The following is a 57,475-nucleotide window of genomic DNA, read 5'->3' on the forward strand; positions in this document are numbered from 1 at the left end:
TCCCGTCCGGGAACGCCGCCACCTCGATGCAGTTTCCGTTGCCGGGCCCGCCGCCGCCGGAGAAACTGCTCTTGCGCCAGTGAGCGCCCTCGATGTCCATGTCGACCTCATTCGTCTCGCTCGACGTTCGTCGCAACTGTGTTGATCAATGATACTGATTCGCTCTGCGTCAAAGCCTGCTCGGAGAGAGCACCGAAGCGCAAGGTGTACGTTCGCACATGGTCGCGATCTTCGAAGTACACGGCGCGTCCAGGCGCGTCGGCGTAGCCGACGTCGGGGATCGGGTCCGGGAGCGTGAGGATGGAGAACGGGCCTTCCAATGCAGGGCTTGCACCCACGGACTTCGGGAGTACCTGAATGGTGATATTGGGTGCCTCGCAGGCCTCGGCGATCTGTCGCAGTTGACGTTGCATTACCCGACGGCCACCGACCGGACGTTCTAGAAGTCCTGCATCGAGGATCGCGTGCAGACGGGGTGGCTTGGTGCGGCTCAGGATCTGTTGGCGCGTGATACGGGCGACCACCCGACGCTCTACCTCGTCTTCGCTCAATCCCGGGTCGATGCCGCTGATCAGTGCACGAGCGTAGTCGGCGGTTTGAAGGAGGCCTGGAACCAACAGCGTCTCAAACTGTCGGTGTTCCAGCAGAGCGGTTTCGAGCATCAGGAAGCGATGGAAGTCCTCGGGCAGGTTCCTCTGGATGTCCACTGTCCAGCCGTGGCGCTTCGGGGTTCCTGCGAGTTCGAGCAGGGACTCACGAAGTTCCCGGTCTCGCACCTGATACACATCGAGAAGCTGGTCGACCTCGCGAACTCGAACGCCTTGCTCGCGGTTCTCGATTCGCGACAGCTTCGGGCGAGACCACTTTCCTTCGCCCTTGCGTAGCTCGGCTACGACCTGATCGTGGGTAAGTCCCGCCTGTTCCCGCAGTTGACGCAAGGCCTCGGTGAGCTGCCATCGTCGAACAGTGGTGTTGCCAGCCAGGTGGCCGTCGAACATGTCGATCTCCTCGGCGTGACGTCGTCATGTCTGAGCGATCCGTCTTTGGGGTGAAAAAGTGGACGTTCACTTTTTAATCGGGCGGACCAGGTTCACCATTGACTGCGAAGGGTATCAGATCGAACGCGAGGAGTGATGAATTTCGGCGAAGGATGTTAGTGATCTTCATGATGGTGTCGAGCCGGAGGTCGGCTCGACGTCTTCTCTTCCCGCCCCGCCGCCCCGTGCCTTCGAGGAGCGGGTCCAAGCACTCGTCGATGAGGAGGCGCCTCGGGTATTCGCGCTGGTACGGGAGTACGACGAGCGTCCCGGTGCCCATGTTCATGCCTGGGGCATGGCCTTTCCCGACCATGTCGAGATCGTCTCCACCGGCGGTGGCGTCCGGATGAGCATGGGAACGCTCGATCGCGCGTTGGCGGGTCTCCGTGTGCCGGGAGCGATCAACCACGTCTTCTGGGCGGCCTCCGTCGCGCCGCTCTAGTTCCTGACCGCCGGGAATCCCGGCCGATTCTCGGCTCGACCGGATGGCAGCGCAGGGCGGAGCGGCGGGCCCGCCGGTCACCCGGTGACGGCGGCCTGTCGGGGGCCGCTCCCCGCCCCAATCGGCGCACGTCCCGCCCGCCGATCCGGAGTTCACTCGATGGGATCTTGTTCCGTGCGGGGCGCAGGCCACCCTCCATAGCCTGTGCATAGGCAGGAGCGAAGGGCCGGGCTCAATTGTTTCGAGGGGGCGCGTCACCGTGGCCAAGCATGAGAACAAGTCGCAGGATGACGGGCAGGGCACCTACGACCCGACCGCCACGAAGTCGGCCGAGGAGTCCGGCGGCGGGAAGCACGATCGGGACGACAAGGGCCATGAAGGCTAAGGGCCGTGAAGACCAGGGACTAGAAGTAGATGACGGCTGATCCCTCGGCGCCCGCGTGGCGGGCGTTGTTCGAGGAGGTGAGGAGGGCGGTGTTCATCCCGGACACCATCTGGGTCGATGTCTCGAACGAGCCGGGTTACCGCGCGGTGTCGCGCCACCGCGACCGCACGGCGTGGGAGACGGCGGTCGCCGCGAATCGGCCGGTGGTCACCCAGATCAACCTCGGCGAGCCACACCGTGCGGGCGGGGAGAACTTCCCGACGTCCTCGTCGAGCCAGCCGAGCATCGTGGCGGACATGCTCGCGGCGCTCGATCCGCAGCCTGGTGACTCGGTGTTGGAGATCGGCACCGGCACCGGTTGGAACGCGGCCCTGCTGAAGCACCGGGTCGGCCCGGCCGGACACGTCACCACGATCGAAGTCGATCCGGGACTCGCCGAGGCCGCTCGCGCGGCGCTCGACGCCTCGGGATTCACCGCCCGCGTGGTCACTGGAGACGGTGAGGCAGGCTGTCCGGTGGCGGCTCCGTTCGATCGGGTGATCTCCACCGCCTCGGTGCGGGAGGTCGTCCCGAGGGCCTGGCTCGAGCAGTTGCGTCCCGGCGGTCGGCTGGTCACCCCGTGGAGCACCGACTACGCCACGGGCGCCCTGCTCGCCATCGACCTCGGGGCGAACGGCGTCGCGGGCGGCCGGTTCGCTACCCGGCTGTCCTTCATGCGGCTGCGGGCGCATCGGCGCGGGCTGTTCGGGTGGGAGCCGGACGAGGCCACGATCGCCCGCGCGGCGGTCCGAATCACCGAATGCCGCAACATCGACCTGGACCGGATGCTCGACCCCGCGCGAGGCAACCTGGCCATCGGCGTCCGGCTGCACGACGTGTCCCTGGCACTCGGCCGTGACCGGCACGGCCCCGGCCACCACGTTGTCGAGCTGGACGATGCGACGACGCGCTCCTTCGCCCGCCTCGACTGGCCGACGGCTGCCGCCGAGCCGTTCACCGTCGGCCAGTTCGGCCCACGTCGCCTCTGGGACGAGGCCGAAGACGCCTATGACTGGTGGTATGAACGCGGTCAGCCCGGCCCGGAACGGCTCGGCCTCACCATCGACCTCGCCTCCGGTCGCCAGATCGCATGGCTGGACGATCCCGACACCATCGTCCGTACCTGGTGGCTACCGAGAAGCTGACCCGATCCCGAAGGGCCGTTGACCTACTTCGGCCCGGGAACGCGGTGTCAGGCCACGCCCTTCTTGATGAGGCTGCCATTGACCGCAGGTCCGGCGGTGCGTGCGTCGGCGGGCGCGTTCGTGCCATGACGATGTCGACACCGGAGCGCTCCCCTGATAGGCGGAGCGATCCGGTGCGGTTCACTTCATGCGGTGGTTCATTCCGGGGTGCGATGCACCTGGAAGGCGGCGAAGCTCGGTGCCGGGCGCCAAGGGCGGATCGCTTCCGGTGTGTTCTCTCGTCGTCGGACGGTGATCCGCCTGTCGCTCGGCAGGCCTGCTGAGCGACGACCGGCAGCAGGCGGCGTGCCCGGCGGTGATCCGGACGAGTCATCAGATCTCAGCGGGGGCGGCGTTCTCGGGATACCGGATCGAACCTGAGCTACGTCGACGCCGACCGGTATGCCTGGACGGAGATCTGGACGAAGGAGCGGATCAACGGGCTCTCCCGCGCGGTCGACCAGGCGACGACGAGCGGGCTCGGAGGCATGTCGACGATCGGAGCCAGGATCAGCCCGTCGGGCAGCGCGTGCGTGATCGGCGCGATGCCGACCGCGCCGTTCCACAGTACGGCCTGTATGCACTCGGTAACGGTGCGCACCACCGGACCTGCGGGTCGTTCGCCGACCGGCGTCGCGCCGTTCCAGTACTCGGACCAGATCGGATCCGTGCCCTCGGGCAGTTGGAACCAGCGGCGGCCTGCGAGGTCGGCCAGGCGGAGGGAGTCGCGGCCTGCGAGGGGGTCGTCCGTGCGCAGCACGGCGCCCACCTGGTCGGAGCGCAGCACACGCCTGCTGATGCCGGTGTCGTCGAAGGGCGATCGGGTGAGTGCCACGTCGACCAGCCCGTTACGCAGTCCGGTGGTGGGGTCGGTGAAGTCCGCTTCCCGGAATCGGATCGACACCTCGGGATGGCGCAGGCGGAACGTCGCGGCCAGCCGGGGCCCGGCCTCCCCTGCGCCGTCGGAGAGCGTGCCGACGGTGAGTGTCGTGGTCTCCGCGGCGGCCGTCGCGCGGGCGCGGGCCTGCTCGACCCGTTCCAGCAGGGCAGCGGCGTCCGAGTACAGGGAGGCTCCGGCGGCGGTGAGCTCGATGCCGGTGGCCGATCGGTGCAGGAGCACCACCCCTAGATCGGCCTCCAGCTGCCTGATGGCCCGGCTCAGGGGCGGCTGCGTCATGTGCAGCCGGACTGCCGCTCGCCCGAAGTGTCGCTCCTCGGCGACGGTGACGAAGTAGCGCAGCAGCCGGAACTCCATGACCAGCGATGATACCGATCCAGTATCGGGAGTGCGGAGACGGTGTTGGACGCGGGCCGCGCGCAGACCGGACAGTGTGAGCATGCCTTCCGAACCTCTCACCCACGACCCGGTCGTCGAGATCAGCCAGGTCGAGGAACTCGCCGACGACCTGGTGGTACTCCCGAACCGAGGGGTCGAACTCGTGCCCAACATCGGTGTCATCGGCGGCGACCACTCCGTGTTGGTCGTCGAGACCGGTCTGGGGCCGCGCAACGCCGAGAAGGTCCTCGCCTTCGCCTCGGAGTACGCCAAGGGCCGCAGGCTGTACCTGACCACGACGCATTTCCACCCCGAGCACGCTTTCGGTGCGCAGGCCTTCGCAGGTGAGGCGACCTACCTCGTCAACGGCGCGCAGGCGGCGGACCTCGCCGACAAGGGGCCGGGTTATCTGGAGATGTTTCGCGGCCTCGGCGCCCAGGTGGCGCGGCAGTTGAACGGCGTCGAGCCCGCCACGCCGGACCTGGTCTACGACGACACCTATCACCTCGACCTCGGCGGCCGGGTCGTCCAGCTGCGTGCCACCGGGCGCGCCCACAGCAAGGGCGACCAGGTGGTGAGCGTCCCCGACGCTGACGTCCTGTTCACCGGCGATCTGGTCGAGACCGGCCGGTTCTCGATCTTCCCCTGGTTTCCGCCGTATGACGTCGACGTCTCGGGGCTGCGGTGGATCGAGGTGCTGCGAAGACTGATCGACACCGGCCCGCGGGTGGTGGTGCCCGGCCACGGCGATGTCTCCGGACCTCGGTTGCTGGCCGATGTCCGGGACTATCTTGAGCTGTTGCGCGATGAGACCTGGGTACGGCGGGACTCGGCGATGTCCGAGGAGACGATCATCGCCGAAGTCGAGGCGCTGATGACCGAACGGCATCCGGAATGGGCCGGGCAGGAATGGATCGGGAAGGGCATCGGCTGCTTCTGCACGGAGCACGCCTGACCCGCCGGGAACGCGGCGTCGCCGCCTGCCGCCCGTCGATCCGTGGCGATCTCGTCCGTCGAGCGGCAGTCCCGTGTGATGATCACCCGCGATGACCACTGACCCTCGATCCCGAGCATTGGCCTCGCTGCGCGGTCTGGCGCTCGGCGACGCTCTCGGCTCCCAGTTCTTCGTCCCCGACAATCGCACCCGACTCGACGAACGCCGCCTGCCGCCCGCGCCGTGGCAGTGGACCGACGACACCGAGATGGCCTGCTCGGTCGTCGCCGTCCTCGCCGAACACGGCCGGATCGATCAGGACGCCCTGGCGGCGAGCTTCGCCATGCACCATGACTTCGATCGCGGCTACGGGCCGTCGACCAATCGGCTGCTGCGGCTGATCAGGGAAGGCGGCTCGTGGCGCGAGCTGGTGGCCGACACCTTCGACGGCCGGGGTTCGTGGGGCAACGGCGCGGCGATGCGGATCGCGCCGTTGGGCGCCTGGTTCGCCGGTGATCCGGTGCGTGCCGCGCGGGAGGCGACACTCTCCGCCGAGGCCACCCACGCTCACCCCGAGGGGATCGCGGGCGCGGTGGCGGTGGCCGTCGCGGCGTCCCTGCTGGCAGGCGCCGATCGGTCCGAGCCTGCGGACCTGCTTGACGCCGTGCTCGCGCTGACCCCGGCGGGCCGGGTCCACGACGGCATCGCCACGGCGCGCGAGCTGCTGCCCGTCGCCTCGGCCTCCCTCGTTGCCCGGCAGCTGGGCAACGGCTCCCGGACCAGCGCGCAGGACACCGTTCCCTTCGCACTGTGGGCGGCCCTCACCAGGCTCGACGACTTCCGCGAGGCGTTCTGGACCACCGCGAGTGTGGGCGGCGACGTCGACACGACCTGTGCGATCGTCGGCGGCATCGTCGCGGCGGGCGGGGTCGAGCCGCCGTTCGAGTGGGGCGCGCTCTGCGAGGCGCTGCCCGAGTGGAGCCTCACGCCGGGCGCGGGCTGAGTCGTCGTCGGGCGGGGCGCGGCGCCGGATCTCGCCGTTTCGCTGCCCGCGCCGGTGACCAGGACGGTGGGTGCCGAATCACTTATGCCGTCGCCTCCCTCGTGGTGTCGGATGCCGTCAGCAGGCAGGCGAGTGCCTCGTGGAACTCCGCCGTCCGCTCCAGGTTCGGCAGGTGGCCCGCGCCCTCGATGACGGCGAGCGTCGAGCCGGTGATCCGCTCGTGCATCAGCTCCGCCTCGGCGACCGGGGTGAAGTCGTCCTCGGTTCCCACGACGATCAGCGTCGGCACCGAGACGCCTGCCAGCGATGCGACGTAGTCCTGTCGCCGGGCGCGGCCGCGCAGCGCGGCGGCGGCCCCCGTGGCGGGGGCGCCGCGCATCATCCGCCGGACGTGCGCGACGACCTGCGGGTCGGTGGCGACGGTGGTGGGCGCGATCATCCGGGGGAGCAGCTCGTCGGAGTAGCCGGCCATGCCCTCCCACTCGATCCGCTCGGCGGTGTCGACGCGGGACTGTCTGCCCTCGGTGTCGTCGGCCCTGGCCGAGGCGGCCGCCAGCAGCAGTCCGCTGATCCGCTCGGGGAACAGCCGGTGGAACTCCATGACGATCTGGCCGCCCATCGACAGCCCGCCCAGCACCACCCGCTCGACGTCGAGGTGGTCCAGTAGAGCAGCGAGGTCACGGGCGAAGACGTCCAGGGTCACCTCGCCTGCGGTGACGGCGCTCCGTCCGTAACCGCGCAGGTCGGGGACGATCACTCGGCGCCCGGCGGCGGCGAGGTGCTCGACCTGCGGGTCCCACATCGAGCCGTCGAAGGGGTGGCCGTGGACGAGCAGGACCGGCGGCCCCTCGCCGACGTCGCGGTAGGCGGTGGTGCCGTCCTCGTGCGACAGGGTGCGCATCGTGCCTCCTTCGGCGAGCGTCCGTCGGACCTCGCCGTGTCGGGTGATCGTTGTGCTTCGTGCTTCCGGGTCTGCTTGCGCCGCCGACCAGCTGGTCTGCCTACGGCGGTCCGTCGATGCGGTCTGCCGGCGCCTCGTCGACCCGATCGGACCTGACCGACCAGAGTCGGACGCCGGACCTGCCGCCGGACCTCGCGCCGCGCGGTCGGCGACGAGGGCGTCGGTCCGGTCTCCCCGCGACCGGCCTGGCGGTGGCGGCCTCGCAGGGTTCGTGCGGTGACCGGATCGGCTTCGCCGCCCCGGTCGCTTCGGGCCTGCGGGTCCGGGAGGCGTGTTCGGATGCCGTGGTCCGCAGGGCAGGCGTCGGGGAACCACCCCGAACCCGCCTGCCAGGGGCAGCACTCCGAATCAGCGGGGTTCGAATGCAGGTGAACCAGCCGGGCCTGCCTGCTGCCGCGACCCGTCGGGCTGGAGTCCCCCGACCCCGTCGGATCAGCGCACCGCCTGCCGTGGTGCGGAGCCCGTTGTCATCCGAACATCCGCTCCGTCGTCTCGGGTTCGTCCTCGGCCGTCGAACCACCCGTGACCACGCTTTCGGCAGTCGGCCCTGCCCAGCCCTGTCAGCGAAGGCCGCCGTGCGCTCTTGACGATCCGACCTTAACGAGGGCACGATCTCAGTGCAATGAAAACAATGCACTCGGTGCAATGTAGGGGGCTTTCGCGTCGTGGACGACTATCGCGCCATCGCCGACCAGCTGGCCGCCGACATCGCCTCGGGCAGGCTCCGGCCCGGTGACCGGCTGCCCGCGCAGCGCCGGTTCGCCCGCACCCACCGCGTGGCCGCCTCGACCGCCTCCCGCGTCTACGGCGAGCTGATCCGGCGGGGGCTCGCGGTGGGCGAGGTCGGCCGAGGCACCTTCGTCCGGGCAGGCCGGGGGCGCCCGCACTCGGCGCTCACCGAGCCCGCCGCGCAACGAGTCGACCTGGAGCTGAACTTCCCGATGCTGCCGGAACAGTCAGGCCTGCTCGCCGAGAGCCTCGGACCGCTGTTGCGGCCGGACGTGCTCGGCGAGGCGCTGCGGCCTGCCGTGGCCGCCGGAACCCCGGAGAGCCGGGATGCCGCCGCCACGCTGCTGTCCCGCGCGGACTGGCGTCCCGAGCCGGAGTCGATCACCTTCACCGGCGGCGGACGTCAGGCGTTGACCGCCGTCACCGCCGCCCTGGTCGGAGTCGGGGAGCGGCTGGGCGTGGAGGAGTTCACCTACCCGGTGATGAAGGCCGTGGCCGCCCGACTCGGCGTCACGCTTGTGCCGATCCCGATGGACGAGCACGGCCTGAGTCCCGCCGCCCTCGCCGAGGCCCACCGGGCGACGCCGCTAAGGGCGGTCTATCTCCAACCGACGCTGCACAACCCGCTGGGCGTCACGATGCCGGAGCGACGCCGTGCGGAGCTGATCGAGACGACCGGGCGGCTGGGCCTGCCGGTCGTGGAGGACGTGGTCAACGGGTTCCTCCGGGAGGACCCGCTGCCGCTGGCCGCGATCGACGCGGAGCACGTCGTGCTGGTGGACAGCATGTCCAAGCGGGTGGCACCCGGCCTGACCCTGGGCTTCGTCGCGGCCCCGCCCGGGCTCGTGCCCCGAATCGCCTCGGCCGTCCGATCCGGCGGCTGGGCGGCGGCCGGATTCGCGCTGGCCTCGGCCACCAGGGTGATCACCGACGGGACGGCCGACGCCCTGGCGCGGGCCAAGCGCCACGACGCCGCCGCTCGACAGGCGATCGTGGCCGAGCGGCTCGTGGGCTTCGACGTGGCCGCCGATCCCGCCGCCTACCACTGCTGGTGGCGGCTGCCGGAGCACTGGCGGGCCGAGACCTTCGTGGCCGCCGCCGCGCGACGCGGGATCGCCGTCACCCCCGCCGCCGCCTTCGTCGTCGGGACGGCCAGGGCACCGGGCGCCGTCCGGCTAGCGCTGGGCTCTCCGCCGCCGGAGACGCTGGCCAGGGCGCTGGACGTCCTGGCGGGACTGGCGCGCGGGACCACCGAGGACGTCGGCGTGGAGTGACGCGATGAACCGCAGGCGGCGACGGGCGAACCGGCACGCCTCGGTGCGGCCGAAGATCGGGCTCGCCGATTCCGCTCCGGCCAGGGCGGCCGTCGCACCAGTCTGTGGGTGAACCCCGCCACTCACAGAGGACCTGGACAGCCATGCGACGGTTCGGCACCTGGCTCCGGCAGAACGCCGACGGCTTCCTTGCCCTGGTCATCGCCGGGACGATCGGCCTGCTCGGCCTGCTGGAGGTCTTCGGCCCCGATCTGCTGGGCACGGGGGAGGAGGGCGGCGAGGCCGTCGACGCGGCGATCCTGCTCGTGCTGGCGTTGCTGGCCGCGACGCTGCTGCGAGATCGCAGGCACCAGGCCAGAGCCGTGGCCGACGCGAACGCCGTCCGGCTGGTGCACGGCTCCGACATCGCCCGATTACACGCCGACGCGCACCACGGCACAGACTTGTGGATGTTCAAGGGCGGCACCGGCTCCTACCTGCGCGCCGTGACGATCAAGGAGTGCGTGGCCAACGCCCGCCGCGCCAAGCGTCCGATGCGGATGCAGATCGAGATCATCGATCCCACCGACGACGCGCTGTGCACCGAGTACGCGAAGTACCGATCCTCGCTCTCGCCGGGGCCCGACGGCACCGGCGAGACCTGGACGGCCGAACGGGCCCGCCGAGAGGCCTTCGCGACGGTCCTGGCGGCGTGCTGGTACCGCGAGCGCTTCACCTTCCTGCGCGTCGACCTCGCCCTGTCCGCGGTGATGACCACGTTCCGCTGGGACCTCTCCTCCCGATGGGTGATCATGACCCAGGAGGACCCGAGCGCGTTCGCCGTCCAGTTCCAGCGGGACACGCCGCACTACCGGTCCTATGACCGGGAACTCGTCGCCAGCTTCGACCAGGCGCGGCGGGTCGACGTGGCCCTGGTGCGAGATCTGCGGCTGTCGGAGGAGCCCTCGGTCGACGAGGCGCGCACGCTGTTCACCACGTTGCAGCTCCCGCTGCCGGAGTCCTTCACCGACGACGACGTGAGCGACACCCTCAGCAGGGCACTCCAGCCCAAGAATCCCTACGGCTGACGCGGGAAGGCCGGTGTCGCGGCGAGGGCAGCGTCCCGCACGGACTAGCCGGTGATCAGGAGCGCGGCGACGCTCGCCGCCAGCGCGAGGACGGCGAGGACGAGGCCCGTGCGCACGAATCGGCGCAGCGGCACCACGAGCCCGTTCGCGCGGCAGGACTCCAGACACAGCAGCGTCGCCAGTGACGCCCACGGGGTGACGACGGCGCCGACGTTCGTCCCGATCAGCAGGGCCAGCAGCTGATCCCCGTTCGCAGGCGGCACGACGGCCTCTCCTGCGGCGTAGGCGGGCAGGTTGTTGATCACATTCGACAGACCGGCGCCCGTCAGCGCCGCCCGGACGGCGCCGCCGACGTCGTCGGAGGTGCCGATCAACGCCGTCATCACCTCCGCGAGGCCGTGTCGGCTCAGGGTGGGGATCACCAGGAACAGCCCGGCGACCAGGATGAGCAGCCGCCAGGGGATCAGGCTCAGCCGCAACGCCTGCCGGTCCAGCACGGCGAAGGCCGCCACCACGATCAGCGCGGCCCCGGCGGCGGCGAGGCTGATCCCCTCGTGCAGGAAGATCACGGCGCCGACGAACAGGACGCAGGCCCCCGCCGCGACCGCGCACAGACCGCGCTCCCTCGGCTGCTCCAGCCGGACCGGCGACGGCGGCAGATAGCGATCGGCGCCTCGGGCGCCCCGGCGCCAGTAGAACGCCCACAGCGCCGCCGTCGTCGTCACCAGGATCGCCGCCAGCTGCGGCGCCCACATCCGGGCCGCGAAGTCCTCGGCGTCCAGCGCGACGCGATCGGCCGCCAACAGGTTGGTCAGGTTGGACACCGGCAGCAGCAGGCTGGCGGTGTTCGCGAGCCAGATGGTGGTCATCGCCAGCGGCAGCGCGGCGATCTTCGCCCTGGGGGCCAGTGCGAGGAACACCGGTGTGAGCAGGACGGCGGTCGTGTCGAGATTGAGGAAGACGGTCGTCACCGAGGCGAAGCCGACGCACAGTAGGAACAGTGCCGGGTAGTTCCCGCCGCCGATGATCGCGATCCGGGTGGCGATGACGTCGAAGACCCTGGCGCGCATCGCCAGTTCCGCAAGCACGATCACACTGCCGAGGAACAGCAGCAGCGGAGCGACCCTGGCGATGCTCGCCGCCGCCTCGTCGGCGGGCAACGCTCCGGTGAGCACGAAGATCACGCCGAGGAGGAGCAGACCGATCCTGACCCGGTCGAGCGCGCTCGGCATGCGCGGAATGCGGGACAGCCGCGGGGAGACCACGCGATCATCCTGCCCGACACGGACCGAGGTCCTTCGGCATCGACGGTCGTCGGGCCGGTGACCGGGTCGGAATCGCTCGGCGGCCGCCGAGTACTCCTCGGCGACGATCCGCGGGCCGACGTCCGGCGCGGACCCGGCCGGCCGAAAGCGGCCGGGTCGCCGGTGCTCGGCGGGCCGCCTGCGCCCGGTACCGGCCGGACGACCCGGTCGCCCGGCGCGGCTCCGGTCCGCTGAGACGACCCGTGGGCAGGCCCGGTCTACCAGTGTTCTCCTGCGGCGACGCAGCCGGCAGTGCTCGCGATCACGCGCCGCCCGCGCCGAGGACCGGCACACTCATGGCACGATCGGGGCGGCGACGGGGAGCAGCCGGACGATCCGCATCAGCAGCCCGGCGGTGACGATTCGCTCGGCGGGAGCCGGGCGGCCGCGATTTCGCCCGCCGAGAGGCGGGGGCGGTAATGATTCGCCCGGTCGGAGCCGGGCGGTGACGATTCGCCCGCCGGGAGGCGGGCGGTGATGATTCGCCCGGTCGGAGCCGGGCGGTGACGATTCGCCCGGCCGAGTCGGGGCACCGCCAGGCCGGCCTCGGATCACGGGCAGGCTCGCCGTCGAGAGGCCCACGTGGTCGTCGGTCGACCGCGCGTCACGACGCGGGGGAGCCCACGACCGCCGGGCCGGGACGAGATCGTGGAGCGGACGGCCTGGCGAGGCCGACCGATCCGAGGCCGTCCTGCCGACGTCCGGTGACGGGCGTCTGGGGCACTGACCGCGCCGAGGTCGAGACCGCCGCTCGCGGCGGCCCTCGACCCGGCCGACGCTGATCGGAGCAGCACTGTGACGACTCCCGCACCCACCCTGGACGGCGTCCTCGCCACGGCGGAGGGGGCAGCCAGGACTCTGGCCCTCTCCAGCCCTGTCGAGCGGGCGGACTGGCTGGCGGCCCTCGCCGACGCGCTCGACGCGGCGGGACCCGAGCTGATCGCCACCGCCCAGGCGGAGACCAGCCTGCCCACCGGGCGACTCACCGGTGAGCTGGCGCGCACCACCTTCCAGGCCCGGCTGTTCGCCGAGCGGCTTCGCGACGGCAGCCTGCTGGAGGCGCGGATCGATCACGCCGATCCCGCGTGGCCGATGGGACCGAGGCCCGACATCCGCCGGGCGCTGCGTCCGCTGGGCGTCGTGGTCGTGTTCGCCGCGAGCAACTTCCCCTTCGCGTTCAGCGTCGCGGGCGGCGACACCGTCTCCGCGCTGGCGGCGGGCTGCCCGGTGGTGCTCAAGGCCCACCCCGGCCACCCCCGGCTCTCGCGGGAGACCGCCGCCGTCGTCGTCGCCGCGCTGGAGTCCGCAGGCGCCCCGGCAGGCGTGTTCGCGCTGATCGAGGGCTTCGAGGACGGCATCGCGGCGGTGCGGGACCCTCGGGTGTCCGCCGTCGGGTTCACCGGCTCCGTCTCGGGCGGCCGGGCGCTGTTCGACGTCGCCGTCGGGCGGCCGGTGCCCATCCCCTTCTACGGGGAGCTGGGCAGCACCAATCCGGTCTTCGTGACGCCCCGAGGCTGGCAGGACCGGGGCGCCGAGATCGTCGAGGGCTTCGCGGGCTCGGTCACCCTCGGCTCTGGCCAGTTCTGCACCAAGCCGGGCGTCGTGCTGGTGCCCGATGTGGACGCCTTCGTCGGGCTGCTGCCGGAGCTGACCGTCGGGCCGATGCTCAACGAGCGAATCCAGACCGGCTTCCTCACCGCGACGGGCGGCCTGGCCGACTGCGACGGCGTCGACACGGTTCCGACGGTCGCGGGCGCGGACAGCGCGGTCGCCCCGGTCCTGCTGCGGACGACCGCCGAACGCGTGCTCGCCGACCCCGAACTGCTCGGCATGGAGTGCTTCGGCCCGGCCGCGCTGCTGGTCTCCTACTCCTCCACCGAGGAGCTGCTGGCGGTGGCCCGGCTCGGACACGGCCAGCTCACGGCCACCATCCAGGGCAGCGAGGCGGGCGATGACGTGGCCGCCGAGCTCGTCGAGCCGTTGTCGGACTTCGCGGGCCGCATCATCTGGAACCAGTGGCCGACCGGCGTGACGGTCAGCGACGCCCAGCACCACGGCGGCCCCTACCCGGCGTCGACCGCCCCCACGACCACCTCGGTGGGAACGGCGGCCGTCACCCGGTTCCTCCGGCCGGTCGCCTACCAGAACCTGCCCGCCGCGCTGCTGCCCGCCGCCGTCGGGGACGCGGCGGCCGAGGGCGTGCGGCAGGTGATCGACGGCAGGCAGGCCTGAGCGTCGCCTCAACCTGAGCGTCCGGACGCCGTGGGCGCGGCGCTGATCGAGTGTTCCAGGCGTTCGAGCATGGACAGCAGCTCCGCCCGCTCGGCACTCGACAGCCCGGCGACGGTCTGCTCTTCGAGTTCGGCCCACACCCCGTGCAGGCGGTCGAGGAGTCCGCTGCCCGCCTCGGTCAGTTCGACCAGCATCACGCGGGCGTCCCGGCTGGAACGCGTGCGGCATACGAAGCCCGCGCGTTCCAGCCGCTGCACCGTCTTGGTGACGGTGGACGGGTGGATGCCGAGCCTGCCGACCAGGTCCCGTTGGGAGGTCGAGCCGCTCTCGGCGAGCAGCATGAGCACGATCTCCTGGCCGGGATAGAGGCCCAGCCTGGTCAACAGCGAGCCCGCGAGCAGCTTGTGTGCGCGGGCGACTCGGACGATCGCCGAGCTGACCGGGCCCTGCTCGATGCCGAACAGCGATGCCGTGGCGGCACAGACTTCGTCGGTCTCGTCGTGCAAGACGTTCTCCTCCACCGGATCGCCTGCCGCTTTACTGCGGTGATTAGTTGGTCGACCATGTATTCTCGTCGAAGCCATCGAGGAGGAGAACACATGTCCAGCTTCAACGAGAATGTCATCGCCGAGTTCCGGGCGAACGAAGGCCGGGTCGGCGGACCGTTCGAGGGCGTTCCGCTGCTGTTGTTGACCACCACCGGTCGGCGCAGCGGGAAGCCTCGCACCTTGCCGCTGGGCACCATCACCGACGGTGACTCCTTCGTCATCGCCGCCTCCGACTCGGGCGGGGACAAGCACCCGCTCTGGTTAGCCAACCTGGAGGCAGACCCGCGCGCGACCATCGAGGTGGGCACCCGCACCATCGAGGTCCGCGCGCGAATCGAGGCATCCGGACCGGAGCGCGACCGGCTCTACGCGGCCCTGGTGAAGGAAATGTCCCCCTTCGCGGATTACGAGGCCAAGACCACCCGGCTGATCCCGGTCGTGGTGCTCAAGGAGACGGCCGCTGAGAACGCCTGAGCCGCATGAACCTGTTGGGTTCGCGGCGGGCGGGGTGATCCGCCGATCGGCCGCGCTTGCCGTCTGCGGCCGATGTCTCTGCCACCGCGCACCGGCAGCGGACGTCCCGCACCGGATGATCGGCGACCGCCCTCCCCGGCTGCCAGGTCGCGCTCGGGTCTACGAGGTCGAGAGCGACGGGCTCCCGCAGCGGCGTCGCATCGCCGGTCACCGGTCCGGTGTCGCATGATCCGGCCGACGATCTTCAGGTCGGCGAAGTACCCGTAGGCAGGCGGACACCTCGACGCCCGCACCCCTCGACAGCTGCCCGCACGCCCCGCAGACAGACAGTCGACCCGACGCACCGCAGGCCGACTGGCCCGAGGCTCGCAGAACCGGCGGCCCGCCCGTGATCAGCGGCACAGCGCAGGTCGAGCTGATCCCGACGAATCGGGTTGACGCCGGACGAGGCCCGCCAGAGACTCGCTTCGGGCGACGACGAGTCCCTCGGGCCTCGACCGCCGCCGTTCCCGGTCCGCGCAGGCGGGACCGTGTCGACGATCGGTTCAGCGGACGGGCCCGCTCCGACGTTGTTCGACGAGCGGAGGGCACCTCGACGATGAGTGCGCAGGAGACACCGGGTCCACAGACGCCGGTCACGCTGCGCTCCCTCATCCCCGCCGTCTTCCTGCCCGCTTCGCTGTACGGCGTCGGCCAGGGCGCGGCGGCCCCGCTGATCGCCATCACCGCCAGGGAGCTGGGAGCGTCCTTCTCGATCGCGGGCGTCATCGTGGCCGTGCTCAGCGTGGGCCAGGTCCTCGGCAACCTGCCCGCGGGCAGGCTGGTCGGCCTGATCGGCGAGCGCGGCGCCCTGCTGGTGGCCAGCGGGCTGGCCGTGCTCGCCGCGCTGGGCTGCGTGTTGGCGCCCAACCTGCCGACGCTGGCTGCCTCGGTGCTGGTGGCCGGCCTGGCGAACTCGGTATGGGGCCTGGCCAGACAGACCTATCTCACCGAGGTCGTGCCGCTTCGGCTGCGGGCCAGGGCGATGTCGACCCTGGCCGGTGTGGTGCGCATCGGGGCGTTCGTCGGGCCGCTGGTCGGGGCCGGTGCGCTCGTGCTGCTCGGCCCGCGCGGCGGCTACTGGGTCCAGGTGCTCGCGGTGCTCGTCGCCGGGACGATCGTGCTCGCGCTGCCTGACGTCGCGCGGCGTCGCGCTCCCTCGGAGGTCCGCGCCCCGGTGGGTCCGCTGCGCATGTTCGGCCGGTACCGCAGATTCTTCGCCACTCTCGGGGCCTCGGCCGTCCTGGTGGGGGCGATCCGCGCGTCGCGGCAGGTGGTCGTCCCGCTATGGGGGGACCATCTCGGTCTCGACCCGGCCGTCACGAGCCTGATCTACGGCGTCTCCGGCGCGCTGGACATGCTGCTGTTCTACCCGGCGGGTCGGGTGATGGACCTCCATGGTCGTCGCTTCGTCGCCGTGCCGTCCATGCTGGTCCTCGGCGTGTCGTGCCTGCTCCTGCCGCTGACCGGCGGGCCGGTGACCCTGTTGCTGGTCGCGGCGCTGATGGGCGTCGGCAACGGCATGGGCAGCGGGATCATGATGACGCTGGGCGCCGACATGGCGCCGCCCGCCGAACGACCCGCGTTCCTGGGAGCCTGGCGCCTGTGTGTGGACGCGGGCGGCAGCGGGGGACCGCTGCTGATCGGTACGGGCGCCGCGCTCTCCCTGGGATTCGCGGTGGCCGGGATGGGCGTGGTCGGGCTGCTCGCCGCCGCAGGCCTCGGCCGCTGGATCGTCGAGCCTGATCGAGACGAACCGCAGTCCTCTTCCGACTCCGCCGCGCCGTCCGTAGTCGCGTCCCCGGCGGTGCAGATGCCGCCCGACGTCGGCCGCTCGTGAGGCGGCGGCCCGGGGCGTCTCGCGCGGACGGGCTCGGTGGCCCGGCCCCCGGCTGCCCGCGCGGTGATCGCGCCCTCCCGGACGCCCGGCACCGCCGCGCGGACGGACGGCGTCGGTGAGCGGCGTCGAGTTCGCCATCGCCGGTCTGGCGGTCCTGCTCGGCGCCGCACTGCAGGGCACCATCGGCCTCGGGCTGGGCATGGTGTCGGGGCCGATTCTGGCGCTGCTCGATCCGACGTTGGTGCCCGGCCCGCTGTTGATGCTGGCCACGCTGCTCACGCTCACGGTCGTCCTGCGCGAGCGCGCCGCGCTGGACCTGGCGGGCACTGGCAGGCTGCATCTCCCGCCCCGCTCGAACGCCGACTCCGCGGACGGGCGCCGCCGCCCTCAGCCGCCTGCGGGCAGGATCGTGCGGAGCACGCCGCGCGGCAGGCCTCGGGGACGCCATTCGCGGGGATAGCCGAGCGACACCTCCTCGAAGCGGACTCCGTCCTGGTAGGTCGTGCGGGGGATGTGCAGATGTCCGTAGACCACCGCCGCCGCGTTGAATCGGACGTGCCAGTCGGCGGTGAGCTCGGTGCCGCACCACAGCGCGAACTCGGGATAGCGCAGGATGCGCGTCGGGTGCCGCGTCATGGGCCAGTGATTGATCAGTACGGTCGACGTGCCCTCGGGCAGCGCGGCGAGTCGCCGCTCGCTCTCGGCGACGCGGGCCCGGCCCCAGGCGTCCAGGCTCGGGTACGGGTCGGGGTGCAGCAGGTACTCGTCGGTGCAGACCACACCCGCCTCCATGGCCCGTTCCAGCGCCGCCTCCTTGGTCGTCGTGCCCGCCGGCCGGAACGTGTAGTCGTAGAGCAGGAACAGCGGCGCCACCGTGACCGGTCCGCCCGTGCCCTCCCAGACCGGGAACGGGTCCTCCGGGGTGTGCACGCCGAGGCCTCGACACACCTCCACCAGGTGCCGGTACCGTGCCTCGCCGCGCAGGGTCACCGTGTCGCCGGGCGGCGTCCACAGGTCGTGGTTGCCCGGCGTCCAGATGACCTCGGCGAACCGGTCTCGTAACAGCCGCAGCGTCCACTCGACGTCCGCGACGCTGTCGGCGACGTCGCCCGCCACGATCAGCCAGTCGTCCGGGTGGGTCGGTCGAATCGCCTCGACGATCTCGCGGTTCTCCGCGTGGGTCACGTGCAGATCGCTGGTGGCCAGCAGGCTGCCGCCCGAGGAGACCGTCATCCGGCGACGGGAGCGGTCGGGGTGGACCATGCCCGCCTGGACCGGGCGCATTCGGCGCCCTCGCGTCGGATTCCTCGGATCATCACTGTCCACCTTCCCGGCCTGCCTGCTGGGTCTGCATGGTCGCCGAGCGAGCATGTCACCCCGCCGCGCCGTCAGTCCACTGTGGCGGCCGTGTCGGCGGGAAACGGGGTGCTCGGCGGCCGGTGTTGGCCCGGTGGTCGTCGCGACCGGGCAGCGGGCCGGACGGACGAGACGGCGGCGGTGCGCCCGGCCTGAGCCGTGGCGCACCGAGCTTCCGGGCGGCCGGAGTAGGCGGGCGGTCAGTGTGCGGTGCGGGGAGCCAGTTCGCGGCGGCCCAGCGAGCGGAGATGGACCTCGTCCGGCCCGTCGGCCAGCCGCAGCGACCGGGCGATGGCCCAGAACCGGGCCAGCGGCAGGTCCTGGCTGACTCCGGCCGCGCCGTGCAGCTGCACCGCCTTGTCGAGGATCCACTCGACCGCGCGCGGCACGGCGATCTTGATCGCCTGGATCTCGGTGTGCGCGGCCCGGTTCCCGACGGTGTCCATCAGCCACGCCGCCTTCAACACCAGCAGCCGGGCCTGCTCGATCCGGACTCGCGACTCGGCGGCCCATTCCTGCACGACGCCCTGGTCGGCCAGCGGCCTGCCGAAGGCGGTCCGCGTCACGGCGCGGTCGCGGACGAGTTCCATCGCTCGTTCCGCCATGCCGATCAGCCGCATGCAGTGGTGGATGCGACCGGGACCGAGGCGGGCCTGGGCGATGGCGAAGCCCGAACCCGGCTCGCCGAGCAGGTGGTCGACGGGCACCGCCACATCGGTGAAGGTGATCTCGGCGTGCCCGCCGTGATCGTCATCGGAATAGCCGAACTGGCTCATGCCCCGGTGGATCTCGACGCCGGGGGTGTCGGCGGGCACCAGGATCATGCTCTGGCGGTCACGCACCGGGCCGTCCTCGGCGGTGCGGCCCATCACGATCAGCAGCCTGCACTCCGGGTCCATCGCACCGGAGATGAACCACTTGTGGCCGTTCACGACCCACTGGTCGCCGCGCCGCGTGATGCTGGTGGCGATGTTGGTCGCGTCCGAGGAGGCGACGTCGGGTTCGGTCATCGCGAAGGCCGAGCGGATCTCGCCGGCCAGCAGCGGGGCGAGCCAGCGTCGTCGCTGTTCCTCGTTCCCGGCCACGGCCAGGATCTCCATGTTCCCGGTGTCCGGCGCCGCGCAGTTCAGCGCCTCCGGCGCGAGCCGGGGACTGCGCCCGGTGATCTCTGCGAGCGGCGCGTACTGGAGGTTGGTCAGGCCCGCGCCGTGCTCGCCCGGCAGGAACAGGTTCCACAGGCCTCGCCGCCGCGCCTCGGCCCGCAGCTCCCGCAGCACCGGCGGCCGCGCCCAGATCGGGCCTCTCGCCTCGTCGGCCTGGGCCGTGGCCTGCTCCGCCGGGTAGACGAACTCGTCCATGAACGCGAGCAGCGTCGCCCGCAGCTCTTCGGTGCGATGATCGTGCGCGAAGTCCACGATGTCTCCTGGCCTCTCGTCTCGGCGGCTGATGGATCTGGGCGGGGTTCGGTCGGGTCCGGACCGATGTCGCCCGGCCTGCGCGGATCGCGGCGGTGGCGCGGACGGTCGGGTGCGGCGGATCGGGTCGGGTCAGCGCAGGGTCACGCCGCCGTCGACGACGAGGGTCTGGCCGGTGATCCAGGACGACTCCTCGGCGGCGAGGAAGGCGGCGGCGTCGGCGACGTCGGCGGGCACGCCGAGCCTGCCGAGCGGATAGCCCGCCGCCACCTGCGACTCGCGGCCCTCGTACAGGGCGGCGGCGAACCTGGTCTTGACCACGGCCGGTGCCAGCGCGTTGACCCGGATCTTCGGCGCGAGCTCGACGGCGAGCTGTTCGGTGAGTCGGATCAGCGCGGCCTTGGACGCGCCGTACACGCCGATGCCGGGCGCGGGCCGCAGCCCGGACACCGAGGAGACGCAGACGATGCGCCCGCCGTGCTCGCCCAGCCAGGCGCGGTGGGCCTCCTGGACCCAGCCGAGGACCGCGAAGACGTTGACCTCGAAGGTCTTGCGCACCGCTGCCGGTTCGGCGTCCAGCAGCGGCCCGTGCACCGGATTGGTGCCCGCGTTGTTGACCAGGACGTCCAGCCTGCCGAAGGTCTCGACGGTCGTCGCGACCGCCGCAGTCCGATGCGCCGGGTCGTCGCTGCGTCCCGCCACGCCGATCGCGTGCTCCGGGCCGCCGAGGCCGGTCACCGCCTCGGCGAGCGACTCGGGATCACGACCGGTGAGGCAGACCCGCGCGCCCTCGGCGACGAGCCTGCTCGCGATCGCCCGACCGATGCCCCGGCTCGCGCCGGTGATCAGCGCGACCTGCCCGGCGAACCGCCGCGCCTTGATCGGGGTGCCGTCCATTGTCTTCGGGTCCATTGCCGCTCCTTGACCGTCGGTGCGTTCGCTGCCGTGTCCGTCGACGCTGTCTGGCCGGTCGATGCCGTCGTGGCCACGGCGCTGCCTTCGCTGTCGACCCTGCCGGCTTCTCGACACTCTGGTGCGGTGTCTTGATCTCCCCGTGCTCGCATCGATCGCCTGCGCGGCATCGACGAGGGCCCGCGCCTGCGACTCTCGGCCTCGGCCTCGTCGATCCGCGCGCCGCGCCATACCGCGACCCGCAGGCCGGACTCGCGTCCGATTCGGTGGCGCCTCCCTGACGCGGGCGCAGGCTTGACCACGGGCTCCCGGTCGGCGTCGGCGGATCGGGGTACCCGACCCGCGCGCGTCGTCGCGGGGCGGCCGAGAACGCTGCGGCGGCGGAGCCCTGACACGCCCGCTCAGCCCTCGGCCCGGAGGGCGACCAGCCGTCGGTGGGCGCGGCGCATCGATCCCAGCCACCGTTCTCGGTCGTCGGCTCGACGGCGTTCGTACTCGGCGACCCTCGGGTGCGGCAGGATCTGGAACGCGCCGCTGCGTAGGGCCGTCACCACGTCCTCGGCGACCTGCTCGGCGGTGAGGACCTCCCCGGCGGCGAGCGTGGCGGAGTCCGGACCCGCCTCGTCGAGCATCGGAGTGCGCACGCCCTGCGGCGAGAGGCAGGAGACGGCGACGCCCTCGGCGGGGCAGGTGATCGCCAGCCATTCGGCCAGCGCCACGGTCCCGTGCTTGGTGACGCTGTAGGGCGCCGAGTCGATGTTGGTCAGCAGCCCGGCGGCCGAGGCCGTCAGGACGAGCCGCCCGCGGTCCCTGGCGACCATCCTGGGCAGCACGTGCGTGGCGGCGTGGACGTGCGCCAGCACGTGGACCTCCCACGAGGCGGCCCAGTCGGCGAGATCCCCGAGCCCGCGCCCGCGGGCGATGCCCGCGTTGGAGCACCACACGTCGATCGGGCCGATCTCGGCTTCGAGGCGTTCGACGGCCGTCCCGACCGCGTCCCCGTCGGTGACGTCCAACTCCAGTGCGACCCCGACCCCGTCGGGCAGCGTCGCGGCCACCTCGGCCGCCGAGTCGCCTTCCCGGTCGGCGACCACGACGGCGCGGGCACCCTCGGCGGCCAGCCTGCGGGCCAGGGCGGCTCCGATTCCGGATGCGCCGCCCGTGACGACCGCGATCCGATCGTCGATCGAATAGGGAGTCGACATCGCTGCTTCACCCTCGCCTTCCGTCCCCCGTCTGCGACGCGGGCCGTCGCGTCGCCGTCGTGGGCGACTCGGTCTCGTCTGCGATCTCTCCTCGCGCGGTCACCGGGCTGGTCGGGCCGTCGCGGCCGTGCGCTCGCCGGGACGAGACGGCCTGCCACGACGCAGGCTCTTCGTCGAGACTTCGAGCCGAGCCGAGCCGAGCCGACGTCGCCTGTCGACGGCGCCGAACCACGTTCCCGCTCCGGCAGACCTCCTGCCGAGAGATGATCGTCGGCTCGGATGAAAGCACGCCTCGGCGGCCGCGTCTGCCCTCGACGTGATCGTTCGCCTGCCGCGCCGGACCGTCCCCCCTGACGATGCCGAGCGATGTCGTCGCTGGTCCGCACCGTGGACGATCGACGAGACCGACGCGCTCGGCGCCGATCGCCTCCGGTGCGACCCGGTGCACCCGCCCAGTCGGCTGCGGTCGACGCTGTGCGCCGTCCCTGCGGTCCGCTCGCCCCGTCCCCGGTCCGAAGCCGCCGTCGATCGGGCTCCGAGCCCGCCCGCCCAGGCCCGGCCGACCGGGCAGGCCGCGCGACGGGGAGTGCACGGCCGCACCCGGTTGAGAGCCGGTGTCAGACCTGGTCGTGCAACGCGGCGCGTCCCGCCAGTGCCAGCGGCTCGACCAGCTCGCCGATGCCGTCGAAACCGCTGCCCGCCGTCTGACCGAGCTGATGTCGATAGTGGATTCCCTCCATGATCACCGCGAGCTTGAAGAACCCGAGCCCCACGTACCAGGCGAGACCCTCGACGTCGCGACCCGACGCCGCGGCATAGCCCTCGACGAGGTCGGACTCGGTGGGGAAGCCGGGGACGGTGGCGGCGTTGACCGGTGCGTTGCCGTCCAGCGGCGCCCGCCTGCCGTAGACCAGCAGCATCCCGAGGTCGGCGAGCGGATCGCCCAGCGTGGCCATCTCCCAGTCGAGGATCGCCCGCATCCGCTTGTCCGGGCCGAAGATCGTGTTGTCCACCCGGTAGTCGCCGTGCACGACGGTGGACGCCTGCGAACGCGGCAGCTCGCGGCCCAGCTCGGCGTGCAGGGCGTCGAGCGTGCCGGTGGGACGGCTGCGGGAGGATTCGAGCTGCGTGCGCCAGCGCCGGAGCTGGCGATCCAGGAATCCCGCAGGCCTGCCGAAGTCGCCGAGGCCGACCTGCTCCTGATCGACCGAGTGCAGCGCCACCAGCCGATCCACCAGTTCGCGGCCGATCAGCGCCGCCCCGTCCGCACCGAGGGCCCGCAGCTCGGGCACGTCCAGCGCGCCGAGGCCGTCGACGAACTCCATGACGAAGAAGGGCGCCCCGACGACGGCCTCGTCCCGGCACAGCAGCAGCGCGTCGGGCACCGGAACCGGCGTGGCGCGCAGCGCGCTGATCACTCGGAACTCCCGACCCATGTCGTGCGCGGTGGGCAGCACGTGCCCGAGCGGCGGCCTGCGGACCGCCCACCGGCCGCCCGCCTGGTCCGACACCTCGTAGGTGAGGTTGGACCGGCCGCCCGGCAGCAGTCGCGCCGTCAGCTCGCCCATGACACCGCCCGGCAGTTCTCGGCCGAGGTGCTCGCGCAGCCGCGCCAGGTGCAGGCCGGGCGGATCGGCCGGGTCTGTTCGCGCGGGGTGCTCGGCGGCCTCGGGATGTGCGGCCCGGCCGGCGGCGGCCTCGTCTCGCTCGTTCTCGTTCACCGTGTCGATGATGGTCCCTCCCCGGTCGATGGGACACCGCGTCCGTCCACGCTCGACGCTGGGCCGTCGGCCCCACGGCGTCCATGACGATCTTCCGCCCTCCGAACACTCCCCGGCCGCTTCGATCACCCGGCTCGCGCGGCGCTCTCTCGCGCGCCGGCCTCCCGCGCCTGCCGCCGGTCCTGCACCGCAGGCCCAGACGGGGCCGGGACGGCCGCCGACCAGCCGCCGGAAACCGGGCACCAGAACCAGGACCAGGACACCGCACGACGGCCCGTCGCCCGGTCTCGCGCAGGCGACGTCGAGCGTCGAGTGTCCCCGGCCGTCCGAGGCCGCCCACGTGATCCTGTGCGCTCTCACACGGCGGTCGGCTGCTTCCTGGGCGGCTGCCCCGATCTCCTCGGCCGGCCTGGAACGCCTGCGCACCCCGTGTTGTCGTGGTCACACCTTCCGCCCGACGCCGGGCGAGTCGGGGCCGCCCGCCCCGCGTGTCCGGCGCGGCGGAGCTGACAGCGGCCTGGCGAACAGGGGTCGTGGACCCGGACCCCGTGCGACCAGGGCCGGTGGACACCAAGCCCCTGACCAGCGGCCATCGGAGGTGAATGAGTGCTCACCGAAACGCTCGACGGCCCGACCCCGGCGACCTGCCGCCGTCGGCCAGGCCAGATCACCCGGGCACACCCGACGCGAGGGAGCGACATGAGCGCGACCGCCGAATCGGCGTCGAGCGGCGACGACTCGGCGCTGCTGCGCCTGCGCGATCTCGACGTCACCTACGGACGGGCCGTCCGGGCGGTCCGCGCGGTGAGCATCGAGGTGCCGCACGGCGCGGTCGTCGCCGTGCTCGGCGCCAACGGGGCGGGAAAGACGTCGCTGCTGCGGGCCGTCTCCGGCACGCTGCCGCTGCACGGCGGCACGGTGGACGGCGGGTGCATCACCGTCGAGGAGACGGCGTTGACCGGCCGCGACCCGGCGGCCGCCGTGCGAGCGGGCGTCGTGCAGGTCCCGGAGGGACGGCGGGTCTTCGCCGGACTCACCGTCGCGGAGAACCTCCGCGCGGGCACGCTCGGCCTGCGCGGTTCCGGCCGAGCGGCCCGGATCTCGACCGCCCTCGACCGGGTGTTCGCCCTGTTCCCGGTGCTGGCCGATCGACGAGGGCAGCGCGCAGGGCTGCTCTCCGGCGGCGAGCAGCAGATGCTCGCCATCGGTCGCGCACTGATGGCCGAGCCGAGGCTGCTGCTGCTCGACGAGCCGTCGCTGGGTCTGGCCCCGCGCATGGTCTCGTTGATCGCCGAGGTGATCACCGAGATCAACCGGCAGGGCGTCGGAGTGCTGCTCGTCGAGCAGAATGCCGCGACCGCCCTGCGACTGGCCCGCCACGCCTACGTGCTGGACGTCGGGCGGGTGCGCCTGGCGGGCCCCGCCGCGCGACTGGCCGCGACCGACGAGGTGCGCAGGCTCTATCTCGGCGAGGCGCCCGAGTCGTCCGAGGCCGCCGAGGCGGGGGACGAACCAGCGTCGCCAGCGCCAGACCGGCCGGTCCGCACCCTCCGGCGGTGGCGGCGATGAACCAGGACACGGCCGCCCCGGGGCAGACCCCGGCGTCGACCGATGCCGGGGCGGAGCGACTCGTGGCCCGCGCCGTGACGGTGCGCTTCGCGGGCCTGCTCGCCCTGGACGGCGTCGACCTCACGGTGGAGCCCGGCAGCGTGCACGCGCTGATCGGACCGAACGGCGCCGGGAAGTCCACGTTCTTCAACGTCCTGTCCGGGGTGTGCCTGCCGGACTCGGGGACGGTCCGCTTCGGCGAGAAGGAGCTGACCGGCCGCCCGCCGCACCGCATCGCCGCCCTCGGCGTCGCCCGCACCTTCCAGAACATCGTGCTGACCAGAGGCACGGTCGCCGAGAACCTCATGCTCGGCAGGCATGTCCTGACCAGGGCAGGGTTCACCGCCACCGCGCTGGGGCTGCCCGGTGTGGCCCGCGAACAGCGGATTCATCGGGAGCGGGCCAGGGAGATCGCCGACTTCGTCGACCTCGGCAGGCTGTTCCACACGCCGGTCGACCTGTTGTCCTACGGAGACCGCAAACGGGTCGAGCTGGCCAGGGCGCTGTGCATGGAGCCGAGGCTGCTGCTGCTCGACGAGCCCGTGGCGGGGATGAACACCGCGGAACGGCAGCGCATGGCCGCCACCATCGCCGAGGTGCGCGCGGCGCTGGGCCTGTCCGTTCTGGTCGTCGAGCACGACATGGGCTTGATCATGCGGATCGCCGATGAGGTCACGGTGCTCGACTTCGGCCGTCGGATCGCCTGCGGCACTCCTCGACGCGTCCAGCGCGATCCCGAGGTGATCCGGGCCTACCTCGGCGCAGGCACCGACGCCCGCCCGGCGGCATCGGCACCGACGCCTGCCGCGCCGAGCAGGCAGGCCGAGTCCCACCCGCCCGAGCCGACGCCGGACCGGGCGCGGCCGCCCGGCACCGAGGCCGGTGAGGACCGATGACCACCCTGGCAGAGGTGCTGCTCACCGGGCTGTCGCTCGGCTCGGTGTATGCGCTGATCGCGGTCGGCTTCGTGGTGATCTTCCGGGCCTCGGGGGTGATGAACTTCGCCCACGGCTCGCTGCTGCTGTTCGGCGGCTACCTGACCGCCGTGCTGCACGAGCCGCTCGGCTTCCTCGGCGCGCTGGCCACGGCGGTCCTCGCCTCGGCCGCGCTGGCCGGGCTGATCGAACTGGTCTGCATGCGACGTCGCCCCACCGAGACCCACGTGCTGGCGATCGTCACCATCGGCGTCGACATCCTGCTGCTGACCGAACTGGCCCGCCGCATCGGGCCGGATGTGCTCGACCTCGGCGACCCGTGGGGCGCGGGAGTGTTCTCGGCGGGCGGGATCACCCTCGCACAGTCCAGAGTGGCCTCCGTCGTGGTCGCCGCCGCCCTGGTGTCCCTGCTGTTCGCGGCCTTCCGCTGGTCGCGCTGGGGACTGGCCATGCGCGCCGCCGCCGCCGATCGCGAGGCCGCGTCGCTGATGGGCCTGCGCCTGGGGCGGGTCCGCCTGCTCGCCTGGTGCGTGGCGGGCGCACTGGCCGCCGTGGCCGCCGTGTTCCTCGCCGCCTTCCCGACGCCCGGACTGGACCGCGCCACCGGGGAGATCGCGCTGCGGGCGTTCCCGGCCGCCGTGCTCGGCGGCATGGACTCCGTCACCGGCGCCCTGATCGGCAGCGTCCTGATCGGCGTCACCCAGGCCGCCGTCGCCGGATACCAACGCAGTCTCGGCGCGTTCGGCGAAGGACTCGGCGACGTCGCCCCCTACCTGGTGATGATCATCGTGCTGCTGGTGCGGCCGCGTGGACTGCTCGGCACGAGGGAGACCGTCCGTGTCTGATCGACGCGATCCGCAGCAGGCTGTCCCCGGCGAGACCGGTCCGGCCCCCTCGCCGACCCCGCAGGCCTCGCCGCGCGACCCACGGCCGGCCCGGCTCCGCCCGGCAGGCCCGCTGGGTGCCGCGATCGGCGTCCTCGTGCTGGCCGCCCTGCCGTTCCTGCTGCCGTCGTCCTGGCTCCAGACCGGCCTGTTCGCGATGGCGGCGGCGATCGGCGCGATCGGACTGACCCTGTTGTCCGGCACGGCCGGGCAGCTCTCCCTGGGGCACTCCTTCTTCCTGGCGGTGGGCGCCTACGGCTACGTCTGGGCCTCGGCGGAGCCGGGACCCGACGCGGCGGGCCTCGGCCTGCCGCCGCCGGCGGCCATGGTGGTGGCGGTGCTGCTCGCGGGCCTGGCGGGCGGGCTGTTCAGCCCGATCTCCGGCCGACTGCGCGGGATGTACCTGGGGGTGGCGACGCTGGCCCTGGTCTTCATCGGCCACCACGTGATGCTTCGGCTGGACTCGGTCACCGGCGGCTACAACGGACGATCGGTGCCCCCGATGGAGATCGGGGGCTTCGGCTTCACCGCCGACGACCCCGCCGGACTGCTCGTCCTCGGCACGCCCTTCGGCGCCGTGGAACGCCTCTGGTACCTCGGGCTGGTACTGGTGATCCTCGCCTGGCTCGTCGCCCGCAACCTGCTGCGCGGCAGACCGGGCCGGGCGATGGGAGCGGTGCGGGACAGCGAGATCGCGGCGTCCGTCCTCGGCGTCCCCGTCGCGGCCCACCGCTCCGCCGCCTTCGTGGTGTCCTCGATGTACGCGGGCCTGGCGGGCGTGCTGATCGCGCTGGCCTTCCGCCGGATCGTGCCCGACTACTTCGGACTCGCGCTGGCCGTGGACTACCTCGCGATGATCGTCATCGGCGGACTCGGCTCGGTGGGCGGTGCCGTGCTGGGCGCGGTGTTCGTCACGATGCTGCCGCAGCTGCTCACCCAGTACGCGGAGGCACTGCCGCTCGTGGTGCCGCCCGGCGTCGTCGCACCGGGCGTGACGCCTGCCGAACTGTCCCGCTACCTCTACGGCGCCGCGATCGTCCTCGTCCTGCTCTTCGCCAGGGACGGACTGATCGGACTGTTCCGCAGGCTGCGCCCGTCCCACCGCCCGGCCGCTCCCGCCGACGTCGCCGCCGACCGCCCGCCGCCTCCCGCCGCCCCGGACCGGCCTCAGCACTCGACCGCTCCCACCGCCACCCCGAAGGAGCCCACGCCGTGAGACCTCCCGCACCACGCAGGACGACCGCACTGTTGGCAGGCCTCGGCCTGCTGCTCGCCGGGTGCACCACCGCAGGCGACGACGCCGGTCCGGGGGAGTCCGGCCTGCTCACCGGGCCCGGCATCACCGAGACCACCATCTCGCTCGGGGCGCTCACCGACCTCACCGGGCCGTACGCGGCGCTGAGCACCAGCATCATCAACGCCCAGCAGCTGGCCGTCGACGAGATCAACGCCGACGGCGGGATCTGCGGTCGCTCACTCCAGATGGTCGTCCGCGACCACGGCTACGACGTGCAGCAGGCCCTCGGCGCCTACACCGAGATCGCCCCGTCCGTCGCCGCGATGCCCCAGCTCCTCGGCTCGCCGATGCTGGCAGCCCTGCTGGACGACCTCGCCGCCGACCAGATGCTCACCTTCCCGCAGAGCTGGGACTCCACGCTGCTGGGGCGCCCGGAGATCCAGGTGCCCGGCAACACCTACGACGTCGACATGATCAACGCGGTCGACTACCTGCTGCGGAGCTCGCTGGTCGCCGAGGGCGACGCGATCGGGCACGTCTTCTTCGAGAACGAGTACGGCGAGAACGCGCTGAGCGGCTCGACCTTCGCCGCCGAACGCGAGGGACTGACGATCGTCGAGCAGCGGGTCATGCCCACCGATCAGGACATGAGCGCCCAGGTCACCGCGCTGCGCGAGGCCGGGGTGACCGCCGTGCTGTTCAGCGCCGGTCCCGCACAGACCGCCTCCTTCGTCGGCGTGGCCGCAGCGAGCGGCTGGGAGGTTCCGGTGATCGGCTCCACCCCCGCCTACGCCTCCCAGCTTCTGGAGACGGCGGCGGCGCCCGCGCTGGAGGGACTGTTCGTCATGGTCAGCGGCGCACCTGCGGCCTCCAGCGACATCCCCGGCGTCCGCGAGCTGGTCGAGTCCTACCAGTCGGCCTATCCGGGCGAGTCCATCGACGGCGGCGTCCTCTCCGGGTACGGCGTGATGGAGTTCCTCGCCGAGGCCCTGCGCATCGCCTGCGACCAGGGCGATCTCAGCCGGGCGGGCATCATCGCCGCCCACCGGACCCAGGGACTCGTCGAAGGCGACCTGGGCATGGCCATGGACTTCTCCGACCCGAACCGCCCGCCGTCCTTCGACTCCTACCTGCTGCGGCCCGAGGTCGGCGCCGACGGCGGGCTGGTCGAGATCGAGTCGGCGAGCCGGGCGCCCGCCGTCGACGACTACACCTTCCCGACGTCCGGCTGAACATGGGGAGGCCGGACGTGCCTCCCGCCGCGACGACCATCCGTCACGAACCGGAGTATCGATGGACTTCTCGCTCACCGACGAACAGCAGGCGATCCGCGACACGGTCCGCGTGTTCATGGCCAAGGAGGTCATGCCGCTCGAACAGGAGGCACTGCGCCGCGAACGCCGTGGCCTGCCGGGGCTGGAACGCGCCGAGCTGCGAGCGCTTCAGCTCAAGGCCAAGGAGTTCGGCTTCTGGGGCCTGTCGACGCCGGAACGCCACGGCGGCATGGACCTGCCCGCCGTCACCCAGTCGCTGATCTGGACCGAGACCGGTCGCTCCCACGTGCCGTTCCGCTTCGGCGGCGACGCCGACAACATCCTCTATCACGGAACCGAACAGCAGCAGGCCGAATACCTGCTGCCCACGATCGCGGGCGATCGGCTCTCCTGCTTCGCGATCACCGAACCCAGCGCGGGCTCGGATGCGGCCAACATCAGGATGACCGCCCGCCGGGACGGCGACGACTGGATACTGCGCGGCGAGAAGGTCTTCATCACCGGCGGGAACGAGGCCGACTTCGCCATCGTCGTGGCCGTCACCGACCCCGACCTGGGCGCCAGGGGCGGCTCCACCGCCTTCCTCGTCGACCGCGAGATGGGCTGGCGATCGGAGTACATCGACACGATGGGCGAGGGCGGCCCCGCCGCGCTGGTCTTCGACGACGTCCGGGTGCCCGGCCGCAACGTCCTCGGCGAGATCGGCCAGGGCTTCACGCTGGGCATGCAGTGGATCGGCAAGGGCCGCTACGCCATTCCCTCCCAGGGGATCGGCATCGCCGAGCGGGCGCTGGGCATGGCGGTGGAGTACGCCAACACCAGGGAGACGTTCGGCCGGACCATCGGTTCCAACCAGGCCGTCCAGTGGATGATCGCCGACTCCGAGGTGGAGCTGGAGGCGGCCAGGGCGCTCGTGCTGCGGGCCGCGTGGACCGTCGATCAGGGCATCGACCCCCGGCACGCCTCGGCCCAGGCCAAGCTGTTCGGCGCGGCCATGGTCAACCGGGTCGTCGACCGGGTGATGCAGATCCACGGCGGCATCGGCTACACCCGTGAGCTGCCCATCGAGAAGTGGTACCGGCAGGTCCGGCTGTTCCGCATCTTCGAGGGCACCGACGAGATGCTGCGGCTGATCATCTCCCGCGACCTGTTGCGCGGACACACCAAGATCGGCGGCCACCTCGGCTGAGGTGACCTCTTCGTCGACGACTTCTGGAGGGTCCATGTCTCTGTCGCTGGCCTGCATCCTGGCCGAGGCCGCCCGCACCCATCCCGATCGGGTGGCCGTGATCGACGACGCCGTCCGTCTCACCTACGCCGAGTTGTGGGCCGAGGTCCGTTCGCTGGCCGCCGGGCTGCGGGAACTCGGCGTCCGGCCGGGCGACCGGGTCGCGTTGATGGCGGCCAACTCGGCCGACTTCCCTCGCGCCTACTTCGCCGTGCTCACCGCCGGGGCCGTCGTCGTCCCGGTCCACCTGCTGCTCGCCCCGCAGGAGATCGCACATGTGCTGCGGGACAGCGGTTCGACACTGCTGCTCAGCGATCGGGCGCTCGCCCCGGCCGCCGTGCGCGGCGGCGCGGCCCTCGACCTGCCGGTGGTCACCGTCGGGGCCCCCGAGGGCGACGGGCCGCCGAGGCTGGAGGACGTCGCGGGGCGGGTGAGCCCACTGGCGACGCTGTGCACCCGGTCGGCCGAGGACCCGGCGGTGATCCTCTACACCAGCGGGACCACCGGGACGCCCAAGGGTGCCGTACTCAGCCAGCTCAACCTGGTCATGAACGCCACCGTCAACGCCTACGACGCCAACGACACCCGGCAGGTGGACGTCGTCATGGGCTGTCTGCCGCTCTTCCACGCCTTCGGGCAGACGGTCGCGATGAACACCGCGTTCCGGGTCGGCGCCACGCTCGTGCTGATGCGGCGCTTCGAGCCCGTCGCCGCGCTCGAACTGATGGTGGAACACCACGTCACGATCTTCCACGGCGTGCCGACGATGTACGTCGCCTTGCTGGCGGCGGCCCGCACGCTGCCCCGCGCGGCGCTGCCGTCGCTGCGCCTGAGCGTCTCCGGCGGGGCCTCGCTGCCCTCGGCGGTGCTGGAGCAGTTCGAGCAGCGGTTCGAGACCACCGTCTACGAGGGCTACGGCCTGTCCGAGACCTCGCCGACCGCCACCACCAATCAGCCGAGGATGGGCACCCGGCCGGGCACCGTGGGCCATCCGATCTGGGGCGTGGAGGTGGAGATCGCCCGGCATGACGTGCTCGGGAGCATCGAACTGCTGCCGACGGGCGAGCTGGGGGAGATCGTGATCCGGGGGCACAACGTGTTCCTCGGCTATCACAACCGTCCCGAGGCGACGGCCGAGGCCGTCGTGGACGGCTGGTTCCGCAGCGGGGACCTGGGAACCAAGGACGCCGACGGCTTCATCACGGTGGTCGACCGGACCAAGGACGTCATCATCCGGGGCGGGTTCAACGTCTATCCCAGCGAGGTCGAGGACGCCCTCATGCGTCATCCGGGGATCAGGCAGGTGGCGGTGATCGGTCTGCCGCACCCTCGGCACGGGGAGGAGGTGTGCGCCGTCGTGGTGGCCGCCGATCCCGCCGCGCCGCCGACCGCCGCGCAGCTCGTGGAGTGGGCGACCGACCGCATCGGCAGACACAAGTACCCCCGGCTGGTCGAGCTGGTCTCCGAGCTGCCGCTCGGCCCCAGCGGCAAGGTGCTCAAGCGGGAGCTGCGCCGCCGGTACGCCGCCGCAGCCGAAACCGGGGCGGGGGAGTCGGACTCGTCGGAGCCGGGAGCGCCGGCGGCGGGGGAGGCTGCGGCCGTCGCGTCGGGCGAGCAGAGCAGGCCCCACGGCGGCTGATCGGCTGCTCTCGTTCCCAGGCCGATCGGCATCGCCGTCGGCGCCTGCGGGTCGGGCAGGCCGGACGCCGACCGCCCGCACAGCGTTGCAGAACTCGGCGGGCCCCTGCGCGGGGCGCCCGCCCTCGTCACCGAGGAGGACTCGTGCGGGTCTGGCAGGTCCACGAACACGGCGAACCGGGTGCGGTGCTCGTCGAGGAGGACGTCGACGTCCCGGCACCCGGCCCAGGGCAGATCCGGGTGCGGGTGCTCGCCGCCGCCGTCAACTTCGCCGACGTCCTGCTCTGCCGGGGTCGGTACCAGGTGCGGCCGCCGCTGCCCTTCACCCCCGGCGTCGAGTTGTGCGGCGAGGTCGTCGCGATCGGGCCGGAGGCCTACGGGCACAGGGTGGGGGACCGGGTGATCGGCCTGTCGGTGCTGCCGCGCGGTGCCTTCGGCGAGTACACCGTGATGGCCGCCGAGGCCGCCCTGCCCGCTCCGGCGGCGCTCAGCGACGCGGAGGCCTCCGCGCTGTGCATCGGTTATCAGACCGGCTGGTTCGGTCTGCATCGGCGGGCGGCGCTGCGGGCGGGCGAGGTCCTGCTCGTCCATGCCGCCGCGGGCGGGGTCGGCAGCGCCGCCGTCCAGCTCGGCGCGGCGGCGGGCGCCACCGTCATCGGGGTCGTCGGCAGTGCCGCCAAGGCCGAGGTGGCGCGGGAGTCGGGGGCCGACATCGTCGTGGTGCGGGGCGAGGCGGACTTCGTCGACGTGGTGAAGGAGGCCACCGACGGCCGGGGCGCCGACGTGGTCTACGACCCCGTCGGCGGTGACTCCTACCAGCGCTCCACCAAGTGCATCGCCTTCGAGGGACGCATCGTCGTGGTGGGCTTCGCGGGCGGGGTGATCCCGCAGCCCGGCCTCAATCACGCGCTGGTGAAGAACTACTCGATCCTGGGCCTGCACTGGGGGCTGTACGCCCGCCGCGACCCGAACGCGGTGGCGGCGGCACATCTAGAGTTGAGTCGGATGGCGGGCGAGGGGACGGTGCGTCCGCTGGTCGCCGAGCGGGTCGGCCTGGCCGCCGTCCCCGACGCGCTCCAGCGGCTGGCCGACGGCCGCACGGTCGGCAGGCTCGTCGTCGAGCCGGGCCGCTGAGGGGGCGAGCGCCGGGCGGAGCTGCCCGGCGGCGGTCCGGAGAAAGGGTTCCCTGCCGCCGGAGGAAGCCATGCCACGGCGACTCGGCGGCGGCCCACGTCTGCCTCCGTCCGTGTCGCGGCCCGGCAGGCGTGGCGGCAACGGGTCCGTCCACTATGGGCACGAGCCACTCGCGGGGACACCGGAGCTGAGCCTCGTCATGGGCAGTACGCGACCGACGGGGGGCGGCCTCGACGGTGGGCGCAGGCCGCGCCGACGGCGAACGGATTGCTCGTCGAGTCGCTGCGCCTGTTCCGCGCGGTCGAACGCGGCGGTGGGGCCGCCCCACGCCGCCCATCGCGTCGCCGCTGCGCACCGGCGAAGACGAGCCGTCGACCCCGCCGCCCGCGTTGCGTGAGCGACGCCGGAACCACGGCGACGAGCCCGGCCGAGGTGGCTCAGCATGGCGAACTCCCGCAGCGAGGGCCGATCCGCCGGTCGCCGCAGCCCAGCGGCTCCGGTCTGTCACGGTGCCCAGGAGCGCGGGCACTCCGATGTGAGCGGTCACAGCGTGGCGCTTGCGCCTGCTGGAGCGGACCCGATGACGACGGAGCCCTGACCAGTGCCTTTCACCGGCCGTCACGGTTCAGGACGAGGGCGGGCCGGGGAACCGGCCGTGCCGTCGCCTCTTCCCCGGCACGTAACCCGTGCGTAACTTGATCAGGGTGATCGGAGTGCCTGACAGGGCGGTCGGTATCCGAGTACACGGCCGGGCCGCCGAACGAACGGCGATCGACGAGCTGCGCAGGCAGGCGCGTGACGGGCGCGGCGGTGCGCTGCTCATCCTGGGTTCTCCGGGACTGGGCCGGACCACCCTGCTGGAGCACGGCGCCCGGTGCATCCCGGCTGCCACGGTGCTGCGCACCTGTGCGGTGGCCGCCGAGTCGAGTCTGCGACACAGCGGGCTGCACGCGCTGCTGCGTCCGGTCGCCGACCGGCTGCACGCCGTCGGTGACTCCCGGACCCGGCCGCTGCTGGCCGCCATGGACCTCGTCGACCAGGACGTCGACCCCGTGGATCACGAGGCGAGTGCCGTCGTTCCGGTCGTGGCCGCCGTCGACGCTCCCGCCCGGCGACCCCGCTCGGCGCGCTCTGCACCGTCGCCGGGACTCATGGCGCAGTCGGTCCCTACTCCCCGCGAGTCGCCCGAGACGGACGCGGGCCGCGTCGGCCGAGCACTGCTGCACGCGTTGGCAGGCCTGGCGGCCGAGGGCGGCCTGCTGTGCTGCGTCGACGACGCCGACCAGTTGGACCCGGCCTCCCGCGCGGCCCTCTCCTTCGCCGTCCGCCGACTGACGCCCGCCCACGGGGTGACCGTGCTGCTGACGGCGCGCCAGGACGCCCGGCGATGGCCGCCGGAGATCCCGGTGCGCAGGCTCCGGCCGCTCACCGAGTCCGACGCCGCCGCGATGCTGGACGACCTCGTGGCAGGCCCGCTGCGACCGACGGTTCGTGAGCTGCTGCTGCACAGCGGCCGGGGCGTCCCCCGGCTCCTCACCGAACTGGTCGCCGGGCTCGCACCCGGCCAGCTCGCAGGCCTCGTCCCGCTGCCCCGGCACCTGCTGCCAGCGGCGTCGCTGTCGTGGCTGGTCAGGACCCGGCTGGACGGGCTGCCCAGTGACACCCGGCTGCTGCTTCTACTCGCCGCAGTGGAATTGGAGATCGAGGGCGTCGTGGACGTCGGTGTCCTGCTGCGCGCGGCCGAGCGGGCCGGACTGCACCCGAGTTGCCTGGAACCCGCCGAGGCCGCGGGCCTGGTGCGGGTGGACGGACCCGGTCTCGGCTTCGCGGACCGACTCCTGCCCGAGGCCGTGTACCGGGGCGAGTCGCAGGCCAGACGTCGGTCGGCGCACGGGCTGCTGGCCGCCGTGGCGGACGATCCGGAGCGGTCGCTGCGCGCGCTGCGGCATCGCGCGGCCTGCGCCGTCGGCCCCGATGCCGCTCTGGCGGACGCGATCGAGGCGGCGGTCGACCGCGTCGGGTCCGACGGCGACGCCTGCACGGCTGCCGCGTCCGCCTGCTCGGACGCGTTGTCCAGGGCTGCGGAGCTGACCGGGGACCGGGATCGTCGCGGCGCCCGGCTGATCCGCGCCGCCGAGCACGCCTGGGCGGCGGGCCGGACCGACCAGGTCAGGTCGCTGCTCGCTCGATCCGGAGCCTCGACGAGGTCGGCGACGCTGCGGGGCCGGACCGAGTACCTCCGGGGGATCGTCGAACTGCGGGACGGCATCGTCGAGGACGCGCGGGAGGCCCTGCTCCTGGCGGCGGCTCTGCTGAGCGAGTCTGCGCCCGGTCTGGCGGCCGAGGCGCTCGCGAAGACGGCGGAGGCCTGTTGGACGGCGGGTGATCGTCGCGGCCTGGCGACGGTGACGGGCGCCGTCGCGGCGTTGCGCGCCGATGCCCCGACACCGCCTCGGCGGGTGGACGACGCCGCCGGTCTGCTCCCCGTCTTGCGCGGTGATCACCGTGCCGCGACCGCCACCGTGCGCGAACTGCGCCGCCGGGCGGCGGGCGAGGCCGCGCCGGAGGTCCTGCTCGACATCGCGACCAGCGCCGCGATCCTCGGCGCATCGGCCCTGGCCAGGCAGGCGGGCAGCCGGGCGGTGGCGCGGGCCAGAGCGGGCGGTCGGACGGCGATCGTCCCTCGGGCCTTGGAACTGCTCGTCTACGCGGAGCTGCGCCTCGGTGAACATGCCAGGGCGGCCGAGCACGCCGTGGCGGGGCTGGCCGCCGCCCGGACAGCGGGGCAGGGCAACTGCGCACTGCATCTGCGGGCCGCGTTGGCGATGTCCGCCGCCGTCGCGGGGGACGCCGTCGCCTGCCGAGAGCACGCGGCCGCCGTCATCGCGACGGGCCGAGCCCGAGGACTCTCGTTGGCCGTGAGTCTGGCCGAATGGAGTCTCGCGCGGCTCGATCTGTCGCTGTCCCGCCCGAAGGAGGCGGCGGATCGACTGTTTCCGCTGGTACAGGGCAGATCCGGGCACAGTCATTTCGCGGTGCGGTTCCTGGCCGTGCCGTGTCTGGTGGAGGCCTCGGTCCTTGCCCGGGATCCTCGGCCCGTCGGCGGGCTGCTGCGGCGCTTCGAGCAGCGGGTCCGCGCGGTCGGGGACACGGTGGCCCTCGCGCAGGCGTTGCGCTGTCGGGCGCTGCTCGACGCGGACCCGGCCGAGGCGGACGCCCTGTTCGGCGCGGCACTGCGGCTGCACGAGGCCGTGGGAACGGAGTTCGAGTGCGCCAGGACCCGACGCCTGCACGGCGAGTTCCTCCGCAGGCGGCGACGCCCACGGGAGGCCAGGGAGCAGCTGCGCGGCGCGCTGCGGCATTTCGAGAGCTGTGGGGCCCGGATCTGGGCCGACCGGGTCCGGGACGAGCTGCGCGCGACGGGCGCGGCGACGGGCGGCCGAGGCGGACTGCTGGGCAGGCTCACCCCGCAGCAGCTCCGCATCTCCCGCCAGGTCGCGGCGGGCGCGACCAATCGCGAGGTCGCCTCGACGCTGTGCCTGAGCCCGCGCACCATCGACCACCACCTGCGCAACGTGTTCGCCGCGCTCGGGGTGCGGTCTCGCGTCGAGCTGGTGCACGTCCTGGCGGCGGAGACGGGCGACGACGTGGTCGAGGTGCCTGCCCGCCAGGAGCCGCCCGGCGCGGCGGGGGTGCGGCGCCGCCGACCTCCGGGTGGGACGACCCCGCAGGAGACCACCCCGCATGCGCCGCGAGGACCCGCCGTGTCCGGGTCGGGGCGACCAGGGGCGGGCCTGCGGTGAGGCGGGTCGCCGCCTCGACAGGGTCGGGCGCCCCCGAGCGGCCGCCGGGCCGACCGTGCTCCGGGCGGCGTCGCGCCCCGCCGCGGGTCGAGCCTGCCTCCGCCGACGACCCGTCGCGCCCGGGGACCGATGCGTCGGAAGCGGCGGAAGTCCGCGAGTCGAGAGCCGTGAATCAGCGCCCATGTCGAGGTCGAGGGAGAGCCATGGTGAGACCGATGACGGCGGGCCGCACGGGCGCCGAGTCGTCAGAGCCCGTCGGGCCGCCGATGTTCGGCGGCAGGCTGCGCCGCGTCGAGCCGCAGCACGGGTCGGCGTCCTCACGATCCGCCCGGCTGGACGCCCGGTCGCTGCCCGGCCTGCCCGAGGCCAGACCGCCCATCCGGTCCAGGGCGGACGGCACGGCGGTCGCGCTGCTGCACCGGACCGCCGCCGTGCTGCTCGGCGAACTCCCCGAGCTGACCGATCGGCTGGTGACCTCGCTGCGGGCGCAGGAGTCGGCCTACCGAGCGGCGGCGGTGGACCGTGATGAGCTGTGGCAGGAGGTGCACGAGTCCCTGGAGAACAACGTGCGTGCCCTGCTGCGGCCGAAGGAGACCAGGGAGCCCGCGCGGCGGTGCTCTTGGCGGATCGGCGCGCTGCGTGCCGAACAGGGCATTCCGCTGGACGCGCTGCTGCACGCCTTCCGGCTGGGCGGCGGCATCGTCTGGCAGGGCCTGGTGGAGACCGCGACCCGGAACGATCCCGACGACGTCCACCTGCTCGTCCACGTGGCGGCCGACGTCTGGAACTTCGTCGACGAGCACTGTGGACTGGTCGCCGAGGCCTACCGGCAGGTGGAGACCAGGCTGACCAGGCGCCGCCACGAGCGGCTGCGGGCCCTGGTGGGAGCCGTGCTCGACGGGGCTGCGCGCATCGCCGACGTCCCGGCGGTCGCCGCCGCGCTCGACCTGCCGGAACACGGCCGCTACGCGGTGGTCGTCGTGACCGGCGGCGAACGCAGCTCCTACCGGGGCTCCTTCCTACCGCCGGAGGTCGCGGGCGCGCGGATCGTCTGGCACATCGGCGCGGAGTCCGATCGGGGCATCGTGCTGCTCGGCGCCGAACGCGGCCTCGAGGAACTGGCCCGATCGCTGCGGGTTCCCGCAGGCGGGCGAGCGGGCATCAGCCCGGTGGCGGGCGGACTCGCGGCGCTGGGCTCGGCCTGTCGGCTCGCCGAGATCGCGGTGACCACCTGCACTCGGGACGGCGAGGCGGCGCTGCTGCACGACCACCTGCCCGCCGCGATGGCCGTCTCCTGCCCGGATCTGGGCGCCGCGCTCGTCGAGCGCGCCCTCGGCCCCGTCCTCGCGCTGGACGCGCCCGACCGGGAACTGCTGCTGTCGACGGTGACCGCCTGGCTCGACAGCGACGGATCGGCGCTGCGAGCAGGCAGTCTGCTGTTCTGCCACCGCAACACCGTGCTCAACCGACTACGCCGCTTCGAGCAGCTCACCGGCCGATCGCTGAACCGGCCCCGCGACCTCGTTGAGCTGTCCCTCGCGCTGGAGGCCCGCCGAGTCCTGCCGTGAGGCGTCTCCGGCGGGCCTGCGGTCGGCGGCCGGGCCCGCACGGGCGGCCGAGGAGTGGCCGCGCCGTGCGAGCGAGATCACTCGGCCGGGTACAGCCGGGAGACGGTCTGCGCGACACAGCACGGGCGCTCGGCGTCTCGCGCCGTGACGGTGACGGTCGCGACGAGCTGGAGGGCGCCGTCTCCGAGCGGCGTCGCCTCGTCGATCCGGCTGGTGGCCCGGACCGCGCTGCCGGTGCGCAGCGGTGCCGGGAACCGCACGCGGTTGAGTCCGTAGTTCACCCCGGTCCGCACGCCCGCCACCCGGTACAGGCCCCGGTTGAGCATCGGCAGCAGCGACAGGGTCAGGTAGCCGTGCGCGACGGTCCCGCCGAACGGGCCGTCCGCCGCCCGCTCCGGATCGGTGTGAATCCACTGTCGATCCTCGGTGGCCTCGGCGAAGGCGTCGACGCGGGCCTGCTCGATCAACTCCCACGGGCCGGGGCCGATCACGATGCCCACCGCCTCGGACAGCTCGGCGAACGAGGCGAAGACGCGCAACGGGACCGCGTCCGAGGTCGGCTCCGGAGCCGCCGACCGCGCGCCCGTCCCGACCGCCGCGTCACCCGCTCCGGCCGGGTCCTGGGAAACCGCCGCACGTGGGCCGGGAACGCGATCGTCTTCGGCATCGCCTCGGGCGGTCACCGCGCACCGCCGTTGACGTAGAGCGTCTGGCCGCTGACGTAGGACGCCGCGTCGGAGGCGAGGAAGGCGATCACCTCGGCCACCTCCGTCGGTTGTCCCACCCGGCGCAGCGGGATCTGTGTCGCGGCCCGCTGCTGGTGATCGTCGGCCTCCAGCCCCACGCGCTGGGCGGTGGCCGCCGTCATCGCGGTGGCGATGTAGCCGGGTGCCACGGCGTTGACCGTCACCCCGAAGGGGCCCAGCTCGATGGCCAGCGTCGCCGTCAGGCCCTGGACGCCCGCCTTGGCCGCCGCGTAGTTGACCTGGCCTCTGGCGCCCAGCGCCGACCGGCTGCTGAGATTGACGATGCGGCCGTATCCGGCGGCCACCATGGGCTGCTGCGCCGCGTGGCAGCAGAGGAACATGCTGGTCAGATTGGTCGAGATGACCGCGTCCCACTCGGCGGCGGGCATCTTGAACAACAGGTTGTCCCTGGTGATCCCGGCGTTGTTGACCAGGATGTCCAGCCTGCCGAAGCGGTCGAGGACCTGGGCGGTCATCGCCGCCACGTCACTCTCCACCGCGACGTCGCAGCCGATCGCGACGGCGGTGCCGCCCGCCTCGACGATCTCCGCCGCGACGGGCCTGGCCCGGTCCTCGGTCAGGTCGACCACGGCCACCGACGCCCCGTCGGCGGCCAGCCTGCGCGCCGTGGCGGCGCCGATGCCCTGCGCGGCACCGGTGACGACGGCGATCCGTTCGGCGAATCTGCTCACGGTGATCCCTCTCTCGATGATGTGACGTCTCGGTCGTCTCTCACGGGTGTGTCGGCGGTCGGGGTGGCGTCTTCGGTGGCTCTTGATGCCATGCCGCCGCAGGCCTTTCGTTGATCAATCGCGGTCGATCAGCATCGCCGTGCCCTGTCCGACGCCGACGCACAGCGTCGCCAGTCCTCGCCTCGCGCCGGTCCGCCGCATGCGGTGCAGCAGGGTGGTCAGGATTCGAGCGCCGGAACAGCCGAGGGGATGCCCGAGGGCGATGGCTCCGCCGTCGGGGTTGACCAGCTCCGCAGGCAGCTCGAGCGCATCGACGACGGCGAGCGTCTGCGCCGCGAACGCCTCGTTGACCTCCACCGCGTCCAGGTCCGCCACGCGTCGGCCCGTCCTGGCGGTCACGGCGCGGACGGCGGGCACCGGTCCCAGCCCCATGACGTCGGGGTGCACGCCGACGCTGGCGCCTCCCGCGTAGCGGCCGAACGGCGTGACCCCGAGATCGGCCAGCGCCGAGTCGCTCACCAGCAGCAGGCCTGCGGCGCCGTCGTTCAGCGGCGAGGAGTTGCCCGCCGTCACGGTGCCCCCGGCGCGGAACGCGGGGCGCAGGCTCGCGAGTCGCGCAGGCGAGGTGTCCTCCCGGATGCCCTCGTCGGCGTCGACGAGATCGCCGTCGGGGGTGCGGACCGGCAGCAGCTCGTCGTCGAAGCGGCCTGCTGCCCGAGCCTCGGCCGCCCGGCGATGGCTGCGCAGCGCGAAGGCGTCCTGACGCTCCCGTGAGATCGAGCACCGGGTCGCCACCTCCTCGGCCGTCTCGCCCATCGCCAGCACGCCGTGTCGCTCGCCCGCCTTCTCGTTGACCAGCCGCCAGCCCAGCCTGGTGTCGGCCAGTTCCATCGTGTGAGGCAGACCGTCGGCGGGACGCGGTAGCACGAACGGGGCTCGACTCATGGACTCCGAACCGCCCGCCAGCACGACCTCGGCCTCGCCTGCGGCGATCGCCCGAGCGCCGGTGATCACCGCCTCCAGCCCGGAGGCGCACAACCGGTTCACCGTCGCCCCCGGCACCGAGTCCGGCAGGCCCGCGAGCAGCACGGCCATCCTGGCCACGTTCCGATTGTCCTCACCGGACTGATTGGCCGCGCCCCAGTAGACGTCGTCGATCCTCGCCGGGTCCATGGCCGGCACGTCGGCGAGCAGGCCCGCGATGACCTGGGCGGCCAGATCGTCGGGTCGGACGGCGCGCAGTGCCCCGCGCAGTCGGCCGATCGGGGTGCGACGGGCGGCGACGAAGTGGACGGCACGCATGGTCGGGCTCCTCGGAGGGGACGGTCGGGCGGAACGTGTGGTGCGCCTTGGCACACTCGTGGCATCGGACCGCCGCCGCAGACACCGCGTCGGGGCCCTCGGCAGGCGGCGCCGACCTATCTGAAGGCGCCGACGCCGGTCAGCGCCCGGCCGATGATCAGCTGTTGGATCTCGGTGGTGCCTTCGTAGAGCGTGGTGACGCGGGCGTCCCGCAGATACTTGGCCACCGGGAACTCGTCGAGATAGCCCGCGCCGCCGAAGACCTGCACCGCGTTGTCGGCGGCGCGCACGGCGGCCTCGCTGGCGAAGAGCTTGGCCATCGAGGACTCGGTCTCGAAGGGCTGGCCACGGTCCAGGAGATCGGCCACCCGCCAGACCAGCAGGCGCGCGGCGGCGGCGTCCACGGCGATCGAGGCGATCAGCCGCTGCACGAGCTGGTGGCCCGCGACGGGCCTGCCGAACTGCTCGCGCTCTCGGGAGTAGGCCACCGCGGCGTCGAGTGCGCCCTGCGCCACCCCGACGCACCCGGCCGCCACCGACATCCGGCCCTTGGCCAGGGCGGACATCGCGATGCCGAAGCCCCGGTCGACCTCGCCCAGCCGGGCGGAGTCGGGCAGCAGCACGTCGTCGAAGGTCAGCTCGGCGGTCGCCTGGCCGCGCAGGCCGAGTTTGCCGTGGATCTCGCGGCGGGTCAGACCGGGGGAGTCGGCGGGCACCAGGAACGCCGTGATCCCCCGAGGGCCAGGACCGCCGGTCCTGGCGAAGACCACGCAGACCTGCGCCCAGGTGCCGTTGGTGATGAACGTCTTCGCCCCGGTGAGCAGCCAGCCGTCGTCCTGCCTGCTCGCACGGGTCCGCAGCGAGCCTGCATCCGATCCGGTGTCCGGTTCGGACAGTGCGAAGCACCCCAGCGCCTCCCCGGAGCACAGCCTGGGCAGCCACCAGCGGCGCTGTGCCTCCGTGCCGTACGCCAGGATCGAGGCGGCCACCAGGCCGAGGGACACCGAGACCACCCCGCGCACCGAGGAGTCCGCCCGTCCCAGCTCCTCCAGCACGAGGCAGTAGGACAGGTGATCTCCGCCGGAGCCGCCGTAGGACTCGGGGATGGTCATGCCGAGGAACCCCACCTCACCGAGGCGGGGGATCAGCTCGAGGTCGATCGACTCGCGACGGTCCCAGTCGGCGGCATGCGGCACCACCTCACGGTCGACGAAGTCGGCGGCGAGGCGGCGCAGCGCCGCCTGCTCCGATGAGAGGGTCAGGTCCATCTCGCCTCCGTGCCCTGGGAATCGTGTGCCGGGAATCGTGCCCTGGGAACAGCCCCTGGAAATCGTGATCCCCCATAAACTAGCGCTGGAAGTTTATCGGCGTCCAGGGGTGATGTGACAGAGTTCCGTGCGCGGCGGTCGTCGTCCCCGCCGCCGAGGAGGTCGGTATGGCTCGGCCGCGTCAGCCCCGGCTGAGCAGGGCCCGCATCGTGGAGGCCGCCACGGTGCTGATCGACGCCGACGGGCTCGATGCGTTCTCCACGCGACGCCTCGCCCTCGAACTGGGCGTCCGGGGGCCCTCGCTCTACAACCACTTCGCGACCAAGAACGAGATACTCGACGCCGTCGCGGACGAGATCATCGCGCAGGTCGACGTCTCCTTCTTCGCCGAACACGACTGGCGGACGGCGCTGCGCCGATGGGCGCACTCCTATCGCGACGCCCTGGCCGCGCACCCCAACATCGTGCCGGTCCTGGCACGAGGGCCGGGCAGGCGGCCCGCCGCGTTGGCGATGGCGGACGCGGTCTACGGCGGCCTGGTCGACGCGGGCTGGCCGCCCGCGCGGGCCACCCACATCGGCGCCGTGATGCGCTACGTCGTCGCGGGTTCGGCGCTGGGCTCCTTCGCCAGGGGCTTCGAGGCCGATCCCGCGCTGTACGAGGAGGAGCGGTACCCGCACCTGTCGCAGGCGCACCTGCTCGCCGATCACCAGCGCAGCGTCGACGAGGGCGCCTTCGCGCTGGGGGTCGACATGCTGCTCGCCGGGCTGAGTCAGGTCTACGCGGAGGTCGTCGGCCCGCTGCCGCCTGCGGCGGGTAGTTCGGCGACGGGCGGATCTGCGACGACCGGACAGGCCCGGCCTTAGCCGGGGCGGGGTGTGCTCCCGATCGCGGGAGCGCCGGTTCCGAGTGGCCTCCATGCCTCCCGGCGGCCGATGCGGCGGTTCGGCGCCGAGCAGCCGCCTCGACGCCGCAGGGCGCGCGTCCTCCTGGGCGGATCGTCGGTTCGACGGCCGGAGCGTCGCAGTGCCGTCCGCCGTCCGCCCGTCCCGCGGGGGTGGGCGGCCTGCTCGAGTCCGGTTCGCTCCCGTGCCTTGCCGCGTGCGGAGGTGATCACGTCGGGCAGCGTGGGTTTTCGAATCTCGCGTCGTCGGACGTCGTCGCGCCGTTGCCGACCTCGCCGCTGCCGCTGTCCTCCCGGCTCTGTCTTCGCCTTCCCCCGACTTCGTCGCCGTCGCCTCGACGGTCGTCGTGTCGAGCCGCTCTCCCGCGCCGCCCGCCGTCGGCGCACCTCCCGGCCGCAGCCTCTATCGGCGAGGCGGTCGCGGCGCTAAGGTGAAAACTAGCGGCGCTAGTCCACTTTCGTCGCTCACCCTCGGCCGTTCGACGAGCAGGGATGCCATGACCAGCGCAGACGTCGCCACATCAGCCGGGGCGGCGCGAGCCGCCGACCGCAGCAGGTTCTATCTGGACGGACAGTGGACGGAGCCGCTCGGCGGGGGCGTCATCCCCGTCGAGAACCCCTACACCGAGCGGATCATCGCCACGGTGCCCGCCGGGTCCGTACGGGACGTGGACCGGGCGGTGGCCGCCGCCCGTGCCGCCGCGACGCCGTGGGCGGCCACCCCGCCCGCCGTGCGGGCCGAGCACCTCGCCCGACTGGCCGACGCGGTCGCGGCGCGGGCCGAGGACCTCGCCGCCACCATCGGCCGGGAACTCGGTGCGCCGCAGCGGGTGGCCGCCGCCGTGCATGTCGGAATGCCGCTGACGGTGTTGCGCGGCATCGCCGAGACGGCCGCCCGGCCGCCAGCGGAGGAGACCGTCGGCAACTCCCTGGTGGTCCGGGAGCCCGTCGGGGTCGTCGCCGCGATCACCCCGTGGAACTACCCGCTGCATCAGGTGGTCGCCAAGGTGGCGCCCGCGCTGGCGGCGGGCTGTCCGGTGGTCCTCAAGCCCAGCGAGGTGACCCCGCTGACGGCGTACCTCTTCTTCGACGCCGTCCACGAGGCGGGACTGCCGCCCGGCGTGCTCAACCTGGTCGTCGGCACCGGTCCGGTGGTCGGCGAGGCGCTGGCCGGGCACCGGGACGTCGACATGGTCTCCTTCACCGGCTCCACGGCCGTCGGCGCCCGGATCTCCCACCTGGCCGCCGATCGGATCGCCCGCGTCGCCCTGGAGTTGGGGGGCAAGTCGGCCAACCTCGTCCTGGCTGACGCCGACCTGCCCGCCGCCGTCCGTGCAGGCGTCGGCAAGGCCTTCCTCAACTCCGGCCAGACCTGCACCGCGTGGAGTCGGATGCTGGTGGACCGCAGCCGGTATGCCGAGGCCGTCGAACTGGCCGAGCAGTCCGCCCGCCGCTTCACCCTCGGCGACCCCGTCGCCCCGCAGACCCGCCTCGGCCCGCTGGTCTCGGCCGCGCAGCGTGATCGGGTACTCGGCCACGTCGACCGCGCCGTCGCCGACGGAGCCAGGCTGGTGATCGGCGGATCCGACGCCGAAGTGCCCGCGCAGGGCCATTTCGTCGCCCCCACCGTGTTCGCCGACGTCGATCCCGACGGCGCGCTCGCTCAGGAGGAGGTCTTCGGCCCGGTCCTGGCGATCATCCCCGTCGCCGACGACGCCGAGGCCGTCGCGGTGGCCAACAACTCGCGCTACGGCCTCGCCGGAGCGGTCTGGTCCGCCGACGCCGAACGGGCGCTGGCGGTGGCGCGGTCGCTGCGTACCGGCGCGGTCGACGTCAACGGCGGTGCGTTCAACCCCGCCGCGCCCTTCGGCGGCTACCGCCAGTCCGGTCTCGGCAGGGAGTTGGGCGCGCACGGCATCGCGGAGTTCACCGAGGTGAAGGCGATCCAGCGATGAGCGGCGGACGCACCGTGTCGGCCCTGCTGGCGCGTCGTGCGGACCTGTCGCCCACTGTGGAACAGGTGCGGCTGCCCGATCCGGGACCGGGCGAGGTCCGGGTCCGGATTCGGGCCGCCGGGGTCTGCCACTCCGATCTGTCGATGATCAACGGCACGCTCGCCCCGTCCTTCCCGCTGGCACTCGGCCACGAGGCGGCGGGCGTCGTCACCGACGTCGGGCCGGGGACCGATCGCGTCTCCGGCGGGGAGCACGTCGTGCTCAACTGGTCGCCTGCGTGCCGGACCTGCTGGCATTGTGCGGCGGGCAGGCCGTGGTTCTGTGACACCGCAGGCAGGCCGTCCTCGGCACGGGGCGCCACCGCCGACGGCGCGGCGCTGCACGTCACGCTCGGTCTCGGCGCACTCGCCGAGGAGGTCGTGGTACCGCAGCACGCGGTCATCCCGGTGCCCGCCGAACTGCCCTTCGACCAGGCCGCGCTGCTGGGCTGCGCGGTGCTGACCGGCGTCGGCGCCGTCCGCAACACCGCGCGGGTCGCGGCGGGGGAGTCCGTCGTCGTGATCGGACTCGGCGGGGTCGGCCTGTCCGCCGTCCTGGCCGCTCGCGATGCGGGCGCGGAACAGATCCTGGCGGTCGACGTCACGGAGTCCAAGCACGCACTCGCGATCGCGGCGGGCGCGACGGACTTCCTCGTCTCCGACGGCGGGCTCGTCCGCTCGATCCGGGCCCGCACCGACGGGCGCGGCGTCGACCACGCCTTCGAGTGTGTCGGCCGGGCGACGACCATCGAGACCGCCTGGCGCTCGGTGCGGCGCGGTGGCGGGGTGATCGTCGTCGGCATGGGCGCTCGAGACGACGTGATCAGTCTCAGCGCACTGGACGTCTTCCACTCCGGCCGGGTGCTGCGCTCCTCGGTGTACGGCGCGGCCGATCCCGACCGCGACGTGCCCGCACTGGCCCGCGACGTCCTGGCAGGCGATCTCGACGTGACTCCGCTGATCACCCACCGCATCTCCTTGGCCGAGACGCCCGCCGCCCTCGATCGACTGGCGAGGGGGGAGGGCGCCCGCTCGGTGGTGTCCTTCCCGGGCTGACCCGCCCCTCCGCAAGGTCGGTCGGGCCTCTCGTGGCGGCCCGGCGAAGCGTTACGGCGCTGTGCCGGACCCCCGTCCTGCGGCGCCGCACCAGGCCCGCCCTGCGCATTGGCGGCCGTCGAACGGCGTGCCGAGGTCGCCGCCCCGCACCGGTTGCAGGCTGCCCGCCGCGCCGACCGACGGCGATCCCCGGCGGGCGCGGCGACGAGCCTCGAAGCCCGCTCGAGAGCGACTCGAGGACGAGTCGTGTCAGTCGATCGCGGCTTGTCCTGTCGCCCGGCGACGCGAGACGCTCGCGCGCAGCGGTGATCAACTGTCCGATTCACCGACGACGTCGCTAGTCCGACGAACCTGATTCGTCGGGTGAGAGGAAGGGGATCGATGCGGATACTCCTGGTGGCCGCGCCCGGCGTCGGGCACCTGCTGCCCGCCGTGCCGACGATGTGGGCGGCGCGTGCCGCAGGCCACGAGATCCTGGTGGCGACCACCGGGCCGAGCCTGGACATGGCGGTCCGCTCCGGCTTACCCGCCGTCGACGTCTCGCCAGACGGCAGCGCCACCGCCGGCTACCATCAACTGGCGCCCCGCGCCCTCGCCCGCCGCACGGCAGGCGAACACGCCACCGAGGGCGATCCCGCCGCACAGTGGCAGGGGATGACCGCCGCGTTCGGAAGTTCCTGGTCGGCGGTCCGAGACCACCGACCCGCCGAGGACGCCGACTTCCTGGCCTCGTTGTTCGCCGTGAGCGGCCGGATGATCGACGGGACCGTGCGCATCGCCCGTGACTGGCGAGCCGACCTCCTCGTGTTCACCTCGTTCCTCGCGGCAGGCGAGATCGCCGCGACCGCGGTCGGCATCCCCTCGGTTCTGCACGGCATGGGCCTGCCCCATCCGCCCGCCACCGGACTGCTGGGCGTGCTCGACGACGTCGCGACCCGCCACGGCGTCGCGGACCGTCTCGAACCGCCCGCCGCCGTGGTCGACCTGTGCCCCGAGATCCTGCGCCCGCCGAGGTCGGCTCGCGGACTGCCGCTGCGCTACGTGCCCTACAACGGCGGCGCGTTGCTCAGCGACGTGGTCTGCGCGGTGCCCCGACGTCCTCGGATCTGCCTGACGATGGGCTCGGTGCTGCCGGGCGCGGGCGTGGACGAGGTGGTCCAGTCGGCGATCACGGTGGCGGCGGCCCGCGACGCCGAGGTCGTCCTCGCCGTCGACACGCCGGACGAGACGATCCGCAGGCGACTGCCGTCGAACGTCATCGTGTCCGGCTGGGTCCCGCTCAGTTCGGTGCTGCCGCACTGCTCGGTGGTGGTCCACCACGGTGGATCGGGCACTACCTTCACCGCGTTCGCCCACGGCACCCCGCAGCTCGTGCTGCCGAGAATGGCCGATCAGCCCTTGAACGCCGACGCGGTGCGGCGCAGCGGATCGGGCGTCGTGCTCGCCGAGCGGGACCTCGACGTCGCCACGCTGACCAGCAGTCTCGACCACGTCCTGGGCTCCGCCGACATCCGGCGCAGCTGCGCGCTGGTCCGTGCCGAGATCGAGGCGATGCCCGGCCCGGAGGCACTCCTCGTCCGACTCGCCGAACTCGGCGGTCGGCAGGCGTCGCCCCCCGCGCCGCGCGGGCAGGCGGACCCGGCCCGCTCCGCCGCACCGGGCTCCGCCGACTAGCGCGGTGCGGCGGCGCGGCCTGCCGCCGACAGGACCGCTGGTGAATCGCCCCCGTCTGTGCGGCCAGGGTCGGCGAGATCACCCCCGGCCGGAAGGCCACCAGACACCGCAGCCTGCCCGGTGCGGCGGTGGCCAGACCCAGCGCGGCGTAGACGACGAGCCCGATGCCGATCACGTCGGCGCGCAGGAGCTCGCGCGCGTTGTTGATGAGACAGCCCAGTCCGGCGTCGCGTTGACCTGTTCACCGACGCCCCGGCCACGAGGCACCACAGGCCGCGCGGGAACGCTCCCGCGCGGCCGGAGAGAGAACAGCTGAACCGTCGTGCCCCGGGGTCAGCCCCGCCCGGCGGCCAGCTCGTCGAAGCTGGGGAAGCGGTGTGCGATGGAGTCCTCGATGAAGTCGCCCACCCAGCCCTCCTCGTCGTGGAAGAACCGCACCGACACGTAGTCCGGCCGGGAGCCCATGTCGAACCAGTGCGTGGTGTTCGCGGGCACGCTCAGCAGATCGCCCGCCTCGCACAGCACCGCGTGCACCTTGCCGTCGACGTGCAGGTAGAACACCCCGGAACCCCTGGCGAAGAAGCGGTCCTCGTCGTCGTCATGGGTGTGCTCGGACAGGAAGCGCTTCCGGGCGGATGCCGCCTTCTCCTGCCACTCCGCGTCATCGCTCGGCGTCATGTGCAGCGCGTCGACCAGCACATAACCCTGTTCGTCGATCACCTTGTCGACGCGCTCCCGATAGGCGGTGAGCACCTCCTCGGAGGTGGGCTCGGCGGGCAGGTCCGTCACCACGGGCCACTGCTCGAAGCGGACCTTCAGCTCGGCGAGGACCGCGCTGATCTCCTGGGGGTCCTCCGTGCGTCGCAGCACCGAGGTCGGATCGTCCTCGGGCCAGACCGTCAACAACGTCATCACGTCCACCTGCCTCTCGCCGTGTGCTCCCCGGCGTCGGCCCTGGTCTCCAGGGTGAACCGGAGCAGCCACTCCAGGCACTCCGCGCGATTCCGCGCCGAATGCAGGTCCTCTCCCCACACATACAGGCCGTGCCGAGCCACGATCAATGCCGGGGTCGCCGGATCGAACCCCGCCTCGAAGGCGTCGCCGAGGACGGTCATGTCCTGGCTGTTGGCCACCACCGGCACCGTCACCACGTCGTCGTGCGCGGCACGGCCGAAGCCCTTGAGCATCTCCAGGTCGCGCAGCTCCACACCTGCGGGCCACCGCTCGGCCGCGACCACCGGGGCGAGCACATGGACGTGCACGACGGCGCCCGCCCCGGCGACGGCGGCGATCCTGGCATGCAGCCCGGCCTCCGCCGACGGCCTGCGGGCAGGCTCGGGGCCGCCGGGCACCGCCTCGCCCGACCCGTCGACGACGACGAAGTCCCGCGAGGTCAGCTCGTCCTTGTCCAGCCCGCTGGCGGTCACGGCCAGCCGCAGCGGATCGTGGTTCAACGTCACCGACAGGTTCCCAGAGGTGCCGCGCATCCAGCCCATCCGCGTGTAGCGGGCGGCCTCCTGCGCCAGCGCCCGGCCCGCCTGGTCGAGCTGCGTCGCACTGGGCGTGAACGTCGTAGGGGAGTCGGTCATCGCGAATCGTCCTTTGCGGCCGCCACGATCTCCACCTCGTCGAAGGACGCGATCGCCCGGTGCGGCCCGAAATCGGCCTCGGCGAAGGGCTCGCCCGACCTCGCCAGCCCGACGGTCTGCCAGCCCGCCTCGGCGGCGGCGTCGAGTTCGGCGGGCACGTCGGAGAGGAACACGATCTCGCCCGCAGGCGGATCGCCGAGGCCGGCCGCGATGGCCCGGTAGGACGGCGCCTCCCGCTTGGGCCCGGCGTTGACCGTGTCGAAGTGGTGGCGGAACAGGCCGGTGACGTCGCCTTCGTTGCTGTGGGAGAAGGAGGCGATCTGGCCTGCGACCGAGCCGGAGGAGAACACCGCCAAGTCCAGCCCGCCGTCCCGCCAGCGCCGCAGCGCCGGGAACGCGTCCGGGAAGTACTGCGAGATCAGCTCGCGTCGCGCGTAGCCCTCCTGCCAGATCAGGCCCTGGAGGCTCTTGAGCGGGGCGGCCTTGCGGTCGGCGTCCATCCAGGAGTGCAGCACCGCGACGATCTCGGCGGTGCCCGCGTCGGCGGGCAGTCCCGCCTCTGCCCTGGTCGCCTCGACGGCCGCGCGTACCTGCTCGTCCTCGGGGTGGGCGTCGATCCAGGGCCCGAGCCTCGGCCGCGCGTAGTCGTAGAGCACCACGTGCACCTGGCTCGTCGGGGTCAGGGTCCCCTCGATGTCGACCACGACCCAGCGGGCCGTCAGACTGCCGGTCATGACGTCGTGTCCTCTCTGTTGCGGTGATAGTCGGCCAGCAGGCCGGGGTCCAGGGCGCCCCGATCGGTGACGACCCTGGTGACGAACCTCGGCGGGGTGACGTCGAACGCCGGGTAGTGCCCCCGCACCCGCAGACTCGCGGTGCGGCGTCCCAGCGTGTGCAGCACCTCGTCGCCGTCGCGGTACTCGATCGGGACGTCGGCGGCGGTGCGGGCGCCCGCGTCGGGCGTCTGCACCTGCGCGTAGAAGGGCACGTCGAAGGCGTGCGCGGCCACGGCGAGACCGAGGGTCCCGACCTTGTTGACCACGTGTCCGTCCATCGTGACCCGGTCCGCCGCCGTCACCAGCGCGGACACCAGCCCCTCCGCCAGGATCGAGGCGCCCATCCCGTCCGTGACGAGGGTGACGTCCACGCCCATCTCGGCCAGCGTCTCGGCGGTGAGCCGGGCGCCCTGGAGATACGGCCGCGTCTCGGTGCAGAAGAAGCGCAGTGTCCGACCGCGCCGCGCGGCGGCGGCGACCGTCTCCACCAGGTAGAGGTCGGCCCAGCAGTGGGTCAGCACCGTCGCGCCGTCGGGCAGCAGGGCCGCGGTGTGCTCGCCCAGCGCTCGGCTGCGGGATCGATAGTCCTCGTCACCGGCTCGCGCGCCGCGCAGGGCGGCCTCGACGAGGGCGTCCCCGGTGGGGAAGCCCGCAGGCGGCCGCGCCGCGTCGACACCTGCGGGGTCCGAGTCGGGTGTTCCCGGCTCCGACAGCTCGGCGAACACCGAGGCGACCGCCTTGCGCAGCGCGTCGTTGGTGGGACGGCTGGCGATCAGCGCCCGGCCTGCGGCGACCAGTCGGGAGTGGGCGGCGGGCGCGTCCAGATCGCGGGCCTGCCTGGCGGCCAGCACCATCGCCCACAGTGCGGCGAAGTACGGCCCGGAGGACTGGGTGACCATGTCCTTGATGGCAGTCGCGACGTCCTCGGCAGTGCGGCAGTGCACCCACTGCCGCTCGAACGGGAAGACCCGCCGGTCCAGGATGTGCACCCCGTCGTCCGCCAGCCGCACGCTGTGCGCCAGGACCGGGCCCGGCGCCTCGGCCGGGGCGATCGGGGCCTGCGGATCGGGCCCGCCGCTCGCCGCCCGCGTGGTCGCGGTGGGCTGCTCCGCCGCCGTCATGTCCTCACACCCCTGTTCCCGCTCGTCGTCTCTGTCTTGTCATGCGTCGCCTGCGGTCCGGCGGCTCGCCCTGCCGCCGGACCCGGGCTCCGTGACCCGGCCGCCGGCGCCGCCGAGACGGGCAGGCCACCGGCCCGGACTCGGCGACTGGACTCCGCACCGGAGGCCCCGACCGAACCCGAACCCCGCGCACACCCGAACCCGGCGAGTCCGAACCCGAATCTCAGCTGTAGCCCGTCACCGGCGGCAGCTCGCCGGTGAGCAGATGACGGCCGATCTCGCGGGCCTTGTAGCTCACCGGGTCGTGGAGCGTCAGCGTGCGGGCGTTGCGCCAGTAGCGGTCCAGCCCGTGGCGGGCGCCGGTGGCCCGTGCTCCGGTCAGCTCGAAGATCCTGGTGCCCACCTCGTTGACCACCTCGGTGCTCACGACCTTCGCCCTGGAGATCAGCACCCCCAGCTTGCCGCGCCGCTCGGCCGTCAGCCCGGTGCCCAGCGCCTCGGCTGCCTCGAACGCGCGCGAGGCCGCGTCCACCAGCAGCGTCGCCGCCGTCAGCCGGGCGTCGAGCCTGCCGTACTCGGCGAGCACATACGGGTCGTCGGTCGCCGCCTCCACTCCCGACAGCGGCCAGGCGCGGGACTGCTCGGCCGTGTAACGGCCCGCCTCGCCGAGCGCGCCCTCGGCGATGGCGACGTGCAGTCTGCTCAGCAGCAGCTGGAAGCCCAGCGGGCTCAGCGAGTCCCGCCACGCGCGCGGCTCGTCCGGGGCGGGCTGCGCCCCCAGCACGTCGCCCTCGGGCACGAACGCATCAGTGAACTCGACGCCGCCGCTGGCCGACAGCCGTTGTCCGAGGTTGTCCCAGTCGCCCAGATAGCGGATTCCCGCCGCCGAGGCGTCCAGGGTGAAGGCGATCTTGCGGCCGGTGTCGGCCTCGGTGCCGCTGGCGATCAGCCGGTCGGCGACGCTGGCCCCGGTGGCGAAGAACTTCCGTCCGCTGACGGCCAGCCCGCCCGGCACCGCCCGGGCGACCAGCGCCGCGTCCCGAGGGTTGCTGACCCCGGCCCAGAACCAGCCGCCCTCGACCGTGGCGCGCTCCAGCCGGGCCTGCTGCTCCGGCACGTCGAACAGGCGGGTCCGCCAGAGCTGGAAGTAGTGATAGCCCAGCAGATGACCGATCGAGGCGTCCGCCGCCCCCACCGTGGCGATCACCCGGTGCGCGGTGGGCCAGTCGCCGCCCAGCCCGCCGTGCTCGACGGGCACCAGCAGCCGCAGCAGGCCGGACTCGCGCAGCAGTGCCACCTCTGCGACCGGCTCGGCGCCCCGGCGTTCCCGCTCGACGGCGTCGGCGCGCAGCCGCGCGGCCACCTCCTCGGCGATGTGCAGCACGCTCGGCTGTTCGATCGGCGTGCTCATACTCGTTCTCCGCTCTCGGCCAAGGCGATCAGCGCGTCCAACACGACGTCGGCGCTGCGCCGTACCGCGTCCACGACGACCTGTCGGTGCGGCGCGTAGGTGGTGGCGTCCACGTCGTCGTCCCCTGCATAGCCGTCCACGACCAGTGCGCCACCCGCGCGCAGCCCGCGCAGGCTCGCGAACACGTACAGCGCCGACAACTCCATCTCGATGGCCGCCACCCCGGCCGCCGTGTACTCCCGCACCGGCAGGGTCAGCACCGCCGGGCTGAACGCCGCCCTGGTCCACACGACGCCGCGCCGATGCGTGACGCCGTGCGTGCGTGCCGCCGCCGTCAGCGCCAGCGTCGCCTCCGGCGTCGCGAAGGCCGGGTACTCCGGATGGACGAGCTGCTGGGAGACGCCGTCGTCGCGCACCGCGGCCTCGGCGATCACCAGGTCACCGTCGCCGATGTCGCGACGCAGCGATCCGGCCGTGCCGAAGCGCAGGAACGTGTGCACGCCCGCCTCGGCGAGTTCCGCGAACAGGCACACGGCGCCGGGTCCGCCGACGCCGTGCGAGGACACCACCAGCTCGACACCCCGCCAGGTGCCCGCATACGTCCGGTACTCGCGATTCTCGCCGATCAGCCTCCCCTCGGTGAGCCGGGCCGCGACGGCGTCGGCACGCGCGGGGTCGCCGACGACCAGGGCCAGGCCGGGCAGGCCGCGTCGGGGGATCTTCGTCACGGGCAGCACGTCGGCCGTGCCCTCGGCCTGCGAGTCGGGGGAGTCGGTCATCGAGTGAGGGTCCCTTTCGCCTCGTCCCGTCGCCGGATGCGACGGCTGGAGAGGAACAGTGCCACGAGGGTCACCACGTACGGCGCGGCGTCCGCCGCCTGCTGCGGAAGGCCCACGGCCTGGAGCCGGAAGCCGAACGCCTCGGCGAGACCGAACAGCAGTGCCGCCAGGAACACGCCGATCGGTGCCGCCAGACCCAGCATGACGGCGACCACCGCGATCCAGCCACGTCCCGCCGTCATGTTCTCGGCGAACAAGGTCACATTGCCCAACGCGAGCTGGGCGCCGCCGAGCCCGCACAGCGCGCCGCCCACGACGATCGCGCCGTAACGGTGTCGGGTGACGCTCACGCCCAGGTTCGTCGCCGCCTCGGGGTTCTCGCCGACGCCGCGCAGCCGCAGGCCCCACGGATGCCGGTAGAGCAGCACCGCGAGCCCCGCCACCGCCAGCCAGGAGAGATAGAGCAGCGGGGAATGGCCCGACAGCACCGGGCCGAGCACGGGGACGTCGGCCAGCAGCGGGATGTCGACCCGCCCCAGGCCCTGCAACGCGGGGTCGCTGAAACTGCCCTGCGTGCCGAACACCGTGCGCAGCAGGAAGGCCGTCAACCCCACCGCCAGCATGTTCATCGCCACCGACAGCACGATCGGATCGGCGCCCAGCGTCACGTGGCCGACCGCCAGGATCAGCGAGAACGCCGCCGAGGCCGCCATCGCCGCGAGCACGCCCACCCAGGCGCTGCCGCTGAACCAGCTGCCCGCCACGCCCGCGAAGCAGCCGACGAGCATGGTGCCCTCCAACGAGATGTTGAAGACCCCCGCCCGTTGACACAGCGCCCCGGCCAGGGCGGCGAACAGGATCGGGGTGAGGGCCCGCAGCGCGGCGGCGAACAGTGCCGGATCGATCGTCATCGGGACCCTCCCCGGCGGCGCAGCAGACCGGTGGACGCCGCGAGGAACACGATGATCACCGCTTGCAGGATCGCCGTCAGCTCACGCGGCGTCTGCGTGACCCGCTCCATGTCGAAGCCGCCGTTGGTCAACGCGGCGAAGAAGAACGCGGCCAGGGCGGTGCCGACCGGGCTCGCCCCGGCCAGCAGCGCGGCCATCAGCCCGATCCAGGTGTACTGCGGCGAGATCAACGCACCGTCGATGAAGCGGAACGGGAAGCCCAGCACCATGATCGCACCCACCAGGCCAGCCATACCGCCGGAGGCCGCCAGCAGCCGGAGAGTCAGCGCGGGCCGGTCGATGCCCGCATAGGCGGCGAACCGGGGACCGGCTCCGGTCATCCGCACCTCGTAGCCCGCCGGGGTCCGCGCGTCGACGACCAGGAACACCACCACGACCGCCAGGACGGCGAACAGCCCGATGGTGACCTCACCGAGGCCGATCCCGGGCAGCGCCACCCCCTCGGGGAGCCGCCTGCTCTGCGGGAGACTGGAACCGGGGTCGGCGAGCGGGAACCGCACCAGGTACGAGGCGAGCGACATCGCCGGGTAGCTCAGCAGCAGCGAGCTGACCAGCAACGGGACGCCCAGCGATGTCTCGCACAGGGCGGCGAGCGCCGCGTACGACGCCCCCGCCAGCACGCCGCCTGCCACCGCGAGCAGCACCGTGAACCCGGCGGGCAGCGGACTGTGCAGGCCGATGATCACCGCCGTGATCGCGCCGAGGACGAGTTGACCCTCGCCGCCGAGGTTCACCATCCCGGCCCGCAGCGGGATCGCCAGGGCTATCGCCATGCCCAGCACCGGCACCAGATACGCCAGCGTGCCGGGAAAGCCGTCGGGGCCGAACGCGCCCACCACCAGCGCCTGATACGCCCGCAGCGGGTCGGCCCCGGTGGCGGCGAGCAGCACCGTGGCGACGACGAACGCCGCGCCGAGCGCGATCAGCACCGCGCCCCGGCGCCCACGCAGTACGTCGGTCATGAGTCACCCGCCATCGCCAGTCCGAGCCGTTCCTCGGTCGCCTCGTCCCGCGACAGCTCGGCGACCAGCCGACCCTCGTAACACACCAGGACGCGGTCGGACAGCCCGCGGATCTCGCTCAGCTCCGCCGAGACGAGCAGCACCGCATGCCCGGCGTCCCGGCAGGCGATCAGCTCCGCGTGCACGGCCTGCACTGCTGCGATGTCCACGCCCCGGGTGGGCTGCTCGACCACCAGCAGCGGAGCCTTGCGGGTGATCTCCCGGCCCAACAGCGCCTTCTGCTGATTGCCGCCGGACAGCGAGCGGATCGGCGAGCGCGTGTCGCCCGCCCGCACGCCGAAACGCTCGATGATCGCCCTGGCATGGGCGTGCATCGCGGCCGGGCGCAGGAGCCCGCCCCGCGAGCGCAGGCTGCCTCGCTGGAAGCCGGCCGCGAGATTCTCGGCGATGGACGCGCCGGGCGCGGAGCCCACCGCGCCCCGGTCCTCGGGCAGGTAGGCCAGGCCTGCCCGCCGTCGGGCCGCGATCCGCAGCCGGGTGACGTCGGCGTCCAGCACCCGGACCTCGCCGCCGGAGGCGGTGCGCAGTCCGACGATCGCCTCGATCAGCTCGCTCTGGCCGTTGCCCGCCACCCCGGCGATGCCGACGATCTCGCCCGCTCGCACGGTGAAGGAGGCCGAGTCCACCAGCGGTCGGCCGCCCCGCCTGGCCACCGTCAGCTCCCGCACCGCAAGTACCGGCCTGCCGGGGGAGCCGGGGGGATGCACGATGTCCAGCTCGACGTCGCGGCCGGTCATCGCCGAGGCCAGGCTCGCCGCGCTCGCCTCGGCGGTGGGGATCACCTGGGCGACCCGGCCGTCCCGCAGCACCGTCACCCGCCTGCTGACCGCGAGCACCTCGCCCAGCTTGTGCGTCACCAGGATGACGCTGCGTCCTTGCGCAGCCAGGCCGCGCAGCACGTCGAAGAGCCGGTCCACCTCGTCCGGGGTGAGCACGGCGGTCGGCTCGTCGAGGATCAACACGCGGGTGTCCCGGTACAGCAGCTTGAGGATCTCCACCCGCTGGCGCACGCCCAGCGGCAGGTCACGCACCCGGGCGTCCGGATCGACGCCGAGGCGGAACCGCTCGATCAGCTCGACGACCCTGGCGCGGGCGGCGGCGCGATCCACGAGTCCCCGCCGGACCGGCTCCTGCCCGTAGATCACGTTCTCGGTGACCGACAAGCCGGGGAAGAGCATGAAGTGCTGGTGCACCATGCCGATGCCCGCCGCGATCGCCGCAGCGGGCCCGGCGGGCTCGACTCGCTCGCCGAACAGCTCGATCTCGCCCGCGTCCGGGCGCAGCGCGCCGTAGAGGATGGACATCAGGGTCGACTTGCCCGCCCCGTTCTCGCCCATCAGCGCGTGGATCTCGCCGCGTTCGACCCGCAGGTCCACGCCGTCGTTGGCTACTACGCCGGGGAACCGTCGGGTGATTCCGCGCAGGACGACCGCGGGCGACTGCTCGTCGACACTGCTGTCGGGGGCGTCGGCGGGCCTGCCGCGC

At 72.8% G+C, this 57,475-nt stretch carries 49 protein-coding genes (2 of these 49 only partly in view); 25 read left to right on the forward strand and 24 right to left on the reverse strand.

The window, feature by feature from the left end; translation table 11 throughout:
• Both UA75_RS13550 and UA75_RS13555 read right to left on the reverse strand, forming a co-directional pair.
• Positions 1-100 carry the start of a DUF397 domain-containing protein gene (locus tag UA75_RS13550; protein ID WP_075740543.1) on the reverse strand. The gene continues 116 nt to the left of window position 1, outside the view, so 100 of the gene's 216 nt are visible here — the first part of the coding sequence; it begins with the start codon at positions 98-100; its stop codon lies off the left edge, out of view.
• A 7-nt stretch (positions 101-107) separates the two neighbouring features.
• Positions 108-998, reverse strand: coding sequence for a helix-turn-helix domain-containing protein (locus tag UA75_RS13555; protein ID WP_075740544.1), 891 nt, complete (start codon positions 996-998; stop codon positions 108-110).
• A 334-nt stretch (positions 999-1,332) separates the two neighbouring features.
• Between UA75_RS13555 and UA75_RS32825 the strand changes: the two genes are divergently transcribed.
• From UA75_RS32825 to UA75_RS13565, 3 genes are all read left to right on the forward strand, one after another.
• Positions 1,333-1,479 (forward strand): hypothetical protein, encoded by a 147-nt coding sequence (locus tag UA75_RS32825; protein ID WP_157434163.1) that lies wholly within the window; start codon positions 1,333-1,335, stop codon positions 1,477-1,479.
• A 259-nt stretch (positions 1,480-1,738) separates the two neighbouring features.
• On the forward strand, positions 1,739-1,864 hold the full coding sequence (locus UA75_RS34915; RefSeq protein ID WP_257787508.1) for a hypothetical protein: 126 nt from the start codon (positions 1,739-1,741) through the stop codon (positions 1,862-1,864).
• A gap of 29 nt (positions 1,865-1,893) precedes the next feature.
• Entirely contained in the window at positions 1,894-3,048 is a 1,155-nt protein-coding gene (locus tag UA75_RS13565; protein ID WP_075740546.1) for a methyltransferase domain-containing protein, read from the forward strand.
• A 421-nt stretch (positions 3,049-3,469) separates the two neighbouring features.
• Here UA75_RS13565 and UA75_RS13570 read toward each other — a convergent pair whose 3' ends face one another.
• Complete coding sequence (locus tag UA75_RS13570) at positions 3,470-4,342, reverse strand: LysR family transcriptional regulator (protein WP_075740547.1); 873 nt, start codon at positions 4,340-4,342, stop codon at positions 3,470-3,472.
• Positions 4,343-4,424: 82 nt separating this feature from the next.
• Between UA75_RS13570 and UA75_RS13575 the strand changes: the two genes are divergently transcribed.
• Together UA75_RS13575 and UA75_RS13580 are read left to right on the forward strand one after the other, a co-directional pair.
• Positions 4,425-5,318 (forward strand): MBL fold metallo-hydrolase, encoded by an 894-nt coding sequence (locus UA75_RS13575; protein WP_075740548.1) that lies wholly within the window; start codon positions 4,425-4,427, stop codon positions 5,316-5,318.
• 91 nt (positions 5,319-5,409) lie between these two features.
• A complete protein-coding gene (locus UA75_RS13580; protein ID WP_075740549.1) occupies positions 5,410-6,300 on the forward strand; it encodes an ADP-ribosylglycohydrolase family protein in 891 nt (296 codons plus the stop codon).
• Between the two features lie 82 nt (positions 6,301-6,382).
• On the opposite strand, the gene UA75_RS13585 is transcribed toward UA75_RS13580, so the two are convergent.
• The gene (locus tag UA75_RS13585; protein ID WP_075740550.1) at positions 6,383-7,201 is read right to left on the reverse strand and encodes an alpha/beta fold hydrolase; all 819 of its coding nucleotides are present in this window, start codon (positions 7,199-7,201) and stop codon (positions 6,383-6,385) included.
• Positions 7,202-7,926: 725 nt separating this feature from the next.
• Here UA75_RS13585 and UA75_RS13590 point away from each other — a divergent pair.
• Together UA75_RS13590 and UA75_RS13595 are read left to right on the forward strand one after the other, a co-directional pair.
• Positions 7,927-9,264: a PLP-dependent aminotransferase family protein gene (locus UA75_RS13590; RefSeq protein WP_075740551.1), complete on the forward strand. Its 1,338-nt coding sequence runs from the start codon at positions 7,927-7,929 to the stop codon at positions 9,262-9,264.
• Positions 9,265-9,407: 143 nt separating this feature from the next.
• On the forward strand, positions 9,408-10,331 hold the full coding sequence (locus UA75_RS13595) for a hypothetical protein (protein WP_075740552.1): 924 nt from the start codon (positions 9,408-9,410) through the stop codon (positions 10,329-10,331).
• A gap of 44 nt (positions 10,332-10,375) precedes the next feature.
• Here UA75_RS13595 and UA75_RS13600 read toward each other — a convergent pair whose 3' ends face one another.
• The gene (locus UA75_RS13600; RefSeq protein ID WP_232251201.1) at positions 10,376-11,596 is read right to left on the reverse strand and encodes an SLC13 family permease; all 1,221 of its coding nucleotides are present in this window, start codon (positions 11,594-11,596) and stop codon (positions 10,376-10,378) included.
• A gap of 762 nt (positions 11,597-12,358) precedes the next feature.
• On the opposite strand from UA75_RS13600, the gene UA75_RS13610 reads away from it, so the two are divergent.
• Positions 12,359-13,867, forward strand: coding sequence for an aldehyde dehydrogenase (NADP(+)) (locus tag UA75_RS13610; protein ID WP_404799989.1), 1,509 nt, complete (start codon positions 12,359-12,361; stop codon positions 13,865-13,867).
• Positions 13,868-13,875: 8 nt separating this feature from the next.
• On the opposite strand, the gene UA75_RS13615 is transcribed toward UA75_RS13610, so the two are convergent.
• Positions 13,876-14,373 (reverse strand): MarR family winged helix-turn-helix transcriptional regulator, encoded by a 498-nt coding sequence (locus UA75_RS13615; RefSeq protein ID WP_075743784.1) that lies wholly within the window; start codon positions 14,371-14,373, stop codon positions 13,876-13,878.
• Positions 14,374-14,466: 93 nt separating this feature from the next.
• Here UA75_RS13615 and UA75_RS13620 point away from each other — a divergent pair, with 93 nt between their 5' ends.
• From UA75_RS13620 to UA75_RS13630, 3 genes are all read left to right on the forward strand, one after another.
• Positions 14,467-14,889 (forward strand): nitroreductase family deazaflavin-dependent oxidoreductase, encoded by a 423-nt coding sequence (locus tag UA75_RS13620; RefSeq protein WP_075740555.1) that lies wholly within the window; start codon positions 14,467-14,469, stop codon positions 14,887-14,889.
• A gap of 598 nt (positions 14,890-15,487) precedes the next feature.
• A complete protein-coding gene (locus UA75_RS13625) occupies positions 15,488-16,768 on the forward strand; it encodes an MFS transporter (RefSeq protein ID WP_083684038.1) in 1,281 nt (426 codons plus the stop codon).
• Positions 16,769-16,883: 115 nt separating this feature from the next.
• A complete protein-coding gene (locus tag UA75_RS13630; protein ID WP_075740557.1) occupies positions 16,884-17,228 on the forward strand; it encodes a hypothetical protein in 345 nt (114 codons plus the stop codon).
• Here the strand turns inward: UA75_RS13630 and UA75_RS13635 are convergent.
• The 5 genes from UA75_RS13635 to UA75_RS13660 all read right to left on the reverse strand — a co-directional run bounded on the left by UA75_RS13635 (position 17,156) and on the right by UA75_RS13660 (position 23,278).
• The gene (locus tag UA75_RS13635; RefSeq protein ID WP_157434607.1) at positions 17,156-18,001 is read right to left on the reverse strand and encodes a metallophosphoesterase family protein; all 846 of its coding nucleotides are present in this window, start codon (positions 17,999-18,001) and stop codon (positions 17,156-17,158) included. The genes UA75_RS13630 and UA75_RS13635 overlap by 73 nt on opposite strands.
• Before the next feature lie 323 nt (positions 18,002-18,324).
• Complete coding sequence (locus UA75_RS13640; protein ID WP_075740558.1) at positions 18,325-19,539, reverse strand: acyl-CoA dehydrogenase family protein; 1,215 nt, start codon at positions 19,537-19,539, stop codon at positions 18,325-18,327.
• 132 nt (positions 19,540-19,671) lie between these two features.
• Positions 19,672-20,451, reverse strand: coding sequence for an SDR family oxidoreductase (locus UA75_RS13645; RefSeq protein WP_232237747.1), 780 nt, complete (start codon positions 20,449-20,451; stop codon positions 19,672-19,674).
• A 401-nt stretch (positions 20,452-20,852) separates the two neighbouring features.
• Complete coding sequence (locus UA75_RS13650) at positions 20,853-21,656, reverse strand: SDR family oxidoreductase (protein WP_075740560.1); 804 nt, start codon at positions 21,654-21,656, stop codon at positions 20,853-20,855.
• A gap of 617 nt (positions 21,657-22,273) precedes the next feature.
• Complete coding sequence (locus UA75_RS13660; RefSeq protein WP_075743786.1) at positions 22,274-23,278, reverse strand: phosphotransferase family protein; 1,005 nt, start codon at positions 23,276-23,278, stop codon at positions 22,274-22,276.
• A gap of 843 nt (positions 23,279-24,121) precedes the next feature.
• Between UA75_RS13660 and UA75_RS13665 the strand changes: the two genes are divergently transcribed.
• From UA75_RS13665 to UA75_RS13710, 10 genes are all read left to right on the forward strand, one after another.
• The gene (locus UA75_RS13665) at positions 24,122-24,946 is read left to right on the forward strand and encodes an ABC transporter ATP-binding protein (RefSeq protein ID WP_198044275.1); all 825 of its coding nucleotides are present in this window, start codon (positions 24,122-24,124) and stop codon (positions 24,944-24,946) included.
• The gene (locus tag UA75_RS13670; protein WP_083691007.1) at positions 24,943-25,881 is read left to right on the forward strand and encodes an ABC transporter ATP-binding protein; all 939 of its coding nucleotides are present in this window, start codon (positions 24,943-24,945) and stop codon (positions 25,879-25,881) included. Before UA75_RS13665 ends, UA75_RS13670 begins: the two co-directional genes overlap by 4 nt.
• On the forward strand, positions 25,878-26,765 hold the full coding sequence (locus UA75_RS13675) for a branched-chain amino acid ABC transporter permease (protein WP_075740563.1): 888 nt from the start codon (positions 25,878-25,880) through the stop codon (positions 26,763-26,765). Before UA75_RS13670 ends, UA75_RS13675 begins: the two co-directional genes overlap by 4 nt.
• Positions 26,758-28,020 (forward strand): branched-chain amino acid ABC transporter permease, encoded by a 1,263-nt coding sequence (locus tag UA75_RS13680; RefSeq protein WP_083690691.1) that lies wholly within the window; start codon positions 26,758-26,760, stop codon positions 28,018-28,020. Before UA75_RS13675 ends, UA75_RS13680 begins: the two co-directional genes overlap by 8 nt.
• Positions 28,017-29,273 carry an ABC transporter substrate-binding protein gene (locus UA75_RS13685; protein ID WP_075740564.1) on the forward strand — a complete coding sequence of 419 codons (1,257 nt, stop codon included), beginning with the start codon at positions 28,017-28,019 and terminating at the stop codon, positions 29,271-29,273. The genes UA75_RS13680 and UA75_RS13685 overlap by 4 nt, the downstream gene beginning before the upstream one ends.
• Positions 29,274-29,334: 61 nt before the next feature.
• Positions 29,335-30,504 (forward strand): acyl-CoA dehydrogenase family protein, encoded by a 1,170-nt coding sequence (locus tag UA75_RS13690; protein WP_075740565.1) that lies wholly within the window; start codon positions 29,335-29,337, stop codon positions 30,502-30,504.
• Positions 30,505-30,538: 34 nt separating this feature from the next.
• Complete coding sequence (locus tag UA75_RS13695) at positions 30,539-32,182, forward strand: long-chain-fatty-acid--CoA ligase (protein WP_075740566.1); 1,644 nt, start codon at positions 30,539-30,541, stop codon at positions 32,180-32,182.
• A gap of 143 nt (positions 32,183-32,325) precedes the next feature.
• Positions 32,326-33,315: an NADPH:quinone oxidoreductase family protein gene (locus UA75_RS13700; RefSeq protein WP_075740567.1), complete on the forward strand. Its 990-nt coding sequence runs from the start codon at positions 32,326-32,328 to the stop codon at positions 33,313-33,315.
• 713 nt (positions 33,316-34,028) lie between these two features.
• Positions 34,029-37,118: a helix-turn-helix transcriptional regulator gene (locus UA75_RS13705; RefSeq protein ID WP_198044256.1), complete on the forward strand. Its 3,090-nt coding sequence runs from the start codon at positions 34,029-34,031 to the stop codon at positions 37,116-37,118.
• A gap of 203 nt (positions 37,119-37,321) precedes the next feature.
• Positions 37,322-38,686 (forward strand): PucR family transcriptional regulator, encoded by a 1,365-nt coding sequence (locus UA75_RS13710; RefSeq protein WP_198043016.1) that lies wholly within the window; start codon positions 37,322-37,324, stop codon positions 38,684-38,686.
• Between the two features lie 77 nt (positions 38,687-38,763).
• Here the strand turns inward: UA75_RS13710 and UA75_RS13715 are convergent, their stop codons facing one another.
• The 4 genes from UA75_RS13715 to UA75_RS13730 all read right to left on the reverse strand — a co-directional run bounded on the left by UA75_RS13715 (position 38,764) and on the right by UA75_RS13730 (position 42,694).
• A complete protein-coding gene (locus UA75_RS13715) occupies positions 38,764-39,369 on the reverse strand; it encodes a MaoC family dehydratase (RefSeq protein WP_318533350.1) in 606 nt (201 codons plus the stop codon).
• Complete coding sequence (gene fabG / locus UA75_RS13720; protein ID WP_075740569.1) at positions 39,366-40,124, reverse strand: 3-oxoacyl-ACP reductase FabG; 759 nt, start codon at positions 40,122-40,124, stop codon at positions 39,366-39,368. Before fabG ends, UA75_RS13715 begins: the two co-directional genes overlap by 4 nt.
• Positions 40,125-40,238: 114 nt before the next feature.
• The gene (locus UA75_RS13725; protein ID WP_075740570.1) at positions 40,239-41,426 is read right to left on the reverse strand and encodes a thiolase family protein; all 1,188 of its coding nucleotides are present in this window, start codon (positions 41,424-41,426) and stop codon (positions 40,239-40,241) included.
• Positions 41,427-41,542: 116 nt separating this feature from the next.
• The gene (locus tag UA75_RS13730) at positions 41,543-42,694 is read right to left on the reverse strand and encodes an acyl-CoA dehydrogenase family protein (protein WP_075740571.1); all 1,152 of its coding nucleotides are present in this window, start codon (positions 42,692-42,694) and stop codon (positions 41,543-41,545) included.
• A 167-nt stretch (positions 42,695-42,861) separates the two neighbouring features.
• Here UA75_RS13730 and UA75_RS13735 point away from each other — a divergent pair, with 167 nt between their 5' ends.
• The 4 genes from UA75_RS13735 to UA75_RS13750 all read left to right on the forward strand — a co-directional run bounded on the left by UA75_RS13735 (position 42,862) and on the right by UA75_RS13750 (position 48,321).
• Complete coding sequence (locus UA75_RS13735; RefSeq protein WP_075740572.1) at positions 42,862-43,560, forward strand: TetR/AcrR family transcriptional regulator C-terminal domain-containing protein; 699 nt, start codon at positions 42,862-42,864, stop codon at positions 43,558-43,560.
• A 535-nt stretch (positions 43,561-44,095) separates the two neighbouring features.
• Complete coding sequence (locus tag UA75_RS13740) at positions 44,096-45,553, forward strand: aldehyde dehydrogenase family protein (protein ID WP_083683188.1); 1,458 nt, start codon at positions 44,096-44,098, stop codon at positions 45,551-45,553.
• Positions 45,550-46,647 (forward strand): alcohol dehydrogenase catalytic domain-containing protein, encoded by a 1,098-nt coding sequence (locus UA75_RS13745; RefSeq protein ID WP_075740573.1) that lies wholly within the window; start codon positions 45,550-45,552, stop codon positions 46,645-46,647. The genes UA75_RS13740 and UA75_RS13745 overlap by 4 nt, the downstream gene beginning before the upstream one ends.
• 381 nt (positions 46,648-47,028) lie before the next feature.
• A complete protein-coding gene (locus UA75_RS13750; RefSeq protein WP_075740574.1) occupies positions 47,029-48,321 on the forward strand; it encodes a glycosyltransferase in 1,293 nt (430 codons plus the stop codon).
• Positions 48,322-48,654: 333 nt separating this feature from the next.
• Here UA75_RS13750 and UA75_RS13755 read toward each other — a convergent pair whose 3' ends face one another.
• The 9 genes from UA75_RS13755 to UA75_RS13795 form a co-directional block, all read right to left on the reverse strand.
• Complete coding sequence (locus UA75_RS13755) at positions 48,655-49,233, reverse strand: 1,2-dihydroxy-3-keto-5-methylthiopentene dioxygenase (RefSeq protein WP_075743791.1); 579 nt, start codon at positions 49,231-49,233, stop codon at positions 48,655-48,657.
• Entirely contained in the window at positions 49,233-49,910 is a 678-nt protein-coding gene (gene mtnB, locus UA75_RS13760; protein WP_075740575.1) for a methylthioribulose 1-phosphate dehydratase, read from the reverse strand. Before mtnB ends, UA75_RS13755 begins: the two co-directional genes overlap by 1 nt.
• On the reverse strand, positions 49,907-50,644 hold the full coding sequence (gene mtnC / locus UA75_RS13765) for an acireductone synthase (RefSeq protein ID WP_075740576.1): 738 nt from the start codon (positions 50,642-50,644) through the stop codon (positions 49,907-49,909). The genes mtnB and mtnC overlap by 4 nt, the downstream gene beginning before the upstream one ends.
• Positions 50,641-51,807 carry a s-methyl-5-thioribose-1-phosphate isomerase gene (locus UA75_RS13770; protein WP_083683189.1) on the reverse strand — a complete coding sequence of 389 codons (1,167 nt, stop codon included), beginning with the start codon at positions 51,805-51,807 and terminating at the stop codon, positions 50,641-50,643. The genes mtnC and UA75_RS13770 overlap by 4 nt, the downstream gene beginning before the upstream one ends.
• 223 nt (positions 51,808-52,030) lie before the next feature.
• The gene (locus UA75_RS13775) at positions 52,031-53,218 is read right to left on the reverse strand and encodes an acyl-CoA dehydrogenase family protein (RefSeq protein ID WP_075740577.1); all 1,188 of its coding nucleotides are present in this window, start codon (positions 53,216-53,218) and stop codon (positions 52,031-52,033) included.
• Complete coding sequence (locus tag UA75_RS13780; protein WP_075740578.1) at positions 53,215-53,997, reverse strand: nucleoside phosphorylase; 783 nt, start codon at positions 53,995-53,997, stop codon at positions 53,215-53,217. Before UA75_RS13780 ends, UA75_RS13775 begins: the two co-directional genes overlap by 4 nt.
• Positions 53,994-54,908 (reverse strand): ABC transporter permease, encoded by a 915-nt coding sequence (locus tag UA75_RS13785; RefSeq protein WP_075740579.1) that lies wholly within the window; start codon positions 54,906-54,908, stop codon positions 53,994-53,996. Before UA75_RS13785 ends, UA75_RS13780 begins: the two co-directional genes overlap by 4 nt.
• Positions 54,905-55,930: an ABC transporter permease gene (locus UA75_RS13790; RefSeq protein ID WP_075740580.1), complete on the reverse strand. Its 1,026-nt coding sequence runs from the start codon at positions 55,928-55,930 to the stop codon at positions 54,905-54,907. The genes UA75_RS13785 and UA75_RS13790 overlap by 4 nt, the downstream gene beginning before the upstream one ends.
• Positions 55,927-57,475, reverse strand: partial view of an ABC transporter ATP-binding protein gene (locus UA75_RS13795; RefSeq protein WP_083690692.1) — the 3' portion only. The gene runs 26 nt beyond the window's last position; the window shows 1,549 of its 1,575 coding nt (coding positions 27-1,575); its start codon lies off the right edge, out of view; it ends in the stop codon at positions 55,927-55,929. The genes UA75_RS13790 and UA75_RS13795 overlap by 4 nt, the downstream gene beginning before the upstream one ends.

The organism is Actinoalloteichus sp. GBA129-24 (assembly GCF_001941645.1).
Classification (GTDB): Bacteria; Actinomycetota; Actinomycetes; order Mycobacteriales; family Pseudonocardiaceae; genus Actinoalloteichus_A; species Actinoalloteichus_A fjordicus.

Bases quoted from the DNA above. Each gene is read 5' to 3' on its own strand.
- UA75_RS13730 (WP_075740571.1), bottom strand. From the start codon at position 42,694: ATGGACCTGACCCTCTCATCGGAGCAGGCGGCGCTGCGCCGCCTCGCC.
- UA75_RS13710 (WP_198043016.1), top strand. From the start codon at position 37,322: ATGGTGAGACCGATGACGGCGGGCCGCACGGGCGCCGAGTCGTCAGAG.
- UA75_RS13595 (WP_075740552.1), top strand. From the start codon at position 9,408: ATGCGACGGTTCGGCACCTGGCTCCGGCAGAACGCCGACGGCTTCCTT.
- UA75_RS13695 (WP_075740566.1), top strand. From the start codon at position 30,539: ATGTCTCTGTCGCTGGCCTGCATCCTGGCCGAGGCCGCCCGCACCCAT.
- UA75_RS13740 (WP_083683188.1), top strand. From the start codon at position 44,096: ATGACCAGCGCAGACGTCGCCACATCAGCCGGGGCGGCGCGAGCCGCC.
- UA75_RS13585 (WP_075740550.1), bottom strand. From the start codon at position 7,201: ATGCGCACCCTGTCGCACGAGGACGGCACCACCGCCTACCGCGACGTC.
- UA75_RS13575 (WP_075740548.1), top strand. From the start codon at position 4,425: ATGCCTTCCGAACCTCTCACCCACGACCCGGTCGTCGAGATCAGCCAG.
- UA75_RS13570 (WP_075740547.1), bottom strand. From the start codon at position 4,342: ATGGAGTTCCGGCTGCTGCGCTACTTCGTCACCGTCGCCGAGGAGCGA.
- mtnC (WP_075740576.1), bottom strand. From the start codon at position 50,644: ATGACCGGCAGTCTGACGGCCCGCTGGGTCGTGGTCGACATCGAGGGG.
- UA75_RS13725 (WP_075740570.1), bottom strand. From the start codon at position 41,426: ATGCGTGCCGTCCACTTCGTCGCCGCCCGTCGCACCCCGATCGGCCGA.
- UA75_RS13755 (WP_075743791.1), bottom strand. From the start codon at position 49,233: ATGACGTTGTTGACGGTCTGGCCCGAGGACGATCCGACCTCGGTGCTG.
- UA75_RS13750 (WP_075740574.1), top strand. From the start codon at position 47,029: ATGCGGATACTCCTGGTGGCCGCGCCCGGCGTCGGGCACCTGCTGCCC.
- UA75_RS13780 (WP_075740578.1), bottom strand. From the start codon at position 53,997: ATGACCGACTCCCCCGACTCGCAGGCCGAGGGCACGGCCGACGTGCTG.
- UA75_RS13555 (WP_075740544.1), bottom strand. From the start codon at position 998: ATGTTCGACGGCCACCTGGCTGGCAACACCACTGTTCGACGATGGCAG.
- UA75_RS13675 (WP_075740563.1), top strand. From the start codon at position 25,878: ATGACCACCCTGGCAGAGGTGCTGCTCACCGGGCTGTCGCTCGGCTCG.
- UA75_RS13785 (WP_075740579.1), bottom strand. From the start codon at position 54,908: ATGACGATCGATCCGGCACTGTTCGCCGCCGCGCTGCGGGCCCTCACC.
- UA75_RS13635 (WP_157434607.1), bottom strand. From the start codon at position 18,001: ATGACGGTCTCCTCGGGCGGCAGCCTGCTGGCCACCAGCGATCTGCAC.
- UA75_RS13650 (WP_075740560.1), bottom strand. From the start codon at position 21,656: ATGTCGACTCCCTATTCGATCGACGATCGGATCGCGGTCGTCACGGGC.
- UA75_RS13770 (WP_083683189.1), bottom strand. From the start codon at position 51,807: ATGACGGCGGCGGAGCAGCCCACCGCGACCACGCGGGCGGCGAGCGGC.
- UA75_RS13790 (WP_075740580.1), bottom strand. From the start codon at position 55,930: ATGACCGACGTACTGCGTGGGCGCCGGGGCGCGGTGCTGATCGCGCTC.
- UA75_RS13625 (WP_083684038.1), top strand. From the start codon at position 15,488: ATGAGTGCGCAGGAGACACCGGGTCCACAGACGCCGGTCACGCTGCGC.
- UA75_RS13775 (WP_075740577.1), bottom strand. From the start codon at position 53,218: ATGAGCACGCCGATCGAACAGCCGAGCGTGCTGCACATCGCCGAGGAG.
- UA75_RS32825 (WP_157434163.1), top strand. From the start codon at position 1,333: ATGGCCTTTCCCGACCATGTCGAGATCGTCTCCACCGGCGGTGGCGTC.
- UA75_RS13645 (WP_232237747.1), bottom strand. From the start codon at position 20,451: ATGGACCCGAAGACAATGGACGGCACCCCGATCAAGGCGCGGCGGTTC.
- mtnB (WP_075740575.1), bottom strand. From the start codon at position 49,910: ATGACCGACTCCCCTACGACGTTCACGCCCAGTGCGACGCAGCTCGAC.
- UA75_RS13620 (WP_075740555.1), top strand. From the start codon at position 14,467: ATGTCCAGCTTCAACGAGAATGTCATCGCCGAGTTCCGGGCGAACGAA.
- UA75_RS13670 (WP_083691007.1), top strand. From the start codon at position 24,943: ATGAACCAGGACACGGCCGCCCCGGGGCAGACCCCGGCGTCGACCGAT.
- UA75_RS13745 (WP_075740573.1), top strand. From the start codon at position 45,550: ATGAGCGGCGGACGCACCGTGTCGGCCCTGCTGGCGCGTCGTGCGGAC.
- UA75_RS13690 (WP_075740565.1), top strand. From the start codon at position 29,335: ATGGACTTCTCGCTCACCGACGAACAGCAGGCGATCCGCGACACGGTC.
- UA75_RS13565 (WP_075740546.1), top strand. From the start codon at position 1,894: ATGACGGCTGATCCCTCGGCGCCCGCGTGGCGGGCGTTGTTCGAGGAG.
- UA75_RS13735 (WP_075740572.1), top strand. From the start codon at position 42,862: ATGGCTCGGCCGCGTCAGCCCCGGCTGAGCAGGGCCCGCATCGTGGAG.
- UA75_RS13580 (WP_075740549.1), top strand. From the start codon at position 5,410: ATGACCACTGACCCTCGATCCCGAGCATTGGCCTCGCTGCGCGGTCTG.